Below are 57,671 nucleotides of genomic sequence, written 5' to 3' on the forward strand. Positions count from 1 at the left end.
GTTGCAGCACCGGCAGCAGAAACGACGGCATAAGCATCACCTATGCCGCGGCGTTTCACGAAGCGCCTCCCTGGCGCGTCGTTCGGTATGGGCGCCCGCGTTGGCGTTCATACCAACAATGGTTCCATGCCATTGCTCGGCGGTTCTCGGCGCCTTACATCGGGCGCTTGATGCCCCTGACGCCATCGTGATCATTCGCGACGGAACGATCCACCCTGTTTCACCCTCACAAAAATCATCCTGACGTATCGATTCGATCCAATATCGAAACGATCGCGTAATCTTTTTTCGGCCCGCGTACACGGGTTCGCTGCACGATACGATTCCAGCGTGGTAATACCTCGTCGCTCTCGGATATCTCGGTATCCTCTTTGCGCATTTTCAGACGCGACCACGCAATGGCGACGCCATCCGGACGCGACATCGACATGCCGCCGCTTTCATCGCTTGTCGTGTCACGCCGCTTCTTTTCAAAACGATAGCGGACGTGATAGCGATCCGCCCCGCACACGTGCAGGTCTTCGCCATCGGCGGCATCGCGTTCTTGCAAGGCGGGCCAGGGCAAACGGACGAACGGCTGTCCTGACGAAGGTCCATCGGCGAAATCGATCGCGAGCGTGTGCCCATCGCCGCCGGTCTCGCATCGGTAGAGGTAGCGTCGTGTCGATTGCAACGGATGGCCATGCCGCAGACGCAATACCCCGGACTCCACATAGTGCAACGCCAGGTCGGATTGCGCCGTGGACAATGTCACTTCGCCGGTCAATCTTGCCTCTATAGAAGGAGAAGACAGAACCCCAGGCACCACCGCATCGGGACCGCTTGCCGAAATGGGCCTCTCGCGCGGACCGCTATCTGGCGCGCGCCAGGCCAGCACAACCCGCCGTAAGCGCCAGCGCCCGCGCAGTGCGGCAAACCATGCGGGCACGGCTGCGTCATCGATCCAATCGGTCATATTTCTTGATCATGTAAGAATTCGTAAGGACTTGACGTTCCGCGGTCCCTGCTCGGTATTTTGCCCGACGCAAGATACGCGATCATCGCAACACTGACCACGACCCCTTATTTGGGCGGACGGCACACGGCAATGAATGCAAAGGCGTATCGGCAGCCCACGGCCGCGCAAGCGCGCGACACGGCGGCAACCTCGACGACCCCGCTCGCAGGCGCGGATGGTCGGCGCACGCACGCGCGGCACGGCGCAACGGCAGGAAGGCGTAGCGAAGGCAGGCTGGGAGCGTGGACGACCATCGCCGTGGCGACAGCCATCATGTCGCTGACGTCAGGCTGCGCCTACACCTTGGTGGCCGCGGCCGACGCAGTGGGATCGGTGACCCAGGCCGGCTTCGCGGTGGCGTCCCAGGTGTCATCGCCGACGTATGTCACCGGCAAGGCATTGCCAGTGAAACACGTGTGCATCGAGATCAACAACCAGGTCAACCTGTCAGACCTTGTCCCGGCCCTGCGCGTCGCGCTGGCTCAGCGCGGGGTGACCTCGATGGTCTATAACGCAGGCACGGCGCCGCCGGACTGCGAATCGCGGCTCACCTACACCGCGTCGATGGATTACGGCCAACGTCAATTCATCGACGGCTATACCCGCTATCTCTCGACCATCGATCTGCGTCTGGTACATGGCACCGAGGTCGTGGTCGCGCATTACCAGACCGAGGGCCTGAACGTCGACCGCTTTGCCAGTGTCTCGACAAAGATGCGCGGTCTGGTGCGCCAGATGGTCGTGCCCGTACAGAATACGCAATTGGCCGCCGTACCGATATCACGCAGCAGCGGCTATACGATCTCGACGAATGGCCAGACCAGCTATAGCGCAGCGGAAGTCATGGCCGTACCGCTGGAACAGCCTGGCATGAACGCGCTACCGAACGCGGCGCCCACGACGCAGGCGAACCCGTACGGTACCGCCGATGTTGCCATGTCGGCACCCGCCGCCACACCGCCGGCCGGCTATGTTTCGCCGTACACCGGCACGCGGGCCGCACCGGCAACAAACCCGCCAGCCTTTGCGGGGACGCAACCGGCCCAGGCACCATATGCCGGCGATGCCCCGATGCCGGCACCGGCCACGCAGGGAAACCCCTATGGCACCACATCGTCCAATGCCTGGAAGCCGAAGGGCATCACCAGCACCTCTCCCTGACGCGCGCAGGCGGGGTCATCCGGTAAGCCGTGGGCCAGGCCGGCCTAATGCAAGGCCGCCACGGGGCGCTCGATCGATGGGTCGACAGGCAGCAGGACGCTGACGACCAACCCGCCATCGGGCGCATTCTCTATCTGGTAGCGGCCACGGCGCTTGCGCGCGAGGCGCGCCACGATCGCCAGCCCCAGCCCGCAATGACCATCGCCGCTTCGCGCCGGGTCCAGGCGCGCGAACGGCTTACCGGCCTCCTCGATCAGATCTTCCGGGATGCCGGGGCCATGGTCTCGCACCTCGAACACCCAATGGTCCCCATCACGCCGCGTGCGCAACTCCACCGGCGCACTGCCGTGCTCAAGCGCGTTGTCGACCAGGTTGCTGGCCAGACGATCGATCAGGGTACGGGGCAAAGTGAAAGCAGGGCCCGCACGCAGATGCTGCACAAACAGCGTTTCCTCACCCGTTTCAGGCATCGAAAACTGCGCCCGGATAAACGCATCGACGCTGATTTCCGGGCCATCCGCCGGCTCCGATCCGGCAAATTCCAGGAACTGCTGGACGATATGCGTCAGCGAATCGACGTCACGCGTGAACTGCAAGCGCGCTTCGTCGTCGACTAATACGCTGGCGCGCAACTTCATTCGCGTCAACGGCGCTTTCAGGTCATGTGCAATGCCCGCCAGCATGAGGATCTTTTCATCCTCGCTCTGGCTGATCTGCCGCATCATCTGATTGACCGCGTGAATCAGCTCGCGCACTTCTCGCGGTCCCTTCTCGGCCACCAGCGGCGGCCGCTCGCCCTTGCCGAAGCGGCGCGCCGCCTGCGCGACGCGCGCCATCGGCCTTTGCATCTGCCAAGCGGCGCCAATCGACAACAGGACCGCCGCGATCAACATGGCGGCGGACTCCAGCAAGACCGGCGGCGGCGGCGGCGGGTCCAGCGAAATGACAATCCAATTCGGTTCGCGCGAATCGGCCGGGCTGGCGGTGTTCGATGCCGCAGCCGTTGCGGCAGGCGCTGGATAGCGAACCCAGAGGCGATCTCGCGGTGATCCGGTTTCGATGCCGACCAGCGTCCCGGCCGGGAGATTCTTGCGCATGGCATCGAGTAAATGCCCCATCGGACCATCGATCTGACTATGCCAGTTGCCATCGCGCGGCCGTGCCGACTCCGGCAGCAGCATCACGCCATTTACCGGCGATAGCCCCGGATCGCCCGTCGCGTCATTGTGCTCCGCCTGCAGCAGCATCAACAGGCCACGCGCATAGCCGTTCGCCTGGTTGCGCGGCCCCTGTATCGCCAATACAGCAAACCAGGCGGCTTGTACCGCGAACAGGACCAGAATGGCAAACACCGCCATTCGCCCGAACACAGTATCGAATGGCTGTGATGGACGATGGCTGTCCGTATTGTCTGACCCGTCACTGCCGGCCTCGACGCCGGTATCGGCGCGGCCGGCCCGAAAACGCATATCAGGTTGCCTCGACATTGGGCACGAAGACGTAGCCCTTGCCGCGCACCGTCTGGAGATGTCGCGGATTTGACGGATCTTCCTCGATCAGCCGGCGTAGCCGCCATACGGGTACGTCGAAGCCCCGATCGCGGAAGCTGAGCGCTTCGCCACGCAATAGGTGGTGTAGATACTCGCGCCCGAGCACCTTGTACGGATGACGAACAAAGACGTTCAATAGCGCCAGCTCGCTGTCCCGTAATGGCAACGGCTTGCTGTCGGCGAACAGTCGTCGGGACTGGCTGTCGAAACGAAAGCGTCCGAAGGCAAAGACTTCGGCGGATTCCGTGCGACCCGCGGAATGCGAAACCGGGTTCGCTACCTCGCGGCGTAACACCGAATCGATCCGCGCCATCAACTCGCGCGGCTCGAACGGTTTGACAATGTAGTCGTCGGCACCCAGTTCGAGGCCTGCCACCCGGTCCCCGACGCTGTCACGCGCCGTCACCATGATGACGGGAATATCGTCCCCGCTATCGCGGAGCGCGGCAAGCGTTTGCATGCCATCGGCGCCCGGCATCATCACATCGAGCACGATGAGCGACGGGCGCCCTTCCGCCAGGCGCGCACGCAAGCCGTCGCCATCCGCCAGGGTGGAGACCGCATAACCACGCGGTTCGAGATACCGGCTCAGCAAATCGCGTACGGCCGGGTCGTCGTCAACAATCAATACGGAGGTATCCATGGTGCGATTCTAACGGGACCGCCGCCCGAGGCAAGGACGCACCGGACATCTCAATATTACCCCCGCTTACGAGGCGGATGCGCATGTCGCACCCGTACTGGCTCGGGTTGACAGTAGACGACGCCCCGGTTTACCCCGCCTCCGGTACATTTTTTATACCAAGAGAAATGGAAAACATGACCGAACGCCACTGAAATGCGCGTTTATTGCTATCTTTTTTCATCGGCCTACCCATTCATGGCGCCAAATCCCGACGGCCCCGCGCATGCCGTCAGCCACCCCGCCAAGCCACTTGAAAGCCGCCCACCCGCCCCGTTTGCGGCAAGATTCGGAAAGACACACCGATACGATGGGGTCGCGCTTCCGCCAGTCGGCTATTAGAATTAAGACATGAATAATCATGTGCTCATCGTCGACGACGATCCGGTCGTGCGAGATCTGATCCGCGATTACCTGCAACAGCGCGGGTTCGCGGTGTCCGTGCTGCACCATGGCGCCGGATTGCGCCGGCGCATCGAACAGGAGCGCCCGACCATCGTCGTCCTGGACGTGATGATGCCCGATGTGGACGGCATCACGGCGTTGCGCGAGCTGCGCGCGTCGGGTGACGACATCCCCGTCCTGTTCCTGTCGGCACGCTCCGACGCCATCGATCGCATTATCGGCTTGGAACTGGGTGCGGACGACTACCTGCCGAAGCCGTTCGATCCACAGGAATTGGTTGCACGCATCCGGACGATCCTGCGCCGTCGTGGCGCGGCGCCGCCCGGATTGCCGGAAAGTCGGCCGCCGTATCGCTTCGGCCCGTTCGAGGTCGATTTTGCCGCGCGGGAATTGCGGCGCGACGGCGAGCGCCTGCCGCTTTGCGAGAGTGAATTTGCAACGCTGCAAGTCTTTGTGCGCAACGCCATGACGGTGATGAAGCGCTCTCGCTTGAGCGAGTTGCTGCACGGCCAGTCGGACGGGGTGCGTGACCGCAATCTGGATGTGTCGATCTGGCGCTTGCGCCGTGTCATCGAAAGCGATCCGTCCGAGCCCAGCTATATCCAAACCGTATGGGGCAAGGGCTATATCTTCGTGCCGGACCGCGAGCTGGGCGCGGCGGAACACTTACCGCATTAAGTCGTGCTTACCACCGTGCATACGCGGACGACACGTTACGCGTTGCCATGGCGGAACGCGGCGCGCGGATAAAAACGGGGACGCCGGCAACCAGCCTCCCCGCCTTTTACAAACGATTAATAGTTCGCTGCCTGGTTATGCAGCCAGCCACTATGCGTGGTGGTGCGCAACGCACCATCGCCCTGCTGTTCGATCCGGGCATTGGCGACACGTGTCGACGACACGAGGTTACCCGGCTGAATATCGATCGGATTGACGATGCCGGAAAAACGGACAAGCTGGTTGTCGTTGTTCGTGGCGATCATCCGGTCCCCGGCGACCATCAAGTTACCGCTGGGCAACACCGAGATGACGGATACCGACAATGTACCGTTCAACGTGCCGCCGCCCGTGATCGACCCCTTGCTCTGGAACTTCGAATTTGCCGAGCCGATGTTGAATAGCTTGGACAGCGTGATGGGGATGCCGGTCGTCCGGCCGTCGGCAACCTTCGCGGTGACATTACTGTCGCGGTTCAAGTCCATCTGCGCCGAATTCGATGTCTGGAAGTTCTCCTCCAGTTTCACCGTCAACAGATCACCGACATGACGCGCGCGCGGTGATTCATAAAGCGCCATCGCCGTGCCGGGCTGGTAGATGCCGCCCTGCTCCGCCAACTGCGTTTGCGGATTCATCAACGGCGGATAGGTGGGCACCTTGACGATCGACTGCTGTCCACCACAAGCCGATAACGCCATCAAGATCACGGTTGCCGTGGGCCAAGCAACGACGCCCGCCGCACGGCGGGACGGAACAGCGGTAAAACCATGGGAACGTGGCTTCATCATGCACTTCGGTCGATAATCGCGCGTCGTCCGCGCAAGCGCCTTGTTCCGCGATGCCATACACCACCTTCGTCGACATCAACGAAGGCGTCAGCGCCGTACTACCGGGCTACGATCAATCGATGGCCGCGGCGCAACCATCGAACGGCGTGGCCACCGCATGGCCGATACCCGGCACGATTTTCACGGTGGCGGCCACCGCCCGGCATGGGAATGCGAGCAGACCGCATCCGCCAAGCTGGGACAGCGCCGCCGCCACGAACACCCACAGTACAGCGCGCGATACGCTACGCGGAACAAGTTTCATCACAGTCGAGCCAAAGACAGTTCACCAAGCCGGAAAATATCTTCCGGCACGCTAGACGGCCCCGCTTCGAACCGTCCGATTCCACGAATCACACAAACCTTCGCCTGCCGCTGCCGCCTCCTGCCGCCCTGGTTCGTGCCGCGCTCTCCGAGCTGTCCAGCCCGCTAGAGTCGCATCATGCCGCCACGTGCACCATTCCGATCGGGCGAAGATATGGCGTATTTCTTCAATCCTTACGAACCCTTACCTGGAGGCCTTCCGCAGTAAGAAAGACATCGCTTCCTGCTTGAGACCTGGTCGCCTGGCAAGACACGGGCAGGACAAAACCTGTCGCGGCATGGTTCGTGGCGGTAGTGTGGCAGCAGGCAAGGCAACGCCGGGAAGCTTGCTGGCACAGATACCGCGTTAACGGCCGCTTTCGGAAAACTTTCAGTTTTTTCCCATGCGCCTATCGGATGCCGACGTGCGCGTTGGCCCTTCCGGAATGTCCGCAAGGTTCGGCCATCGGGCGACAAAGGGCCTCACGCCAGGGAAGAATCCATGCCTGGACGAATGCTTATCCGAATCTGAGCGTAACGAGCGACGGCGATCTGATAGCATGATTCGCCATCAGCCGTGCGCTTGCGCAGGCTGCTGGTTCCGCCGACCTCGGCAGCAGCGTGATGCCGTGGCACCGGCCCGATTTGCAACATCCGTCACAAACATGGAGTGCGATATGAGTCTCTTTCTCGGCGACACCGCCCCCGATTTCGAACAGGATTCCTCCATCGGCAAGCTGAAGTTCCACGAATGGGCTGGCGATTCCTGGGTGATCCTGTTTTCCCATCCGGCCGATTTCACACCGGTCTGCACGACCGAACTGGGCTTGACCGCGAAGTTGAAGCCCGAACTCGACAAGCGCAACGTAAAGGCGCTGGCCCTGTCGGTGGACAGCGCCGAGTCACATACGGACTGGATCAAGGACATCGAGGAGACGCAGAAAACCGTCGTCGGTTTCCCGATCGTCGCCGATCATGACCGCAAGGTCGCCTCGCTGTACGGCATGATTCATCCGAACCAGTCGGCGACGGCAACGGTGAGATCCGTGTTCATCGTCGATCCGAAGAAGAAGATTCGACTGACACTGACCTACCCGATGAGCACGGGCCGGAACTTCGACGAGATCCTGCGCGTCATCGATGCACTGCAATTGACCGATGGCTATAGCGTGGCCACGCCGGGCAACTGGCGCGACGGCGACGACGTCATCATTCCGCTGACGATCAAGGACGAAGCGGAGCTGAAGCAGAAGTTCCCAAAGGGATACAAGGCCGAGCGCCCGTACCTGCGCGTGACGCCACAGCCGAATAAGTAACATTCAGCACCACGCCTGGGCAGCTGCGCTGCGACGGCAGGCAAATCCACGGCGTGCGGGTGACCCGTCCGCGCGCCAATACCCGCCCGCCGGCGAACGGGTCAGCGGTTGACATCCACCACCAGGCGGCCGCGTACTTTGCCGGCCAGCAGGTCGTCGGCGGCACCGATGGCCGCTTCCAGGCCGATCACGTGTGTCATCGTTTCCAACATGGCGGGATCGAGATCCTCTGCGAGCCGTTGCCAGGCGCGCTGCCGTTTCTCGCGGGTCTGATAGACGCTGTTGATGCCCCTCAACGTGACGCCACGCAGGATGAACGGCGCCACCGTAGACGGAAAATCCATTCCCTGGGCAAGGCCGCACGCGGTGACGATCCCCTCTTGCCGCGTTGCCGCGCAGGCATTTGCCAAGGTATGGCTCCCGACGCAATCGACAACGGCGGCCCATCGCTCCTTCACAAGGGGCTTGCCGGGTAAGGAAAACGTCGCGCGATCAATCACATCGCTGGCACCCAATCGCCGGAGATAGTCCTGCTCCGCCATGCGCCCGGTGGAAGCGACTACCGTGTAGCCGAGCTTGCGCAGCAGGGCCACGGCGACACCTCCGACGCCGCCGCTGGCGCCCGTCACCAGGACCTCGCCGGAAGCCGGCCGGACGCCATGCGCCTCGATCGCCAGCACCGACAACATCGCCGTATAACCGGCGGTCCCGATCGACATGGCCTGGCGGGTGTCGAAAGCGAGGGGCAGGGGAATCAGCCAATCGGCGCGCAGCCGGGCGCGCTGGGCAAGCCCTCCCCAGTGCGTCTCGCCGATCCCCCAGCCGTTGACGATCACTTCCTCGCCTGTCCGATATCGAGAATCCGCGCTCGACTCGATAACCCCGGCCAGGTCGATGCCCGGCACCATCGGAAATTGACGGACCACGGCACCCTTGCCGGTAATGGCCAGCGCATCCTTGTAGTTCAATGTCGCATGATCGATGCGGACCGTGACATCGCCTGGTGGCAATTGCGCATCCTGCAATCGCTGCAGACGTACTTTCGCGCCGTGCTCCAGGTACAGCGCGTTGAACGTCCCGGACATTTCGGATGGGGTAGACATCGGTTGGCCTCCCGCCTAGCGGCGTTGTATACGAAGACCGGCTGCGGGCCGGTGAATCTCAGCAGGATAAACGCATCGGGCCAACCGTGCCGCCCCAGGCGAAACGGCCACGCGTTTTTCGACTTCAGGCACAATGAGTCCTGACCGGCCGCGGCCGGCCTCAGCCCCCTACATCGTCGCACTCGTCCAGATCGTTGCTCCGGCCCGCCATGCACAAGCCCTTACCTACGACATCCGAGCTCCCGCCGCCCGGTCAATCCGCCGGCACCAGTGGCGAGTCCGCCTTGCGCCCACGCTTCCGCTACTACGACCTGTTTCTCGCCGCCTTTGTCGTCGTGCTGATCTGTTCGAACCTGATCGGCGCGGGCAAGGTCGCGGTGATCGACCTGCCAGGCCTCGGGCTGGTCTCGTACAGCGCCGGGGTGCTGTTTTTCCCAATATCCTATGCGTTCGGCGACATCATGACCGAGGTCTACGGTTACGCATACGATCGACGCGCCGTCTGGACCGGATTTGGCGCCCTGATCTTCATGGCGGTGATGTCGGCCATCGTACTGGCGTTGCCTGCGGCGAATTCCGACTATATGCACGGCTATCAGCAGCACCTGGAAGGGGTGTTCGGCAATACGCCACGCATCGTCGTCGGCTCGATTGTCGCGTTCTGGACCGGCAGTCTGGTCAACGCCTTTGTGCTGGCGAAGATGAAAATCCTGACATCCGGCCGCATGCTCTGGCTGCGCACCATCGGCTCGACGGCGGTGGGCGAGGCGTTCGATTCGTCACTGTTCTACGTGATCGCGTTCTACGGGATCTGGCCTACCAGCCAGGTCTGGCATGTCGCGCTGGCGCAGTACCTGCTGAAGACCAGTTGGGAAGTGCTTGCCACGCCGCTTACCTACTGGATCGTCGGCTGGCTCAAGCGCGTCGAGCATCATGACCACTATGATCGCGACACGAATTTCACCCCGTTCCGCCTGCGTGCCTGAGGCGGTACTGGAAATCTTGCATCCTGCCCCCACATAGGCACAGGATGCAGGTATGTACAGGCACAGCCGGGAGCAGACCCGGCATATAGACAGCGGACGATGTAAGCGGATGAAGTACAAGGACTACTATGCCATCCTCGGGTTGAAACGGACTGCGTCGGCGGACGATATCAAGGCCGCATATCGGAAACTCGCGCGCCAATATCATCCGGATGTGAACAAGGCGGACGACGCCGAGGCACGCTTCAAGGAAGTCGGCGAGGCTTACCAGGTCCTGAAGGATCCGGAAAAGCGGGCGGCCTATGATCAAATGGGCAGCAACTGGCGCAACGGCCAGGACTTTCAGCCACCACCGAACTGGAACACGGGTTTTGACTTTGGACGCCGTGGCGGCACGGGGGGAGCGCAACAAGGCGAGTTTGGCGATTTCAGCGATTTCTTCGAGTCGATGTTCGGCGGCGCGACGCGCCGCGGTCCGGGTTCGACCGGTGGCACGACCGGTGCGGGAACATCCCGCCGGCGAGGCAGCACGGCGGCGGGGCAGGATCACCACGCAAAGGTCAGCATTGATCTGGAAGATTCCTACCAGGGCGCACGGCGCACGATCACGCTGCGCATCCCGACCGTGGATGCGCTCGGCCGGGCGTCCACGCAGGAACGCACGCTCGATGTCACCATCCCCAAAGGCGTACGTGAGGGGCAGCATTTGCGACTGACTGGCCAGGGCGCACCGGCGCCCGGCAGCGGCAAGGCGGGCGATCTCTATCTGGAACTGACGTTTGCGCCGCACAAGCTGTACAAGGTGGAAGGTCGCGACGTGTCGCTGGAATTGCCGCTGGCGCCCTGGGAGGCCGCGCTAGGGGCAACGGTTTCCGTGCCCACGCCGGACGGCACGGTGCAGTTGACCATCCCGCCGAATACCGCGGCGGGCCGCAAGCTGCGCCTCAAAGGCAAAGGGATTCCCGGTTCGACACCAGGGGATCTTTACGTGAACGTGCAGATCGCCTTGCCGCCGGCAGGCACCAGTGCCGCGCGTAATGCCTATCTGGCCATGGAGCAGGCGACGCATTTCGACCCCCGCGCGCATTGGACTGTTTAAATTTAAGTAGCACGTCCCCTTCGCCGACGTCGGTGAAGGGCGATGCACTCTTTCGACATGGATATTGAAACCTACGCAATTCGCGTCAGTGGTCGCGTTCAAGGCGTTGGCTATCGTGCCGCGGCCGTGCGGCGCGCGCATTTGATCGGCGTCCGCGGCTGGGTACGCAACGTGGCCGATGGGACGGTCGAAGGTGTCATACAAGGGTCTGTGGATCAGGTCGACCGGATGCTCGAATGGCTGCGACTGGGGCCGCCGATGGCCCGTGTTGAAACCGTCGATAGCGAACGCATCCCGGACGACCGCCGTTTCAGTCATTTCGAGCAACGTTAGCCCTCGTCGACATCAACTTCGGTCTTTTCGGCTCCCGGTTTTTCGCATGCTTATCTCACAATTCATGACGAATTAACCGAGCCTTTCGGCAAACATCCACGATTGACGATATATTATAAGGTCGCTGTCGAGGGTGAATCTTTAAAACCCGACTTCATTTTGTTTTTGTACAGCAAAATCATTTGCTTAAAAAAGCTTTGATCTACTTTGCGCAATGGCATGTTTCCGCGCGCTATTGATCAGCACAAGCAAATCGGAGAGTGCGTTGAGTACGATCTGTCGCGAGCCATCTCGTTATGCAGCCCTTCCGTCTTACGGTGCCTTGTCGCGCGACATGCCGCCCTTACGGGGCGCGGACCATCGCGCGGGACCGTACGCAGAAAGAAAGCGGCTCCCCGACGTCATCGTGAGGGGGCGCGGTAAATGTTGGCCAGCGTAAACCACTCCTACGCTTTCGTGATGTCGCCGCGCCTGGGCGACTCGCTGCTATCGATGATCGTGGTACACAACCTTGCCCGGCATGGCTACAGGATCAAGGTGTTCGGTGACCAGATTCATGCGCTGCGCGATTGGTTTCCCGGCTTCGACATCGCGCCTGGATTAACGCCGCATGACGCGTCCTCGGCACTTGCGCCGTATGACGTCATCTTGCACGCTTACCATGCGGACAAGGTGCTTCCCCCCGGTGACCGGCATGCGAACGTCATCGTGATGGACGATTGGCCCATTTATCGACAAATCAGGAATATGGTCGACATTCAGCTCGACGTGTGTCGCGTGCATTTCGGACTGACGGATCTGGTTCGGGAAAATGGGATAGCGCAGCTACCGTCGTCGGCCGTACGGGCAACCGCACCGGGCGAATCAGAAAGATCGCGGCGGCCGCTGACACCGCGCGGCGACATGCGCCGGGTGGTGATCCACCCGGTTGCCAGCGATTCGCAGAAAAGCTGGCGGCCCAAACGGTTTGTCGCATTGGCGCTGCAATTGCGTGCACGGGGTTTCGACCCGGAATTCGTGCTGCCGCAATCGGCACTGGAGAACTGGCGATGGCTGCCGTCGTACGGTCTCCGCGCATATGCCTCGCCTGATCTCAGCCAGATTGCCGAGCGGATCGTCACGGCAGGCTGGGTGATCGGCAACGACTCGGGACTAGGCCATCTCGCGTCAAGCCTCGGCGTTCCGACTGTGGCGTTGGCGATGCGTCCTCGTATTGCCGCGCGTTGGCAACCGGGCTGGGCACCATCGGAAATGGTGCTGCCGCTACCCGTTGTGCCGGGACGCTTCCTGAAAGAGACGTGCTGGAAATACCTGGTATCTTCGGCGCGTGTATTAAGAGCGTTCGATATCCTGCGACGGCGCTGCGGCATGCCGGTCACGTTGCACGGTAATGCATATGCGCCGACCAGTCCAACGCTTGCACCCCGTCCCGGCACGGACCCGGCGACGGACGCGCGGCGGGCGAACTGATCAATAAAGTGTTGCAACGTTAACCGCATCGTGACAATGCGCGGTGCGACGCCGAGGCTTGTTTACGGTATTTTTGCGTAGGCGAAGATTGCACCGAGTGATACGCGTACGCCGCGCCGTGGGTCCGTTAAGCCGGTACCGGCTGCTACCTGCTCGCCTCCGTCCGCACTACCTCCGTGTTTTGCCCTTTGCCTCTAAGGACTGGTTTGCCCCCAGCCTGTCGCCCCGCTTATTTCGAGATCCCGATTCCCCGCTGATGCAAACCGTTTTCACCGTCCTCATCCTGCTGCTTGCCGTGGCGCTGTCGGGTACGGCTGCCAGGCTGATCCGCTTCCCCATCCCGTTGCCGTTGATACAGATCGCGATCGGCAGTGTGCTGGCATGGCCGCGTCTGGGCCTGCACGTGACTTTCGTGCCGGATGTCTTCCTGCTGTTGTTCATTCCTCCCTTGCTGTTCGCCGATGGGTGGCGGATGCCAAAGCGGGAGCTGTTTCATTACCGGCGGCCCATCCTGATGCTGGCGCTCGGCCTCGTGTTTTTCACGGTGGGGGGGCTTGGCTATTTCATTCATTGGCTCGTGCCGACAGTGCCGCTACCGGTCTCGTTCGCCTTGGCTGCCGTGTTGTCGCCAACCGATGCCGTCGCGCTGTCCGGCATCGTGCCGCGCGGCAGGCTGCCGCTACAGTTGAAGCACATCCTGGAAGGTGAGGCCCTGCTGAACGACGCATCGGGACTTGTCGCGTTCAAGTTCGCGGTGGCGGCCGCGCTGACCGGCACGTTTTCGATATGGCAGGCATCCATCAGCTTTGTCGTGATTGCATTGGGTGGGCTGGCGATGGGCGTGGCGCTGACCTGGCCATTCAACTGGCTGCGCCAGAAAATTGCCCAATTGTCCGATGATGACGACCCTGGCGTGCAGATCATCCTGATCCTGCTGCTGCCGTTCGCGTCCTATATTCTGGCCGAACACCTGGGCTTGTCCGGCATTCTGGCAGCGGTGGCCGCCGGCATGGCGATGAATTTCACGACGGACCTGAGCACCGAAAGCGTTGCCACGCGGATGCGCGGCGCCAGTGTCTGGGCCATGATCGAACTGATTTTCAACGGCTTTGTCTTCATCCTGCTTGGACTGCAGTTCCCATCGATCATCGGCAGCGCACTATTGGAAGCGCATCACCTCCATAACGGCGAGTTGGCCGCGTTGATCGAGTACGTGCTCGCGATTTCCATGGTCATGCTTACGCTGCGGATGGTCTGGGTCTGGGCGCTGCGCTGGCTGTCGAGCCGGCATATCGCGAAAATGGGGATTGATAATGCGATTCCCGGATTGCGTGTAGCGGCCATCACGTCACTTGCCGGGGTACGCGGCGCGGTAACCCTGGCGGGCGTGTTGTCGATTCCGCTGACGATGAACGATGGCACGCCATTTCCCGGGCGCGACCTCGCGGTATTCCTCGCCGCCGGCGTCATTATTTTTTCGCTGGTGGTGGCCACCATCGGGCTGCCATTGGCACTCGGACGGATCAAGGACCTTGGCGGAGAACGCGAGCGACGCGAGGAGCGCGAAGCACGGGCCGCCGCCAGCGCCGCCGCGCTGAAGGCGATCGAGGTCGAGTACGAGCGGATGCGCGATTTACGCGCCGAACGGGGACATGAGGAAGACGGGCTGGCTGCCGATATCGCCGCGCAGGTCTCGGCCGCGTACAAGCGTCCGCTACATCTGCTGGCCGATGGTGGCGATATCGACGAATCGTTGCGCGACCGCGCGCGCCGCTCGGAAAAAATCGCGCGCCGAATGCATATCGCGGCATTACGTGCCGAGCGCAGCGAATTCTTTCGGCGCCAGGCCAGCAACGCGATAAACGATGAAACGTTGACTCGCCTGCTGCGGGAGACCGATCTTGCCGAATCCGCGATCTTGCTCCGCGGCGGCCGAGGTACGGCGCCACACTGATTCCGTGCGGGATTGATCAAATATAGGGAGATGCCTGAACAGGCACGAAAGTTGCAAAGTTGCGTGGTTATTTATTGGTTACGCATTGCAAGTTGGAGTATCCCACAATGTCTGCCGAATCTCGTGTTCCGCACCCGGCTGTTGCCTTGACCGCAACCGAAACGGCGCGTCCGGCATGTTCCCCGTCACTCGGTGCCCCTATCTCCGAGGACGTGGCGCGGGTATTCGTGGGATGCGACCCCAACAACTGCGATCTCGAGCAGATGATGGTGCTGGAGTACAGCCTGCGGCGACATGCGTCCATTCCCGTCGAAATTCATTGGATGCAGTTATCACGGGATCCCGCAAGCCCTTGGTATTCCCAACCGGAGCAAGACCGAGGCTGGCGTACCGATCTCTGGGTCACACCGTTTTCCGGCTTCCGTTGGGCGATCCCGGCACTGTGCGGCTATCAGGGGCGCGCCATCTACATGGATGCGGACATGGTCGTGCTCCGGGATATTGCCGATTTGTGGCGTACCCCTTTTACGTACGGACAGATACTCGCCGCGACGAAGCGCAAGAAAAAAAGTTGGCGCTACTGCGTGATGGTATGGGATTGCGCCGCCGCGAAGGACCATTTGCCGCCACTGGATGCATTACGGTCAACACCCGAAGCGCATGCCAACCTGATTCATTTTTTCAACGACCATCCAGAATTTACATATCGTCTCCACCCCGACGAAAACAACGTCGATGGGGAAAATCGGCCACTCAGCGATATCCGTATTTTGCATTACTCGGACATCGGCACCCAGTTCACGCATAAATATGCGTTTCCGCGCCTGGCGGCCGAAGGATCGAAACATTGGTTCGATGGCGAGGTGCTTCCGCATCCGCGGGCGGACTTGCAAGCGTTGTTCGATCAGTACCACGCCGATGCGCTTGCCGCGGGCTATACCCTTGACCAATACCGGAATGCGCAGCCCTTCGGTGCGATCGTCAAGGCCAGCCAGGTGAACTACACCGGCAATCGACGCACGCGGCGCATGTCATTGTGGTCTCGTATCAAATGGCGGCTTCGGGGCGGTCGCGCCAACGCTGTCGCAGGCACGATGGCTGCACGGCAGGAGACGGTCAAATGACGAGCGCCGACAGCATCGCGAATGGCAGGATCACGGGAACGGGCGGTGCCGCGGCAAGTTCCCCCGATGGCGAGACAGTCTCGCATGTTGGAAAGGCTCGGCAATCCGATAGGGATGCTGAAGATAGACAGACAATCGAAGACGCCGCGCACGCCGACGATGCTGACGTGGCCCCGCGCCGCGCCACCGGGCGCGGCCGCCTGGACCGGGCGTGGCGCCGAATGTATGCGGCGGCGTTGAAATCCCTGTTTCGTGCAACGCATTCCGCCGAGCATCGACATAGCGAGCGCCTTTGGCCGCACGGCAAGGTCTTTCGCGATGCGGAAGGACGCGTGACGGATTTCACCGTGTATGGTCATTCGTTTCCCCTTGCCAACGACGCAATGCGCCGTCAGCGTGCCGACGGGGAACGCGCAACCTCGGCCATGAGCAAGGCCCAAGGCATGACGGGCGTAACCCTGACCGCTCGCCCGCCGCTGCATCTCGTTGCATGCGGCCCGTCGATCGCCGATATCGATTATGACTTGCTGGTCAATGCCGCGCCGTCGCACAAGCGCATGGGCGTCAACGGCGCAGTGGCGCTGACACGCCAATACGGCATGCATTTCGATTACTACTGCATCACGGACAACGGCTTTATCCGGCACCGTGAAGACCTGGTCGCGCACATCATCGCGCAAGACCTGGTGCTGTTCACCACGCCCATCTGCTTATGGACCATTCTGCAGCGATTTCCGCAATCGGCGCTGCAATGCCGCGTGTTCCTGATAGAGCGCGTAGGGATGCAGGCCTTACGCCCGCACGAGTCCTATGCCGAGGTGGTGGCGCGATCGGACGGTACCATGACACAGTTCGCCACGCCGATGCCGCTGGGCTTCAGCCACGACATCGCGAGAGGCGTATTTCCCGGCGGCACCGTCGCTTTCGAGGCACTTCAGGTGGCAACCTGGCTGGGCTATGACAACCTCTACCTGCATGGACTCGACCTCGGCAACGCGGCAGAGAAACCGCGTTTCTACGAAACCGACGACGACCGGCTGCCGACAATGATCCATCGCCAACTGGCCAGCGAGATTCTGCCGTCGTTCACCCATGCCGCGCCTATCCTGAGGGCCAGGCGCGTACGCGTGACCAACCTGTCGCTGGAAAGCGCATTGGACCATGCGGTCTTTCCGAAGGCGCATTGGCGCACGCTGCCGTTCGTCCTGGCCCACGAAGCCATCAAACGCGCACGTTGCCCCGCCGGGATGACGCGCGGCCAATGGGAAAATCGCCCGGCCGCCGCGTAATCAGAAGCCGAGGGACATCCCGAGGCGTGAGATCACCATCAGCAGGATCTGCGTGATCACGAAGAGCGCGAGCGGCGAAAGGTCCATGCCACCGATCAACGGCAACACCCGGCGCAGCGGATTCAGGAACGGTGCCGTCAGGATGTCGAGCAGCGCCATCGTCGGCGCGCGCGGATTCAGCCAGGACATCAGCGCCATCAACAAGGTCGCCCACATCAACAGGTTGACAGCCCATTTCACGGTGGTCAGCAACGCAAACGCGAAGACCAACGGAAACATGTCACCCGGATCACCGCCAGCGACGGCGACAACCAGCAACAAATAGAGGAGGGCAACGACATAAGCCGCAAGCAGTGTCGCCCAATCGACACCCCCGGTTCCCGGCAGCACCCGCCGCAACGGCACCACGATCCAGTCGGTGATCTGGAACACCCCCTGTGACACCGGGTTGCGCGGTGGCATGCGTACAGCTTGCATCCACGCCCGCAATAGCAGGGCCGCGCCGAACAGCGTAAAAACGATGTCAATAAGAAAACGGGCGATATCGCCGAACATGCTGACTCCTGAATCCATTCAATGGTAATGCGCGCCGGGGATTGTCGCACGACACGACGACCGCCGACATGACACCGCGGCCCTGTTGTTTGTTAGCCCGATCGGGCCGGCACCACCTCGCCGCCCACGTCAGGCGGCGTGGCAAGCGGCGAACGCGCTAATTCGACATAGCGGTGACGCCCCCCGGCAGGTTCGGATGCCATGAGGGCAATGCGCTTATACGACCACTCCAGCGCGGCAAACGGCAGCGCCGAGACCACGCCACCCAGATCCGACGGCATGGCGTCGCGCAGCAGGCTGACATGCGGGCGAAACGGCTCATCTTTGAGCGAGAGACCGGCTACGGTGATCAGCTCGCTCAGACTGCGGTGCAAGGCCAGCAGGTTTGTCACGCCGCTGGCATCCTGTGCGGCGGCAACGTCCGCCTCGGTGCGACCGCTGCCAGCCCCGAGACCGTCTCCCAGACCGGCCCAGACGATCCGGCGGCGCCCGAACGCGCCGAAACGCCCGAAGGACAACGTGCCAGGCGGCACACTGTAGGCCGTGGTCATCGCCGCCAGCACCGGCAGCCGGTCCGACGGCACCTGCCCCAGAAACAGCAGCGTCAGGTGCAGCGACTCGGGCGGCAAACGCCTCCCACCGCAGCGGCGCTGCGCCTGGAGCGCCCGCCGTGCCAGCGACTCCCGCACGGTTTTATCCGGCAACAACGCAAAAAATAAGCGCATCTGGGATCTCCGCTGAATCCTGATGCTGCCCTGCCTGTAAGGCTTTCGTCAAGCCGGACGACAACCGAACGCACACTCGCGCCCGATTCCCACCATATGCTCATAACGAAAAAGTCGAATGATTTCAGGTTGTTTCGCCCAGTTTTGACTGTTTTCACGAAAAGCGGCTCTCTATAATGCCCTGTTCATTCCCGCACCATGCCGAGGGAAAGTCTCACGCGTGGCTTCATGCCGCAACGATCTCCCCTCGGCACTGCTACTCAACGCTGCGACGCCGCACTGCTCGACCGTATGGCCTTATCCGCTTCCCGAACCGCCCCCTCCGGCATTCACGCCGCCGTCTCCGATGCGCTTGCCGACGCCACCGGTGGTCCCGCCACCGGGCTCGATGCGCGACGAGGGACCGGCAACCCCACGCCGCCGCCCGCACCCGGCAAGACGCGCAAGTCCCGGCGCGTGCTGCCGGGTTTCGGCCTGACGCTGGGTTTCAGCCTGTTCTATCTGTGCCTGATGGTCTTCGTGCCGTTGTCAGCGCTGTTCTTCAAGACCGCAGGCCTGGGCTGGGATGATTTCGTCACCGCAGTCGCGGCGCCCCGCGTGTTGGCAACCTACCGCGTCACGTTTGGCTGCGCACTGATCGCCGCGTTGATCAACCTCGTCTTTGGATTGCTGATCGCCTGGGTGCTGGTGCGCTACCGCTTCCCCGGCAAGCGTATCATCGACGCCCTGGTCGACCTGCCCTTCGCCCTGCCGACTGCCGTGGCCGGTATTTCGCTGACAGCCATCCTGTCGAACAACGGCTGGCTAGGTCAGTACCTGTCGCAGGTCGGTATCCATCTGGCCTATAACCCCGCCGGCATCGTCGTTGCGTTGACGTTCATCAGCCTGCCCTTCGTCGTGCGTACCGTGCAACCGGTGCTGGAAGATAGCGAAGCGGAATTGGAAGAGGCGGCCGCCAGCCTGGGTGCCACGCGCTGGCAGATTTTCTCACGCGTGATCTTGCCCGCGATTTCTCCGGCCTTGCTTACCGGATTCGCCATGGCGTTCGCACGGGCGGTAGGCGAGTACGGCTCGGTCGTCTTCATCGCCGGCAATATGCCGATGGTGTCCGAAATCACGCCGCTGCTGATCATGGTGAAGCTCGAGCAATTCGACTACGCAGGGGCATCGGCGGTGGCGGTCGTGTTGATGGTGGTATCGTTCGTACTGTTACTGGCCATCAATGGCCTGCAAGCCTGGCAGCGCAAACTACTCGCGGGAGGCCGCAAATGACCTCTCCCGCATTAAGCCGTCCAGGCACGCAGACGGGCGCCGCCACGCGCATCCGGCGCGGCACCGAGGAATCCCCTTGGGTCCGCCGGCTGCTGATCGGCATTGCCTTGCTGTTTATCGCGCTGTTCCTCATCCTGCCGCTGCTGACCGTGTTCGTCGAAGCGCTGCGCAAGGGCGTGGGCGCTTACTTTAGCGCATTGCGGGATCCCGATGCGTGGTCCGCCATCAAGCTGACGCTGCTGACCGCGGCCATCAGCGTGCCGATGAACGTGGTGTTCGGAGTGGCAGCCGCCTGGGCGCTCGCGAAGTTCGAATTCCGTGGCAAGGCCATCTTGATCACGCTGATCGATCTGCCGTTTTCCGTCTCGCCGGTGGTGGCGGGTCTGTCGTACGTGCTCGTGCTCGGCGCGCAGGGATGGATCGGCCCCTGGCTGATGGACCACGATATCCAGATCATATTCGCGGTACCGGGAGTCGTGATCGCCACGGCATTCGTGACACTTCCGCTAGTGGCGCGCGAACTCATTCCGTTGATGCAGGCGCAGGGCAGCGACGAGGAGCAAGCGGCCATCGTGCTAGGCGCCAGCGGCTGGCAGACGTTCTGGCATGTCACGCTGCCAAATATCAAATGGGGCTTGCTATATGGCGTCATCCTGGCCAATGCACGGGCCATGGGAGAATTCGGCGCGGTGTCCGTTGTCTCGGGCCATCTGCGCGGGGAGACAAATACGATCCCGCTGCAAGTGGAAATTCTGTACAACCAGTTCCAGATTCAGGCAGGGTTCGCGGTGGCATCGCTGCTCGCCTTGCTGGCACTGGTCACGCTGGTGATCAAATCCGTGGTGGAGTGGCGGCATGAACGCGAGATGAAGCGGCTCGCCGACCTTCCAAGCGAACGTCCGGGTCAGGTCGCGGACGCCGTCCTGATCGCGGGCGCCGGCGCCGCGCCTTCCGATGTTGCCCGCGCCAACGGGCGTCCCTGAGGTTTCCGATGAGTATCGAAGTTCAACACGTGAACAAGCGCTTTGGCGATTTCCAGGCGCTGAACGATGTCAACCTGCATATCGACCAGGGCGAGCTGATTGCGCTGCTCGGACCGTCCGGCTGCGGCAAGACCACGCTGCTGCGCATCATCGCCGGATTGGAGACACCGGATAGCGGGCAGATCCTGTTCTCCGGCGAGGACAGCACCGATGTGCATGTCCGCGAACGCCAGGTGGGTTTCGTATTCCAGCACTACGCGCTGTTCCGCCACATGACCGTGTTCGACAATGTCGCGTTCGGGCTGAAGATCCGCCCGCGACGCGAGCGACCGCCAAAGGCCGAAATCCGGGAAAAAGTGCACGCACTGCTGAAACTGGTGCAGTTGGACTGGCTGGCCGATCGCTATCCGTCACAGTTGTCCGGTGGGCAACGCCAGCGTATCGCGCTTGCGCGGGCACTTGCCGTGGAGCCGAAGGTGCTGCTACTTGACGAACCGTTCGGCGCGCTCGACGCCAAAGTGCGCAAGGAACTGCGACGCTGGTTGCGTCGCCTGCATGAAGAATTGAACGTGACCAGCATCTTCGTCACGCACGATCAGGAAGAAGCATTGGAAGTGGCCGATCGGGTGGTGGTGATCAACCGTGGCCGCATCGAACAGAGCGGCTCACCGCTGGACGTCTGGCAGAAGCCGGCAAGTCCGTTCGTCTATGGCTTCCTCGGCGATGCAAACCGGTTCCAGGGCACGGCGCGGGATGGCCTGATCCACGTAGGCGACTACACGTTCCAGACGCCCGGCGCGGGACACGTCGCCCCGATACATGACGAGGCCGCCACGGCAAGCACTGCCGGCCATGCGGCAACGGCTGCAACCCCGGATGGCGAGGCGAACGCGTTCGTGCGTCCTCACGATTTCGAGATCACGCGACCGGCGCCGGGCCACCACGGCATTGCCGCGCAATTCAGCCGCGCCGTGGTGGTCGGTGCGGTGGCCAAGCTCGAACTGCTCGCGCCGGCCGAGTCGGTAGGCATGACGCCCACTGCCGGCGCGGGCGCGGGCATCGCCGTTATCGAGGCGCAATTACCGGCGCAGCAGTTCCTGAACATGCAGCTTCAGGAAAACGAGTCGGTGTTGTTATCACCGCGTCGCGCGCGCGTTTTTGTCGGCAATGCCACGATCGACATCGGCACGCCGGCCGCCGCTGAAAGCTGACCCGCCACGTGGCGGCATGCCGTGCCCGTCACGCCGATGGCGCGCCCCGCCAGTCACGCAGATGCGCCAACAGCGCGCCACCGTACCGCGTGCCGAACCACCGCGCATGCCCCAGCAGATAATCGTCGTAAGCGACGGCGGCGGCTTCGCCGAGACCTAGCACACCAGCAAAGTAGCCAACCTCGGACAACGCGAACTCGGTATGCACGATCGGCAGCAACGCGATCAACGCGGCGCGATCCGCATCGGTCAGCGGCGTGACGCTGTGATAGCCATTCAACAAGGCATCGACCTGGTCCAGATGGACGGCGCGCGCATCCGATTGCACAAGCCATTCGATCGTGTTGCGTTCAATCGCGAGCGCGAGATCCACCAAGGCGCACGTCCGGTCGGCAAGTCCAAAGTCGAGAATCGTGCCGACCTCGGGCGTACGCGGTGTCGATGACGGTGCACCCGCGCCACGCCACAACATATTCGAGGCATGCCAATCGCCATGCGTCCATAAAGGCGCCAGGCCGGGCGCCGCATCCGCACCCTCGGCCTCGAGCAGCGGGACGAGCCGCGCATGCCAGGGGCCGATCGTCGCCGCGATGTCTTCACGCCACGGCCGCATCGCCAGCGCCTCTTGCAACAGCGGCTGCGCCGCTACCCAGTTTTCCAGCGCTGGCAATAACGCCGACGCACCAATCACCTGGTAGCTCGACAGCAACAGCCGGGGTGGCCGCGCCGGCGCATCGTAGCCGCGGGACGCACGATGCAGCCGCGCCAATGCGGCACCGGCTACCCGCGCATGGTCCACCCGCCTGAAGGGTTCCCACGACATGACGTCGCGATAGTCATCCTGGCCTTCCCCCATGCCATGCACTTCGTAAGTCCATTCACCGATCTGGACGGCCGTGCGTCCCAAGCGGTCATGCAGGACCTGCGCCACCGCCATTCCCTGCCGTTGCAAATGCGCAATGAACCGATGCTCTTCCGCCAACGCCGCGATGTCGCGCAGGCGTTCATGGTGACGCTTCACAAATAGCGTTTCACCCGTGGTCAGCCTGACCAATGCCGCGGCGGCGAATGGTCGCGGGCTATGCCATGAAATGACGTCGATTTCGCCCGCGATCCGGTAGGAGGAAAGCACGCTGGCCAGTTCGCTGACGATCATCAGCGGCCAATCTCGATCGGCCTGCTGTCCGTGTATGCCGAACTGGCCTGACTGCCCGAAGGGACGCCCGGCGGTGCCCGCGAGATTCCCCCTGTCAGCGGTATTGTCACCACGCCCCCCCGCGCCGCTGGCAGGATTCGATGGCACGGGCGAACGGGGGGCCGGAACCGGGGACGGCACGGGCAAGCCTTCCGACGTCCCGCCCCGCATCACCCGACGTCCGAGGGTCAACGCACGACGCCAGTTACGCCAGCCGATCAATGCCAGCACGACGAAGCCGGCGTATAGCAAGGCTGTTGGATAGAGCCCCTTCACCAAGAACATCCCCACATATATCAGGTCGAGCAGGACCCACAGTCGCCACGACGCAATGAATCGGCGCGCCGTCCAATACTGCGCGACCAGACTGAATGCCGACAAAAAGGCGTCCATCCAGGGCAAGGCGGCATCGGTCCACACCGACATCATCAGCCCCAGTGCCGCGCCGCCTAGCGCGCCACATCCCAGACCCTGGCACAAGAGACGCCACGACGGCACCTGGACATCCACCAACGCGCTGGCCGCCGCCCGTGTCTCGGGGTGCCGCCAGCGCCACCAGCCGTACAACTGCATCACGGCAAATGCGGCCTGCAACAGCATGTCCGAATACAGCTTCGCGTCATGAAATATCCATGCATAAAGCGCGACGGACACCAGTCCCACCGGCCAGCATGCCATCCAGCGGCGCGCCGTCATCCAGACTGCCAGCGCACTGACCAGCACGCCCGCGATTTCAATTCCTGACATCGTGATTCCTACGAAATACCTGCCCGAAGCGGCCGCCGTCCCTTAGAAATCGTACGTCAGGGACAGCCGGGCCGTGCGTGGTGCGCCCAGGAACAGATAGGCGTCCCCCTGCTGCTCGCCCGCATCCTGCCAATAGTACTTGTTGAACAGATTGTCGATCGACAGGCGGATCGTAGTCCGATGCCCGCCGATTCGGGTCTCATAGCGCGCCCCGGCATTAAAGACGAAATAGGCGGGAACGCGGGCCGTGCCTTCTTCATTGGCCGTCTTGCTGCCGCTGAACACCATGCCGCCCAGCAGATGCAAGCCCGGCACTGGATGCACCGCATAATCGGCGTACACCGTCGCGCGCATCGCCGGCACATTGATGACTTGATGGCCTTCGTAATCCGGAGAGCCCGTACCGGATGCCCGCGCGCGAATGGCGGCCACGCTGCCGTTCAGCGTCAGGTCACGGCTTGCACGACCGGATACGTTCAACTCGACTCCGGTATTGCGCTGGGTGCCATGCTGCACGAAGGTATAGGTGCCGGTACCGGCATCCGGATCAGCGAATTCGAACGGCTTGTCGATCGTGAAGACCGACAAGCCCACGCTCAATGCATCACGCCAATCGTACTTGATTCCGCCCTCCACTTGCGTGGAAAGCAATGGCGGCAGGAACGCGTATGCATTCGTCGCGCGGTACGGGGCCTGGGCGCCAAGCGACAGCGTCCTGCTGTACGACGCATACACGGAAAGTGGCGTCACAGGCTTGTACACCACCGCCAGTTGCGGCAGGAAGGTCGTGCGGTCCGTGTGCGTGGCTACCGTGTCGATTGCTGCCCAGCTGCGCTGCCGCAAGAACACTTCGCGACCACCGCCCAGGATCTGCCAATGGTCGCCGATCGACACCTTGTCCGTCGCGAAAAGGGCATATTGCCAGGCGTCGAGTTGCCGGAAGGACGGACCGGCCTGATTCTGTGAGGGATCGAAGGTCAGGTCCGGGCCGTAGATATTCTCGCTACCGACGTAGTCGTTGACCGCCGTGGTCATGCTGACCACGCGCCGCTGGATATCGACACCCAACGACACGTCATGCCGGACCGCCCCCGTCCATACACGGCCCGTCACGGCGCTGCGCACTTCGTCGTTACGCCGGTATTCGCCAGGGCTGCGAAAATCGTAGACGTCGAAGTCGCCGTTCGCCCCGAAGAAGTACGGCGAGGTGGCACCGCTGGCGCAACTCGGCGCATAGTAGCAACCGTAGGCGAAAGCGACGTTGTCATCGATCATCGTCCGGCTGCGGCTGATGGCAACGTACGCGCGCCAGTCGTCGTTGAACTGGTAGTCGAAGCGTCCGCTCAGGTTTAGTGCATCGGTGGTCGTCGGCTTGGCCCATGGCTGCGCGCCGAGCAACTTGCTGGCGGAGGCGGCGGACGGCACCACGGTGCCGCCCAGCAGTTGATAGCCGGACACCGACTTCTGCACCAGTTGCTGGAACTCGGCGTCCAATTGCAGGCTGGCGCGTGGTGTCAGGTTCCAGTCCAGGGCAACCGAGCCGAAAGTACGCCGGCCGTTGGCGCCATCGACATACGAGTGCGTATCTTCCTTGGCCGCGTTGACGCGAAATCCGAATGCATTGTCGGTACCGAAGCGTCGACCAAGGTCGACGGCCGCCGACGTCGATCCGCGACTGTCCGTGCCGACCGTCACGCTCTGCACGTTTTCCGGACGCTTGGTCACGAAGTTGATGATGCCGCCAGGCGCGACTACACCGCTCTCTATCCCCGCCAGCCCGTTCAGCACTTCCACGCGCGATTTGTTTTCAAGTGCGAACTGCTGCTCACCCGACGCGCTCATCCCATTGACCTTGATCGCGCTGGCGAGATCAATCGGAAAGCCGCGGATCGAGAAACCCTCGTAATACCCCACCGGCGCATAGGCGTTGCCCACCGATGCGTCATTACGCAATACGTCGCTGAGGCGCTTGGCCTGCTGGTCGGCAATCAATGCCGCGGTCATCACCGTGATCGATGCCGGCGTGTCACGCAACCGTGCGTCCTCGTCCCCGGTGATCGACGAGGTTCGTGCCCGATAATGGTTCGCCGCGCCGCCGTCTTCGCCCGGCGCGGTGACCGCTACGGCGGGCAATGCATTGTCGGTCGCCGAGGCGCTAGCCGCTGGTGCGGACGCCGTCGTCGCCGCCGCCGCCGCGGCTTGCGCCAGCGCAGCGTGCGGGAGCGCGCCGGCCAGCACCGCGCAGAAGATGAAAGGTACCCTGGGCACCCAGCCAATCGACACCGAAAATACTGCCCCGCGCGGCTTTCTCATCCTGTCCCATTATTTTACGAATCGTCGCGCGCATAGTAACGGCAGTGACGCCATCCGTAAATTACAGTGCGGTTTGCTGCATAGCAACATGTCGCGTTAATGCGGAACATGTCCCGTGAGTACCAGCATTACAGTCAGGGTCAACAGCGAACAGACCGTGGTCAACAAGATGACCTGCGACGTGATGACCGCTTCGCGTTTATAGAATTCCGCCAGCATGAAAGGGCCGGTGCCGGTCGGCAGCGCCGAAAGCAGCACGGTGATACCGAGTATATCGCCAGACATGCCAAGCCACCGACTGGCTAGCCAGAAGGCGAGCAAAGGCTGGATGATCAGTTTCAAGGCAGCTAGCGCCACGGTCGTCGGCTGCAGACGTGACGACGGACGATCCTCGGCGAGAAACAGCCCGAGGCTGATCAGCGCGCACGGACTTGCCGCCTCGCCCAACAGTTTCAGAAACATCTCGGCGCTTTGCGGCATGCTCACATGCGCCGCGGCGACCAGCCCTCCCGCGATCGGCGAGACGATCAACGGATTCTTCGCCAGCGACTTCAGCACCTTTCCCGCAAGCTTTGCGGGATGACGTTCCGTCTGCACGCCAATCTCGATCAAGACGATCGCGCCGGCAAACAGCACGCAGGCGACGATGATCGTCGCGATCGTGACGGGGGTGCGGCTTTGCACCCCATACAGCACCATCCCCAACGGCAAGCCGATGTAGGCGGTGTTCGGATAGGCTGCCGCAATGGCATCGATGCTCGCATCGGCGAGGTGACGGCCTGCTCGCAGTCGCCAGGCCAGCACGACTGCAAAAATCCCCACCGACACGAGCGTGAACGCCAGGATAAACGCCGGCTGGTCCATCTGGGCCCAGGTGGCGTGCGCCATCACATCGAACAACAAGGCCGGGAGTGCCAGCCAGACCACCATCTTGTTCAATTCGGATGCAGCCGTCGGCCCCATGATCCGACGCTTTCTGCACAGGTAGCCGGCAAGGATCAATGCAAAGATCGGCAGCAGTATTTCAAAAGTGGTCAACATCGTGCTGAAAAACCGGACTTGGAATATTAGGACAGCCGCGAGCATAAACCAGTCAATTGATACAATCCAATGTTTGCTTCCTTTCAATTCGTTATTGTCGCCGCATCGTGAATGTATCAAGACGTAACGTAGCGTACGGTGTTGCCTGGTACTTTTCTTGGCAAACATGTTTCGGCATGCCGAATTTTGATCGAAGCACATGTCGAGCGCGGCTGAATTGTGTAATCTATACGGGCCGCTTTACAGATTCGTCTTGCCTGTCGCGTACCTGTGCGACGCCTTCGTCCGTTCGACGTTTCGCCGCTCCGACTCTCTGATGTAACAGATTAGTGACTACGCGATGACTACACCGTCTTTTGCGCCATCCGCCGTGGCGCAGCAGTTTCTCGTGCCCCGGGACATCGACCCGGTCAACAAGCCTTTGCTTTCGCTGGTTGTGCCGTTCTATAACGAAGGGGAAGTAATCGATGCATTTTTCGCGGCGGTTGTCCCGCAGTTGGAGGCATTGACCGAATTCGATTTCGAGATCGTATGCGTCAACGATGGCAGCCGTGACACCACGCTGCAGCAACTGGTAACGCATGCGATGGCGAACGGCAAAATCGTCGTGATCGACCTGACCCGCAACTTCGGCAAGGAATCGGCATTGTCGGCCGGTCTCGACGAAGCACGTGGCGACATCATTGTCCCGTTCGACGCGGATTTACAAGATCCGCCGGCGGTGATTCCGAAGTTGATCGAAAAATGGCGTGAGGGGTACGACGTCGTGGTGGCCAAACGCGCGGACCGGAGTTCGGACTCCATGATGAAACGGAAGACGGCGGCGATGTTCTACCGTCTTCACAATCACCTGTCGGATGTCCCCATCCCTGAGAATGTAGGCGATTTTCGCCTGATCTCCAGGGCCGTCGCCGATGCATTGAAGCAGTTACCGGAGACGCGTCGCTTCATGAAAGGCTTGTTCGCGTGGGTAGGCTACCCCACCGCAACGGTGGAATACGCACGGGAAGCGCGCGTGGCCGGTGACAGCAAGTTCTCGGGCTGGCGCCTCTGGAATTTCGCGTTGGAAGGTTTTACCAGCTTCAGCACGCTACCGCTGCGCGTGTGGACCTATCTCGGCGTGATCTTCGCCTTCTTTGCGTTTTTTTATGCGTTCTTCCTGATTCTACGCACCTTGGTATTCGGTGTGGCAGTACCGGGGTATGCGTCCATTCTTACCGTCGTGCTGATGCTTGGGGGCATGCAATTGATCGGCATTGGTGTGTTGGGCGAGTACGTGGGACGGATTTACTTCGAAACGAAACGCCGGCCAATCTACCTCGTCAAACGCCGCTATGAACAACGCTCACGTGGTTGATACGCGTACCGCGCAGTCGGTCACGACGCTTCCCGCCCATCCGGATGACGCACGAATGTCGGCATCGATAGACCCACCGTCCGAAGTGCACATGCCGCCGGGCACGCGGCGCACCCCGCCGCCGCGCCCGGTGCCAGCCGCAAGAAGCAGACAATTCATCCAGGCCGCGTGGGCCATTCTCGCACTCGCCGTCGCGATGCGATTGCCCGAACTGACCAGCCGGTCTTTCTGGACCGACGAGGCTTACAGCTTCTGGTTTTCGAGCCTGAGTTGGCATGATCTCTGGCAAGTCATGCCGCAATATGAAACCCACCCGCCCTTCTATTACTCAGCATTGAAACTCTGGATGGGGCTGACGGGGAGCAGCGAAGGCGCAATGCGTGCCTTATCGGTTATTGCCAGCATTGCCACGGTGGCGATTGCCACGCATGCGCCACGTTGGATCAAGCCGGGTCCGCGAGCCGAGTATATCGGCCTCATCGCAGGGGCATTGCTCGCGATCAACGCCGGCAGTCTCGAATACGCGCAACAAGCGCGTCCCTATGCGCTGCAAGGTCTGAGCTGCACGGCAATGCTGCTGCTGTCGTGCCTGTATCTGCAACGTCTGTTTGCCTTCCAGACGGCGTTTGATCCGGCGGCGCCCCACGACGCCGACACAGGCGGCGCTTTTGCCGCGTCGGCACCATCCACGACCGTTCCGCTCTCGACGCGGCGTGCCAACACGCTGCTGCTGTGGCTCGGCCTAGGAGGCTGCGCGGGGATCACACTCTGGCTGCACAATACGAGCCCCGTCATCATCATGGCGAACTGGCTCGCAATGGGCGTAGTCATCGTTTTCTTTGGTGCCGGCCGGCGCCTGCCGCTGCTGATGGCGGTCATCAAGCCGCTCCTGCTGGCGTTGGCCCTCTGGGCACCCTGCATACCGATACTGCTCGAAGAATCGCGCACGGTCCATTCCGCTTTCTGGGCCGAGGTTTCACCGGCAATGCTGAGCTGGCCATTGACACTGTCGGCAGGCGGGCGCGCAGCCACGATTCCGGTCCTGTTGCTGCTGGTCTTCGGCGTGGTGCGGCTATATCAAAAAGGCCGTACGTGGGCAACCTTGACGGTGTACGCGATCATCGCGCTTTTCCTGCCCATGACGCTTTTGTTCGTAGTCTCGTACCTGTTCAAGCCTGTCTTCGTGACGCGGACGATGGCCTGGATGACAACGCCAGTCATGGTGCTGGTCGCCTGCGGTATCGGACTGATGCCCGGCCGGGCTTGGCGACGTCACGCCATTCTCGCGGTCGTCGTGTTGCTGTCACTGGTTGGCGTGCGGGCGTATTTCCTGATGCCCACGGAAGACCTCCGCAAGATCGAGCAGACGTTGGTGCAACAAGTGCGCAAGGATGATTTGCTGCTGATTTATCCGAACGAGGTGGCCGTGGGAATCAACTATTACACCCACCGCTTCCAAGACAACCTGCCGGCCGTGCAGATTCCGGCTGACTATCCGGCGTTAAACATGCCGCGCGACTATTTGAGCAGCAACAAGGGCGAGCCGGCGGTCATTCCCTCGGATATCCCGCGTATCAAGGCAATGATGGCGGGGCACGAAACCGTGTGGCTTGCGCGTCGAACCGCGGTGGAAAAAGGGCATCCGGACCTGGTGCGCGAAGCCTTGATCGCGGAGCGAGGGCAGCCGGTCAAGACCTGGCACTTCGGCAGCATCGATATCCTTCGCTTTGATGCGAACAAGAACGACTTGGCCGGCATCGCAAAATAGCCGGTGCAAGCGCGCCACGAGGAAAGGGCTTGTGGGTGGACGCGAATCGACGCACCGTGCCACGCCCTTCGATCGATGTGCTTCGTGGCGCTATTGCTCAGCAGGGAAAGCGGCCCACGTTAAATGCCGTATCCGGATCAGACGTCACCGGCAACGCCGAGGCGATCAGGCCCTGGCGCAATGTCTTCATCAAACGGTCGGGCACACGCATGGCCGGCGCGCGCAACGGGCCGCCATTGAACCCGGCCAGCCAGTCCTGATACTTCCACATGGTGCGGTTGAGCACGCCGGTACCGCCCGCGTAGGTCTGCGCCGCCCCGCCGTTGGCATTGCGCGCGGGATTAACGCGCCAGTACATCGCCATGGCCTCTTCCCACTGGCCATGGCGCGCCAGTTCGAACGCCTTCGGATAGTAGTCGCTCATCCATGCGGTGTTACTGGTGCCGGAGAACTGGAGTTTCATCACGCTCATCAGTGGAATCGCATCCCCTTCGATCGGACAACTGATCACGACCTGCTCGCGAAAGTGGTGGTACATCTCGCAGATCCCCGCTGGTAGCGGAAAACCTTGCTCCGACTTGATCGCGACAATATTTGGGCAATCGTCGAGAAGGCGACGGACCAGGTGTACCGGCATGCCTGCGGGATGAACCCGCTCGAACCCCCAGAGCGGGATGGGAAATAACATCACCGCCAGATCGGTCTCGTCGCAGAACGTTTTCGTATAGTCGTAGATTTCCTGTTCCGTCGTGGGCCAGAACTGAGGAGGATATGACAGCAGCACGATATCCGCGCCGGCTTTCTCCGCCAGCTTCACCGCTTCGATGTTCTCCGCAAGCGTTCCGAATGCCGCATGAAAAAAGAGGCCAAGCCGGTTGCCCGCTGTCTCGCGTGCCCATGCAGTGAACTGTGCGTTCTCCTGGGGCGTAATGGCCACTTCGCTGCACAACAGCGTATAACGGAAACCGAATGTGATCGCCCGTTCAATGTCGTGGCGGATGCCGCGTTCATTGAGATGCTTGAGGTCCGCACTGTAGCTGGGAATGGTAACGGCCGAGCAACCAATCAGGTGCTCCTTTGCCCATGCGCGAGCGTCGGCTTTCTTGTAGGTAGCCATAAGGCATTTCTCCGATTCCGGATTGAGGTCAATATTATTTGGCAACCGGCACGATGCTCACCGGTAACGGCGTGCCATAGCCCTTCACCTTGGCGAGTGCGAACAGCATCTCCGCGATGACCACGTCCTGCAGTGCCGAGCCCACCGATTTGTAGAGCACGATGTCGGCCTGGGAACGTCGCGGCGTCACCTCGCCCGAGACCACGGCCGCGAGAGAGACGAGTTTCGCGTCAAGTGCGAGGCCCGCGCGCATGGCCGCGATGCCGTCACCGGTATCGTGCGCGACTTCATCGGGCATGTCGGCCACCACGCACACGGCCCGGGCCATGGTTTCTTCGTCCACCTCCCGCTGCTCGGGCAGGGTCGAGCCGAGCGATACCACGGTTGCCCCTGCAGCAAGCCACGCGCCCTGCAGAACCGGCGACTCGTCGCGACTGCGAGCGGCGCAGATGACGACGTCGGCGTCGCTTACGGCACGTGCGGGGGTGTCGACAGGGCACACGTCGATGCTGCCGGCGAAACTGCGCGCAAAACGTTCACGGCTCGATGGATTGGGACTGAAGACCAACACACCCTGCAGCAGGCGCGTCGCGGCGAGGCAATCGAGCGCGCCACGCGCCTCGAAGCCCGAACCGATCACCCCTACACGCAGCGGCCGGCGGGGCGCCAGCCGGTCGATCGCCAGCGCGGCGGTGGCCGCGGTACGCAGTCCCGTCACACGATTACCGTCGATCAACGCGGCAAGGCCCATCGTGTGCTGATCGAAAAGCGAGATCAAATAGCTTGCGCGTCTTATGCGCGGCGACGCGGCAATCAGCTTCGATCCCATGTGACCACCAGCAGGCGATATCGCGGTCAGACCGCGCAACCAGATACCATCGCCGCGCGCCATCGAACGCGGTGGGACCATCGCGTCGGATATCTGTCCGGCATACGCCTTTGCGAGCGCGGACACCGCGGGAAACCAGTCGACGAGCGATGCAACGTCGGCGTCGCTTAGAAAAAGCGTGGGGGGAAGGGCCTCGCTCGGCCGCGTATCGGACATGGTGTGGGCGTTGGCGTAAATGACCAACCCACTATAGGGAGCCCGTGCGCATTCGTGTACTGCTCAGCATCGAAAGCAGTTATGCATTTTGTCGATAACCGGATCAGCGCATCGGCGCAAATACCTCGAGCTTTTCGATCAGGCACCGAACCATCCGCGTGGCGCGGGTATGGGGACGACGCGGCGTATCCACCAGTACCACGAAGCGTTCGAGCCCGGGCTGGACGATGCGTGATGCGGCCAAACGTGCATCAAGCCTGCCTGGCATGACCGAGGCGATCGCATAGCCTCCGCCCGCGGCGACAATCTCATACTGTAATCGCACCGAGTCCACCTCGACAGTCACTTCCAGTGCCAGCGCGTGTTCGACGGCGAGGCGATCAAGACGCCCGCGCAAGGGATGGGGGCGGCCCGGGACGACCAGGGGTATACCAGAAAGTCGGGCGAGCGGAATCTCCTTCCCTGCGACCAACGTATCTTCGCGCAGCCCCACGAGATTGAGGGGCACCGTGGCAAGGACATGAGCGTCCTTGACGCTCGCCGCGTCGTCGCGCAAGACCACCGCCATGTCGAGACGGCCCTCGTGGAGTTGCTCTTCGAGCTGGGCGCTTGCGCCTTCCACCAGATGCAGTCTGACGTCCGGCAATTGCTTTTTTACCGACGCGAATAACGGGCCGGCCAGCTGGTCTACCGCGGACGGCAACAAACCGACCAGCACTTCACCCTTAGGCTGCCCACGCGCGCTGCGAATATCATCTGCCAGCGCGTCTGCGTGTTCAGCAAGATGCACGACGCGCGGCAACACGTATTGGCCGAATTCGGTGAGAACGACGCCGCGGCCCGTGCGTCGAAAGAGCCGCTCGCCACACTGCTGTTCGAGCAGCGCGATGTCCCGGCTGACAAGCGATTGCGGCATGTCGAGCGCGATGGCGGTTTTGCTGAGACTGCCCAGGTTCGCCACGCGCGCGAAGACTTGCCATCGCGGATCGAGAATGGATAACGTGTCGGCCGCTTGATGGACATCGACCTTCGTGTGCCCGCCTGCCGCCCTGCTCGCAACCGTCTTCATCATACCGCGTCCAGCATGCCATCCATGGCGAGCACCGACTCCCTTATCAGCATGCGCAGCCACGCAATGCCCTGGTCCGACGTGCGATGTTTGTGCCATTGCATGCACTGCTCCATCTTCGGCATCACCATCGGCATGTCCCTGATCGCAATCGGCAAGGCGCGCGCCGCTTCCCTTGCGAGCCGGGAATGCATTGTCGCGATGCGGTGCGTCCCGACTACGAGATGCGCGGCGGACAGAAAACTGAACGTACTCGCCTCGACCCGTCTGGACACGCCGAGACGCCTCATGAACGCGTCTTCGAGCGCGATGCCACCGCCACCGGGATGCACGACCACGTGGCCCGCGCGCAGATAGCGGTCGCTTGTCATATCGCCGGTTGCGAAGTTGCTTTGCTCCCACAACACACAACAGAACGTTTCCTCCAGCAGTCTCTCGGACGGATGTTCCGTCGAACAGAAATCCTTGGGAATGATCTGCAGGTCAGCTTCGCCTCGCTCAAGCACACGTTGCGGGTTCGAGACCTGAGGCCGTAAGTCGAAGCTCACCCCGGGCGCTTCCCGATAGGCGCGCTTCAGCACGTGCGGCATCAGCGTCATCATCGTGTAGTCCGATACCAGCAATCCGAATAGCCGGTTCGACTGCGACGGCACGAACTGCGGCTGCGCGGCCACGGTCGCATCAACCCGAAGCAGAATATCGCGCACCGGGTCCTTCAGCCCTTCGGCACGTGAGGTGGGTTCCATCTTGCGCCCGACCTGGACGAGCAAGTCATCGTCGAAGTATTCGCGCAGTCGGGCCAGCGCGTTACTCATCGCGGACTGGCTCAGGTGAATTTTTTCCGCGGCCCGGCTGATACTTCCTTCGGTCAGCAAAGCGTCGAGCGCCACGAGCAGATTCAGATCGAGCTTGCTGAAGCGCATGTGCCTTGTCTCCGTTTATTGTTTGCTGCCTGTTTTAACGCCGATACGTTCCGGCATCGATCGGCGTTAGGGTTTCTCCCAAAAGCATTCAGGCGACCCATACACCGAATGGATGCAATCCATTTGAGTGTTATATCAGCGCATCTTAATCTAATCCCCATCCCGACAACATTGAATTCACACCCTGCATCGGGACCGGTTGAGACGTGGGGTCGGCCGGGGACATACATGCGTTTCATCGCATTCAATAAACGATAAGAGACAAGTCGACTCGCCCGTGCGGCGCTGGCGATGAGGAGACAAAAATGCGTAAAGGATATCTTGGGGCGATCGCTGCTTCCATAGGATGCATGCTGTTTGCCACGCTGGCGTCGAAGCACGCGTATGCGCTCGAAGGCGGGGTTTCCCCTTATCCGGCCGGCGCGGTAGGCACGAACATCGCGGAAATGCCGCCCATACCCGGACTGTTCGCCCTGGAACAATTCAATTACAGCTTCTCCAATGGGCTTTACGGTAATAACGGCGAAAAATTACCGTTCCGTTTTCACTCGTCGACATTTTCAGCGACCACGCGTTTGCTCGCGCCCTATCCCTTTACGTTACTAGGCGCGAATGTATACACGCAGTTGGTCTTGCCGGTCGTCTCGCTGCACACGAATGTTGCGGGCCAACGCGGTACGCAAAACGGGCTGTCCAATATCACGCTCTCTCCCGTCGTGCTGAGCTGGCACCTTGCACGGAATCTGACATTCACCAGCGGCTTTGACATTGCGTTCGAGAACGGTTCGTACAGCCCGTCGAAAGCGAGCGTGGCAGTGGGCTATACCTCGCTACAACCGGTGATTTCGCTGCGCTACAACGTGCCGAACGGGATTGACCTCGGTGTTTCCAACCGCGTGATGTTCAACCGTGAAAACAGCGAAACGGCTTACCGTTCCGGCACGGCGTACGTCGGCGAATTCGAGGCCGGATGGAACTTCGGCAAATGGAAGATCGGCATGGTTGGCGCGTACCTGAACCAGTTCACGGACGACCGGCAGAACGGCTCGGTGGTCGTCGGCAATCGCGCAAAGTCGCTCGCCCTCGGCCCGTCCATCGTGTACAACGCCGGCCCCTTCAACATCAATCTGAACTATCAGCAGGGCATCTATGCAGCCAATACATCGAAGAGCAACGCGATCTGGCTAAACCTCGCGATCCCGTTGTGGGCAAAGCCACCAATCCCCAATACGGGCCACTAACCTGATCATGAAGGACTGACATGTTTCGCTACTTTCCCACGAACTACGTCTGGAACCTCTCCGTCGATCTCGCGATCGAGATGGGGGCGCGCATTGGCGAAATCGAAGTGATGTGCGCGCCACTGCAGGAGGCCGCGAAGCAGCCCGATGCCGAAGGAACACGTGCATTCAGGCAAGTCTGGTCAAGCATGGCCGATCGCCTGTGCGATCTCGCCACCGAAGACGAAGCACGCGGCAGGTTCCTGTCAGCAGGTGAAAAGTACAAGCGCGCCGCGATCTATCTGATCACCTGCGAGCGGTTACAGGCGCACGACGCACCGGCACGCGTCGACCTATACCGCCGCGCGCTCGATACCTTCTCGATGGGGGTCAAGCTGCTCGGCGAAAACTGCGAGCACGTCACCATTCCGTATGGCGACAGCCACCTTTCAGGCCTGCTGGTCAAAGCCAGGGGCGCGAGCGCGCGCAGCCCCTTGCTCCTGCAAGTGAACGGACTCGACTCCACGAAGGAGATGAAATACCTCGTCGGCTTGCCAGGATGGCTGGCGGCGCGCGGCGTGTCGTCGCTGATCGTCGATCAGCCCGGCACCGGCGAGGCATTGCGTCTCGAAGGTCTGCATGCCGTGTACAACACCGAGATCTGGGCAAGCCGGATCGTGGACTGGCTCGAGACGCGCGAGGACATCGATCACAGACGCATCGGCATGGAAGGCGTTTCTCTCGGTGGCTACTACTGTCCGCGCGCCGTGGCGTTCGAGCCGCGCTTCGCCTGCGGTGTTGTATGGGGCGCGAATCACGACTGGCGCGACGTACAGAAGAAACGCCTGCAACGCGAAGGCAGCTTACCGGTGCCGCACTACTGGAACCATGTGTGCTGGGTGTGGGGCGCGAAAGACATCGACACGTTCATGGAGATCGCACAAGACGTGCATCTGGACGGCGTGCTCGACCGCATCAAGGTGCCGTTTCTCGTAACACACGGCGAGAAGGATTCACAGATCCCGGTTGCGTGGGCGCATCGCACGTACGAACAGCTTGTGAACAGCCCGAAGCGTGAATTGAAAATCTTCACCGATCGGGAGGGCGGCGTCCAACACTCCAGCTTCGACAATTCGATCAACGCCGGACAGTACATCGCCGACTGGGTGGCTGAAACCTTAGGCGGGCATACCGCTGTCTGACTCCCTTCTTTTTATTTTGAGAATAATGATCATGAATATCATCGGCCCCGATTCGCTTGTCTTCGGCGTGGACGACGTGGCGAACTGCAACGCATATCTTCTTCATTATGGCCTGCTGCCTATTCGTGCCGATGAAACGGGCGGCCGGTTTGAAGCGCTCGACGGCACCGCGGTCGAGATCCGGCGAGCGGATGATCCGACATTGCCTCCCGCGCTCGGCACCGGAAGCATGCTGCGCAAGACAACCTACGGCGTGGCGGACGCCGCAACGCTGCAGGCTATCGCGGAAGAGCTGCGACGCGACCGCGAAGTCAAGCAACTCGCGGACGGATCGATTGAATCGGTCGACGACATGGGGTTCGCCCTCGGCTTCCAGATTACAACCAGAAAACCTCTCGCGTTGCCCGCGGAAGCCATCAACGCGCCGGGCGCGCCCGCGCAACGGCCGACCAACGTGGTTGCGGTGAACGACAACGCGGATCTCACGCCTCGCACGCTTTCGCACGTCGTCTATTTCGTGCCCGATGCAGACAAGGCCGAAGCGTTCTATGTGGAACGCCTGGGCTTTCGTTGCTCGGACCGCTTCACCGGGGTTGGGCCATTTCTGCGCCCGGCCGGCACGCTCGATCATCACACGCTGTTCATGATTCAAACGCCTCCGTTCATGAAGGGCTGCGAGCACTTCACTTTCCACATGGGTGGCCCGACCGCCGTCTTGCAAGCCGGCACGCGCTTTGTGGAGAAGGGGTATCAATCATTCTGGGGGCCAGGGCGTCACAGATTCGGGTCGAACTGGTTCTGGTACTTCAATAGCCCGCTGGGTTGTCACGTGGAGTATGACGCGGACATGGACCTTCACGACGATGAATGGACCGCGCGCGCGGCGCCGATGAGCGCCGACGGCTCGCAGTTGTTCCTGTTCCAGCATCACGAAAAATGGGTGCCGGGCGGACCGCCGACAAAGCGCCCCGAGTAAAGGAGACGACGCCATGCCCGTTGCCGCGTTACCGATCCATCTCGTTCGTTTCGATGACCTCGACGACCCCGAGGCGCGCGGTTTCGATCCCGCGGGCGCGGGCCACGACACCGTGCTGGTCGTTCGTCGCGGCGACAAGGTATTTGCGTACCTGGATGCGTGTCCCCATTACGGCAACACGCCGATGGCCTGGCGCAAGGACGCGTATCTGAATAGTGATGGCACCCGTATCGTCTGTTTCGCGCACGGGGCGCAGTTCGATATCGCAACGGGCGAATGCCTGGTGGGCCCCTGCCTTGGACAACGGTTGACCCGGCTTGACACGGCAGTGACGGCGCACGGCGACGTGGGCGTCTTCATGCCGACAGGCGCGGTATCACAGCGCGACGAAAGCACGGCCGAAGGCGAAGGGTAGCGCGAGCAAGGAGGCGCGGCGGCGGGTTGTCCGGTTGGAAACAAGCCCTGCACCGATTCGAAAACAAAAAACACGTGTCCGCATGCATCCGACATGCGCGGACGCAAGAACAAAACAGGAGACACCAACATGGCGACCGTTCGGCATGTGCTCATCATCGGGGGCGGCTTTTCCGGCATGGCCACTGCGATTCAATGCGTAAAACAAGGGCTGAAAGTCGATCTTGTCGAGATAGACCATGCGTGGCGCGCTTATGGCGCGGGCATCAGCATCGGCGGTCCGACGCTACGCGCGCTAAAGACTATCGGTGTCATCGACGCGGTCATTGCGCGTGGTTACTGCGACGACGGCGTTGACCTTTTCACATCGAGCGGCATGCCATTGGGGCAACTGCCAACGCCCCGCGTCGCCGGGCCCGATATCCCTGGCGGCGGCGCGATCATGCGGCCGATATTGGCCGACATCCTCGCCACGGCAACGCGCGCTGTCGGCGTACATGTGCGCCTTGGCTGTACGTTCACGGAGATCGTTCAACACGACGAAGGCGTTGACGTGACGCTCACTGACGGTACGAAGGCCACCTATGACCTGGTGATCGGTGCGGACGGCCTTTATTCTAAAGTCCGGCAAGCCGTGTTCCCGGACGCGCCGCATCCGCGCTATACCGGCCAGGGCATCTGGCGCGCGGTCGTGCCCCGCCCCACCGAGATCACACGCGTGACAATGTGGATGGGGCACAAGGTCAAGGCTGGGGTGAACCCTGTTTCACAAGACGAGATGTATGTGTTCATCACCGAGGATCGTCCAACAAACGCGCGCCTCGATCCCGATCGCATGCCACAGATGCTGCGCGACCTGCTTGCGCCTTTCAGCGCACCGATGGTGCAGTCCGTTCGTGATCAGATCGGCCCGCATTCCACCGTCATTTACCGGCCGCTGGAACGCTTGCTCGTGCCACAACCGTGGTTCGCCGGGCGTGTGGTACTCGTTGGCGATGCGGTGCATGCAACAACGCCTCATATGGCTGCCGGGGCGGGTATCGGCATCGAGGATGGCATCGTGCTCGCCGAGGAACTCGGCCGCGGTGCGACGCTGGCGACGGCCTAGCTTGCGTTCCAGTCACGCCGTTGGGAGCGCTGCCGCATTGTCGTGGAAAACTCCGGTCGCCTTGGCGAAATCGAGATCTGCGACGGCGACAAGGTAGAACATGCCCAGATCATGCGCGAGACGCTGACGAGCTTGACGCAACCAATTTGATAGCGCCCGACTGACACGACGGAGAGCGAACAAATGATACAGAACATCACAACGCACGCTACGCAAACGCCGGCCTTGCAAACCGGCGTTCAACCTGCCCGTCGATACAGCGGGCTCGGCGTGCTGGCGCTGCTCGTCGCGCATTGCGCCGGCATGGTGGATCTGGTCGCGTTGCCGGTGTGGGTCGGCACGCTGATTGGCAATTACCACCTCGATCCGCAGCAAGCCGGCTCGCTGGCCACGCTGTTTCTGGCAGGTGCGGTGGCGAGCAGTGTGCTGCTGTCACCGCGCCTGAACCGCTTGCCGGCGCGCTTGATCGTACCGGCCGGTTTCGCCGTCGCGGCCGTGGCATTCATCACGGCGGTGTCGATCGATCGCTATATATTGTTGGCCGCCGTGCATCTGGTGGCTGGGCTGTCTGTTGGCGCGAGCCTGTGTGTCACGCATGGCACGATCGGGCGCAGCGCGAACCCGCACCGATTGTTCGCCTTCGCCGGTTTGTCGCTGGGATGCTTTGCCATCGTATTCCTCGGCATCACGCCCGGATTAATCGCGGCACATGGCGGCAGAACGCTTTTCGAAGTGTTTGCCTTCGTGATGGTGGTTGCCGCGCTCGTGTCCGCGCTCGGGTTTCCCGCTACCCGCTCACCCGATGCGAATGCAACAAGGAAGGAGTCGCGCCTCGATCGTGCCGTCTGGTTCGGCATGCTCGGCGTTGCCTGCATGGGACTCACGCAAGCCATGGTATTCGCCTTTCTGCAACGCATCGGCATTGATCGCGGCTTCGGCTACGCCGCCGTGGGGGGCGTACTCATCGCTTTGGGTTTCGTCAACCTGCTACCCGCACCGCTCGCGGCCTTACTCGAATCGCGCTTGCCGGGTGTACGCGTGGCGCAGTGCGGCGTACTGGCACAAGCCGTCGTCGCGTTGGTCATCACGCAGAGTAGCGCCTTTGTGCCATACGCGGCCTCGGCTTCCGTCTTCGCGGCGATCATGATCTTCACGCACACCTTCGCGTTCGGCATGCTCGCGCGTCTTGACAGAACGGGCCGCGCGGTTGCGGCCACCCCCGCGATGCTGATGACGGGTTCCGCCATCGGCCCCATTCTTGGCGGCACGCTCGTCAAGCAATTCGGCTATGGCAGTCTTGGCGCCGCGGCAGTGGTAATGGCCACCATCGCAATCCTCGCCTTCTCACCGCTGGCATCCCGAGCACGCATCGCAGGAGCTTCCGAATGAAGCCGAATCGTCGCTTTATCGACCTCTCCATTTATCTCGAAAATGACGTGTTCTCGGACCCGCCGCCGCTCGCGCCGAAGATCACCTACCAGAAGCATGCCGACACGGTCCACGAATTCATGGCGATGCTACCGGGCACGAAAGTCGAAGATTTTCCAGACGGTGAGGCCGCCGCGGCCGAGTGGGTCACGTTGACCACGCATAACGGCACGCACCTCGATGCGCCCTGGCACTTCCATTCAACGATGGATGCCCAACTCGGTGAAGCAAAGCCGTCCATCACCATCGATGAGGTTCCTCTCGAGTGGTGCTTTCAGCGCGGCGTGAAGCTCGACTTCCGAGACTTTCCGGACGGCTATGTCGCAACCGCCGCCGACGTCGAGAAAGAACTGGCAAGAATCGGCCACGAACTCGAACCGCTCGATATCGTCGTGGTGAACACACGCGCCGGATCACGTTACGGACAGCGCGACTACCTGAATGCCGGTTGTGGAATAGGCTACGAAGCAACAATGTATCTACTGGAACGCGGCGTCCGCCTCACCGGCACCGACGCCTGGAGCTGGGACGCGCCTTTTTCATACACCGCGAAGAAGATCGCCGAGACGGGTGATGTCTCTCTCATCTGGGAAGGCCATAAAGCGGGACGCGATATCGGTTATTGTCATCTCGAAAAACTGTACAACCTGGAAGCGTTGCCGCCGCATGGGTTCACGATAAGCTGTTTTCCGCACAAGATCCGCGGCGCGTCGGCCGGCTGGACGCGCGCCGTGGCGATATTCGACGAGGTGACGCCATGAGCTTGCCGCCGATCCACCGCGTTGTCACGGGTCATGACGCACAAGGTCGCGCCGTCATCGCCTCCGAGGGGCCATTGCATAGCGTTTTCAACATCACGGCCATACCCGGCACGGTATTCCATGAAGTCTGGTCGACGACAGGGACGCCCGTTTGCGTTGACAACGGGCCGGACCCAGCCGCCGGACCGCTGATGCTGCCCCCGCCCAAACAGGGCACGCGATTACGCGTTGTCGATATTCCCCCGGATACGCCGGAGTTTCTCGCGCACGGCGCGGCGAAGATGCATGCCGCGTTCAGCCAGACGGGAGATGCGACGGTATCGACGGTTCGGGGAAATTCACCGCATCCGTTGATGCATCGCACGGAGTCGGTCGACTATGGCGTCGTGATCGACGGCGAATTGACGCTGGTTCTAGACGAGGGTGAGGTGGCGCTCAAACCCGGAAGCGTCGTGATCCAGCGTGGCACGAATCACGCATGGGCCAATCGTTCGAACCGGGTGTGCCGGATGTTATTCGTGCTGGTGGATGGAACCTACGATAGCGCGATTGCCGCATCGCTCGATTTGCGGTTGGAGAAGGAAAGAAAATGAAACTTGCCTCGCTACGCCATGAGCGCGATGGTCTGTTGGTGGTCGTGTCACGCGATCTTCGTCATGCCGTGAAGGCAACAGCAATCGCCGAAACGATGCTGGACGCGTTGGAACACTGGTCCGACATCGCCCCGCGATTACAAGCACTGTACGACGCGCTGAATGAGGGTCGCGCCCCCGATGCCCGCCCATTCGATCAGAGCACATGCGCCGCCCCGTTACCTCGCAGCCCCCAGTGGTGTGACGCTTCCGCGTTTCTCAATCATGGTCGTTTGATGGAACGGGCATTCAACACACCGCCCATTCCCGATTTCGATACGGTGCCGGTGATGTACCAAGGCGCGAGCGACGATTTTCTGGGCCCGACCGACGACGTGCCCTTACCCGACGAGCGCGACGGCATCGACTTCGAAGGCGAGTTCGGTGTGATCGTCGGTCCCGTGCCGATGGGCGTATCGACAAATAGCGCGACCGCCCATATTCGCCTGCTGGTACAGATCAACGACTGGAGCCTGCGCGGATTGGGGCCACGAGAGATGAAAACCGGCTTCGGTTTTCTGCAGGCCAAGCCCTCCACGAGTTTCGCGCCCGTCGCGATCACGCCTGATGAGTTAGGCCACGCCTGGCGCGGTGGACGGGTACATCTGCCATTGCACGTGGAATGGAACGGTCGATGGTTTGGACAACCGAACGGCGGCGAAATGAACTTCCATTTTGGTGACCTCATTGCGCACGCGGCACGCACACGCCGGTTGTCCGTCGGAACGATCATCGGTTCGGGGACGGTCTCGAATGTCGATCGCGCGGCGGGGTCCGCTTGCATCGCCGAGCGTCGCGTCATCGAGATCGTCGATGAAGGACTGGCACGGACGGATTTCATGCGCTTCGGTGATCGCGTGAGAATGGTCGCGCGCGACGAGAACGGCGGAACGCCCTTCGGCGTCATCGATCAGCGTGTCGTGCAAGCATCGGTCGCCAACCAGGATCAGGTAAGAGGATGAGAGTATTGATAACCGGCGCCTGTGGTTTCGTCGGCGGCATGCTGGTCCAGCGCCTATTGAAGGAAGGCGTTTCCCGCGCCGGGGATGTGACCCAGCTTTTGCTGGTCGATCAGAACGCCGACATTCTCCCCACGGATAGGCGCCTTACTTTCATCGCAGGCGATTTCGGCATGGCGCATACGCTGGATGCGTTGCTATCGGAGCCTGTCGATATTGTCTTTCATCTGGCAAGCGTACCCGGCGCGCTTGCCGAAGCCGACCGGCCCCTGGGCGATCGCGTCAATCTGCATGCGACGCTATCGCTGTTCGAACGGCTCGCGCAACAGGTACAAACCTACTCGCGCGTGGCGCGCGTGGTCTTCGCGAGCAGCGTGGCCGTCTACGGTGCGCCGATGCCATCTCGAATAGATGAGCACACCAGTCCGGCACCAACGACCAGTTATGGCGTGCATAAGCTGATCGGTGAACAGATTCTGGCGGACTGGACACGTCGCGGTAAGCTCGACGCCCGTTCGCTCCGCTTACCGGGAATCGTGGCACGACCAGGTCTGTCGACGGCGCGCGGCTCGGCCTTCATGAGCGCGATCTTTGATGCCGCACGGCACGGGCGCCCTTATACCTGCCCGGTGTCTCCGTCGGCAACGCCGTGGTGGATGTCACGCGTGTGCTGCATCGATAACCTGCTGCAGGCGGCACGCCTGCCGGCCGCGGGCCTGGCCACTCAACGCGTGTGGACACCTCCCGTGCTCCGCCTGACGGTGCAAGCCGTTGTCGATGCGTTGGCGCGGCAATGCGGTACGGCACCGATAGTCTATGCCCCTGACGAAGCGATCGAGCGGCAATTCGGCCGCCAGCCGCCGATGATCGACCGTCGCGCCGTAGCGGCTGGCTTCCTGGATGATGGCACGATCGATGCGTTGATCACGCGTGCCTTAGCAGACGCTTGAACCACGCCTGCGCATCTGGCGTCACACGACACGCAATCAATAGACCCCGGGCATGCCGGGAGGACGGCTCTTGAAGCGCCGATGAACCCAATAGTACTGTTCGGGAAAGCGCACAATCTGCGTTTCGAGAAACGCATTCATTGTCCGGGCGTCGACCGCTTCGTCGTTCGTTGGATAATTTTGAAGCGGCTCGAAGACCGTCAAGCGGTATCCTCGGTAGTCTGGGAGGACTTCCGTCACAAAGGGCACGACGCGTGCGCCGGCAAGCCGTGCGAGTCGCGATACCGACGTCAGCGTGCAGGCCGGCACGTCGAACAAGGGCGCGAACACCGAACCCGTCGGGCCGTGATCCATGTCGGCCGCCAGCATGATCGGCGTTCCTGTTCGCAGCAGCTTCACCACCTGCTTTGCACTGGTGCTGCGCTCGATCATGGCCGCGCCAAAGCGACCACGCTGGCGTTTCGCCATTGCGCACACACGTGCATTGGACATCCGGGTGTACAACGCAGCCACAGGCTGCCTGGATGAATACAGCATGCACCCTACTTCGATCGCGACAAAATGAAAACCCATGAAAATCGTGGGTTGGGCGTGGGGTGCGTCGAGGTCGATGCGGCTGTCCATCTCAACCAGACGATTGATCTTGCGAGCGCTGCCAAACCACTGGAATCCGCGCTCCAGAAAGCTGCGCACCACGTGCCGGAAATGCGCCAGCGCCAAGGTCTCCCGTTCGGGTTCCGTCTTGAGTGGAAAACACAGACGCAGATTGGTGAGAACAATATCCTTGCGTCGGCTCGGAATGCGATACAGCAGGCCGCCCAATGCGCTTCCGGCACGGGCAACCACCTCATAGGGCAGGACGGCGAGGACACGCAGCAGACCTACCGTCAGCCAATACCCCAGACTTTTCATAGATGCTTCCAGCTAAATGCTTGCTCGCACAATTAACTCCACGGAAGTCGCCGTGGATCGGTTTTTTTTCGGGTGGAAGATCGGACTGGGTGATGACCGCAGTGATAGCGATGCGATCAGAGGTACGGCGCCACGGACCGGGCGAAGGCTACCATGTATATTCTTGAGATTCTAGAGAACACACGTTAGCACGAGCAGGTGTCGCATTAGCACATATTTTCGTGTTACGTATTCGGTCAGAAATACCATTCCGAAATGGAACGTCGCGATGATGCAGACTATTACCTTAGTCCGGCATTAAAAGCGGCTAAAGCTGTCTTATTTCGCCTGGATGCGAAAGCGTGGGCAAGCCGCTGGCATGTTGCCAAAACAGCGATGGGAGAGGGGAAAGCGCCAAGCGTGTTACTCAATCCCTTGAGATGGGCTGCTTCACGGCACGGGCGCGCGTGCGAATCAAGGCACTGATGACGGTCCGCGTACCGTTCGTACGCGACTCAAATACGTAATATAGCGCCGCTGCCCACACCAGCGCGCCAACGATGCCGACACCAAATTTGGCGAATGACGCCATCGACACGGGTGCAAGCACCCACGGCGTGCTGACGAGCGCGCAAAGCAAAATCAGAAAAGGCAAATGCGTGAGGTAGAGCGTGTACGAAATATTCGAAGACCAACGGGCGGCCGTCCCGTAAAGAGAAGGCGTGGTTGGCGTGGTTTGACAGATGATCGTATAGACCAACGCGCTCACCAGCACCGCAATCATCAATTCCGCGACATAAAGCGGTAGATCGAATTTTTTTGCGCAGACGAAGACCATGCAAAACGCAGCGGTGGCAATGATCACGGCACCATTCGCACATCGAGCAGGAATGCGTCGCGGCACGATCGAAAGCGTTGCGCCAAGTAGCCATGTGAGAAACAAGACGGACGCGTGCAGGCCTATCATCCAGATGATCAACGCGGCGCCTGTCCCGTAGGCGACGCGCAGAAGAATATTGCGTTCATATCGGAGAACGAGCATTCCCAGCGGAAATAAGACGTAATACCAGAACTCGTTAGACAAGCTCCAGAGCGTCGCGTTCGTCCCTACGGTTGGTACCAAAATAGTCTGCAGGAAAACGATATTGCCCAGGATGATCGGGACGCTTTGAATCTGGCTGAAGAGGACAGGCAGTACATAGACTTGCCCGACGGGTGCTGTGTAAATGCTGCCGCCATGCGCCAAGAACCGGAAGCCGATGTTATCGATGACTATACCGATGAAGACCGCGGGAATCAGTACGATCAACAACCGAACCAATCGCTTGACGAGATAGTCAAGCCAATTCCACGTACGAGCCTTCATATCTCTCAGCACGCTACCACCGACGAGATAGCCACTCAGGACAAAAAAGACCATGACGGCTTCATCGCCAATCGTCAGTTGCCCCGTTTCGGTATTTCCTGTCATGCTGACAAAAAACAAGCTACGCGCATGCCCGATAACGACGATCAAGGCCGCGGCGCCACGCATCGCGTCGATGTGTACACCGGCCCATGTCGCACGATTTTCGCCAAGCGCGGCATTCAACAATGTTCCCCGTTGCGCTTCATTTTTCACCTCTTCAGGGCATTACGTGAACAGCGTCGGCCAGGGCTCCCAAAATCAGACGCCGGGATATCTTGAAATACTAAATAACCGGCTAGCACGTCTCGACGACGCAGCATATTCGGTCGTATTACGACGTTTCTCAAAAATACGCTTCTGGTAATAAAGGTGCTGGCGGGTTACCCAGGCGTGGATGCGGGCAAAAGCGCGAAACGCTTGTTTTAGGTTACCAAAGGATGAGCGTACTCGCTGACAGGCCAGCTTATGGAGGGTGGTATCAAAAAGATGCGTGTCGAATACGCAGTTTTTGCCGATTCAGGCCTCTACGTAGTAACACCGGTTCTTTATAAGTGGCATTTTATGCTAACTTCAGACATTCCAATGGAACGCAAAAGTGGTAATTTAAAGCCACTACTGTTCCAGGATGGAAACTCTGGGGAGCGGGACGTGCGCGATATAGATTTGAAGACCCTACGGCTGTTTGTTGCTGTATGCGACCACGGCAACATCAAACGAGCAGCCGAAGAGGAGCACATCGAGCCGTCGGCGATTAGCAAACGTATTGCTCATCTTGAGGCGGACCTCGGGGTGCCTTTGTTGGCACGTTCACGTCGCGGCGTCGAACCCACGCCTGCAGGCGTGGCACTTGTGGAGCATGGGCGCAATGTGCTTTTCACGCTGGAAAGGATAGGAAGCGACGTGGCGGTTTTTGGAGACGGCCTGCGTGGACGGGTAAGCGTATGTGCTTCGGTCTCCGCAATCGCGGAGACCCTCCTGGATGACATCGCCTCGTTCATGGGCGAATCCGCCAACAAGAACATCCGCGTGGATATTGAAGAGCGTTTGTCCACCGACTTGGTCCGACAACTGCGGGAGGGAACGGCAAGCGTCGGGGTTTGCTGGGACAACGTCGACCTGCAAGGCCTCGAACATAGGCCGTATCGAAGTGACAAATTAGCGCTTGCTGTACATCCGGCACACCCTTTGGCCAACCAGAAAAAGCTCAGCTTCAGCCAGACCTTGGACTACGAGCATGTCGGCTTGTTACCGTCGACCGCTGTCCACACCATGCTTCGGCGCGCAGCGGCGAGCGCGGGAAAGACATTGTCGTACCGCGTGATTGTTTCGAATTTCGACGCGGCATTCCGTGTGGTTGCCTCTGGACTTGGAATCAGCGTTATCCCTGTTGAAGTCGCGACAACATACCAGTCCGTGTTCAAAGTGAAGATCATTCCCCTCACCGACACATGGACGAAGCGCAACTTTGTCGTGTGCTTCAAGCAGTTCAACTTTCTACAAGCTCCGGCGAAAGCGTTGGTCGAGCACTTAACAAGGCGTGCTGAAAAAGCATAGGCGAGCCGGCTATATCAATGAACGCCTTTGACCGGCCCAGTGAAAACGCAAAGCCATGCATTTCCGTAAAAGTGCCTGACTAGAGCGGAACCGCGGACAATACGGTGGCGCGACACTCTCCAAGTCCGATGCGACGATACCCGTCGCGCCGGCATTGCGCTCGAAAAATCACCGTGTCACCATCCTCAAGCCATGCGCGCTGCTCTCCGTTACCCAGGACAACCGGGCGGCTGCCGTTCATGGTAAGTTCCAGGAGTGAGCCAGCCTGGGACGTCGCTTTTCCGGAAAGCGTGCCCGATCCCAAGAGATCGCCAGTGGACAGATTGCAGCCGTTAATCGTGTGATGCGACACAAGTTGGGCGACGGTCCAGTACGCATCGGTGGCGTTCGACCGCGTGAGAAGCTCAGCAGGCTGACCCGACTTGGCCATCACCGATGTCTGAATCCAGACTTCCAGTTCAATATCGATCGCTCCCATCTTTTGTTCTTTTCTGAATCGAGGTAAGGAAGCGGTTGCGGATCATCTGAAGGACGCACTTGCGGCGCCCGAAACGGCGCGAGGGCATCGAGCGAGACAATCCAGGGCGATATCGTACTCGCGAAACTTTTTGAGAGAAAAGGCCCCAATGGCTGGTATTCCCACGCCTGAATATCGCGCGCGCTCCAATCATTGAAAAGCGCGACACCGAAAATATGCTCTTCAGCCATTTCCATCGAAATGCGCGTACCGACCTCATTGCCAAGCGAAATGAAAAACCCCAGTTCGAGTTCGTAATCAAGCTTCTTCGTCGGACCAATCTCGGGAATTGTGCTCCCCATCGTGATCGATTGCCCAACAGGTCGATGGAATGAATGACCACTCGCTGAAATCGATGACGCGCGACCGTGATACGCAATCGGCACCCACTTGTAATTCGGCATTAAGGGACTATCCGGCCGAAACATCTTTCCAACTGTCGTAGCGTGATGAATGCTGGTATAAAAATCGGTGTAGTCGCGGATTTCACACGGCAAGCCAACCTCGACTTCGGCCTGAGGCACCAACGCCGCTTTCAGCTCAGCCGCTCGCGGACCGCCATAAGCGAGGTCGCGAGACAGTTCCTGTCGCAACGCGGTGCGCGCATGCGAAGGCAGGCTCATCACCCGCTTCATATCGGCATCCGGAGCCTTGTATGCAAGATCGAGAATCTGGTCTCCGATGGCCACGCCAACGCGCCATGGCGCGGTCGACGTGCTTCTAAAGCGACCAAAAGGTAAATTCTGTATCGGAAAGTCCGTATCCGGGCTGTTTGCACTTTCTACCCAACTTTTCAACTCGGGGTCGTGGGTAAAATCGATCGCCACCGTAGTCATGACCGGTCCGCCTCAAAATATTTGTTTAGTCCTTGCCAGCACTGGAAATAATCCCGCTGTAATTGCGCACTCTCCATGGCGTACCTGGTTGGATGCCATACGAGACGGCTCTCGAACATGAAGGCCATGGTGTCCGTGATGATGTCTGGTTTGGAGAGGTCGGCGCGGCTGGCCCTCTCGAATGTACCTGCGTCCGGCCCGTGACCGGTCATGCTGTTATGCAGGCTCGCCCCTCCGGGCGCGAAACCACCGGTTTTTCCGTCATAGGCCCCATGAACAAGGCCCATGAACTCACTGGCGACGTTACGGTGGAACCACGGTGGCCGAAAGGTGTCTTGCATTGCGAGTACGCGGGGCGGAAATATCACGAAGTCAATGTTGCTGACGCCGGGCGTATCCGACGCGCTATGCAAAACCAAGAAAATGGATGGGTCAGGATGATCGAAGCTGATCGAACCAATCGCATTGAATCGCCGAAGATCGTATTTATATGGCGCGTAGTTGCCGTGCCACGCGGCGACATCAAGCGGTGAATGCTTCATTTGCGCGCACCACATGCCCCCCATGAACTTTGCGATAAGTTGATGAGGTGTATCCTTGTCCTCGAAAGCAGCAACCGGCGTGAGAAAATCTCGCGGATTCGCCAGACCATTTGATCCAATCGGGCCCAGATCCGGCAAACGCAAATTGGCACCGTAATTTTCACAAATATAGCCACGCACCGGGCCTTCAGGAAGCTCGAGCCGGAAACGTACCCCCCGCGGTATCACGACGATTTCCTGCGGGGTCGCCTCGATGATTCCAAACTCCGTAACGAAGCGATGCACCCCCTCTTGCGGCACCACGAGCATCTCGCCATCAGCGTTATAAAACACACGATCCCACATCGACTGATTGGCGGCGTAAAGATGCACCGCCGCACCACTCTGTGACCGCGGGCTCCCGTGTCCAGCCATGGTCACAATCCCATCGATAAAGTCGGTTTCGGTTGCGGGCGCAGGAAGTGCATTCCATCGAAGCTGATTCGGCGAAACCGGAACCTCGTCAAACGAACTGATGATGCGAGGCGCGGCGATTTTCTCGAACGGCTCATGCATGGCAGACGGGCGAATCCGGTAAAGCCAGGATCGCCGATTCTCTGCGCGAGGCGCCGTGAATGCCGTACCCGAAAGTTGCTCGGCATACAGTCCATATGGGCATCGCTGCGGCGAGTTACGCCCGACCGGTAACGCGCCTGCCAACGCTTCGGACGAGAAGGTGTTTCCAAACCCAGATAGATATTCGGTCATGCGAATCTCCACACGCACATCATTTATTCAGCTCTTCGAGACTTAACCCATTCGTCTTTGGACCAAACACGCCAATCGCCATGACCACCGTAAGCATGCAGGCGGTAATTCCAGTAAATACGCCCGGCACACCAAAATCTCTTAAAAGAAACGCGATAATAAATCCAGACATCATCGCGCCAAGGCGGCTCGCAGAGTAGGCGATGCCGTTCGCCCTGCAACGCACGGCGGTAGGAAACAGTTCCGACTGGTAGGCGTGGTAACACACTGAGATGGTTTGTCCCGCGAGACTAATCAGGATACCGAGAATGATGAGAACAGAGGCGGATTTTACTTGTCCGAACAGGATACCGAACACGATGACCGCCAGTGCCCCACCAACGATCAGATACTTACGCTGGATCTTGTCAGCGTATAGCATGGCAAGTAACGGCCCAATTGGCATCGCAAAGGCGATGACGAACGAGTAAAGCAGACTCTTTGTCACCGTGATTCCCTGACCGATGAGAAGTGTCGGAACCCAATTCGCAAATCCGTAGTATCCGGTGGCCTGACAAAAGTTGAAGACGATGAGCATGGTTAAACGCGAGCGATAAGGCGGCTGCCAAAGTTCGGCAATCGATGCGCGGCGCTGAACAGGCAGATCGATAATCGGCAAAGGCGCCGGCAGTGGTTTGCCCGATCGACGTTCAACAATGGCTTCGATCTTTCGGAGCACGGCCTCGCCTTTCGCCACATCGCCATGCATTGCAAGCCATCGGGGGCTTTCGGGAAGCGCAAGGCGAACGAGCCAGACGATTACCGCACCTGCAGCCCCTGCGAGCACGACCACACGCCAGCCATCGACGCCGAATACTGTCGTCGGCACAAGCCAGTAAGAAAGAATCGCTGCGACGGGAGCGGCGGCAAACATGACGAGTTGGTTGAAGGCCATTGCACGCCCACGCATATGCCGCGGGACCAGTTCGGTAACGTAGCTATCGATTGTGATGATTTCGACACCTACGCCAATTCCAGTGATAAAACGCCAGAGAATCACGCCTTCAGGTGTTGTCTGAAAGGCCATGATCACCGACCCTATCGAATACCAAAGCAAGGAGATCGTGAAAATCGGGCGACGACCGTAACGATCCGGTATCCAGCCGAATCCAAATGTGCCAACAAAGAGGCCCGCGAAAGTTGCAGCGATGAACCCGGCGATACCACTAAGGCCAAAGAAGGCGTGGGTCGTTGTTTGCAGCAACCCGCTTTTCGCCATTCCCGGGGCAATATAGGCCGTGAAAATAAGGTCGTAGACCTCAAAGAAGCCACCTAGCGAGATCAAGAAAACAAGTACGCAGAGATGCCGTGTGATTGGCAATCGATCCATTCGGGCTGAGATCTCAGCGCCGGGTGTAGGCCCGACATTGACATGCGTCGGAGCAAGCGGGTGCGAATCCGCCGTAACGGTAGGCTGCATATGTTTGTCTCCTGAACACAGCTACGGAATGACGGGTTTTATGAGTGTTTTTTTCCGTCGGTCGTAATGGCGGGCCAATCGTGATTCCGGCGCCCCTGCTTTCGCTTATTTCTGTCCGACAACACCTCGTCGAATCTGGTCCCGTTCGATTGACTGAAACAGCGCCTTGAAGTTGCCCTCGCCGAACCCGTCGTCCCCCTTGCGCTGAATAAATTCAAAGAAAACGGGACCAAGTAGTGTGTCGGAAAAGATCTGCAGCAAAAGGCGCGGCTGTTCGCCCTCGGTACTGCCGTCAAGCAAAATGCCGCGCGTCTGCAACTCCGAGACGGGCTGGCCATGCCCCGGCAACCGCTCTTCGAGCATCTCGTAGTAGGTGTCGCTCGGCGCGTTCATCAGAGGAACGCCCGCCAGCGCAAGCTTGTCGATGGTCGTGAGCAGGTCGTCGGAGAGCAAGGCAACGTGTTGGATGCCTTCACCATTGAACTTCATCAGAAATTCTTCTATCTGCCCCGAGCCCTTTGACGACTCCTCGTTCAGTGGAATCCGAATTTTCCCATCGGGCGCAGTCATCGCCTTGGAGGTCAACCCGGTGTATTCGCCGGATATGTCGAAATAGCGAATTTCACGGAAATTGAAAAGCTTCTCGTAAAAGCCTGCCCAGAATGCCATGCGGCCGCGGTAAACGTTGTGCGTAAGATGGTCGACCAACTTGAGGCCATAGCCAACCGGTCGGCGATCTACGCCGTCGAGAAACGTGAAGTCGATGTCATATATTGACTCGCCATCCTTGAAGCGGTCGATGAGATAGAGTGGCGCCCCGCCGATGCCCTTGATCGCCGGCAAACGGAGCTCCATTGGCCCGGTAGGCATGTCGAGTGGCTGTGCGCCAAGAGCAAGTGCACGCGCGTAAGCAGCATGCGCATCCTTGACGCGGAATGCCAGTCCGCACGCGGAGGGGCCGTGTTCCGCCGCGAAGTAAGCCGCCGGACTTTTCGGGTCGCGATTGACGACAAAGTTGATGTCGCCCTGACGATACAATACGACGTCCTTCGAGCGATGCTGTGCAACCAACGTAAAGCCCAGCTTCTCGAATATTGGCTCCAGCGTATTCGGTGTGGGCGACGCAAATTCAACGAACTCGAATCCCGTCAAGCCCATTGGATTTTCAAACAGATCTGCCATTTACATGCTCCTAAATAAAGCGGCAGGATTCAGCCCGCCTGATTCGGTTCACATCAATCAAGTGCTTTTTCAGCGATTAATCCTATGCATTACTAATAAGATAGGCAATTTTCTCATCAGTGAGTTCGCGCACGACTTCCACCATCACTTGTGGGACAGCCCGAGTCGGGTGGGTCGATTGCGACTTCTCGCCGCAAATGCGGGAGAGGCTCATACACTCAATTTCTTCGTGAGGCGAGAGAGCACTTCCTGCGTATGCTCTCCGACACGCGCCAAGGCCTGTCGTACGCCAGGTCGTCGCCCCCCCATCGTCAATGGCAGCAGCACGACCTCAGTCATGCTGCCATCTTCGGCTTCCATCGGAACGAGGCCTCCGCTTGCTTTCAGATGTGGGTCGTCAAGCAATTGCTCGGGCCGCACGATCGGTGCATAGGGAATACCCGCCGCCTCGAGTCTCGGAGATAGGTCTTCGCTACGATGGTGCTTGAGGATGTTTCCCAACCGCTCGAGAAGTTGCGGCCGAACCGCCACGCGCAACGCGTTCGTGGTGAAGTCGGGTTGGAGTGGAAGATCCGGACATTCGAGAATATCGCACAAGGTGATGAACTGCTTGTCGCTCACGGCGCCGATAAAAATCTGCTCACCATTGGCGAGCGTGAAGACATCGTAGACGCTCCAGGCTGATACGCGCGATGGCATTGGCGGCGGCGCCTCTCTCGTCATCGCGTATTGCTGCATATGCTGTCCGGATAGGAACACGCAATTTTCAAAGAGCGCGCTCTGTATCTCCTGCCCGCGATGTGTGCTATCGCGCTCACGCAGTGCCGCAAGCACACCGATTGCCCCGAACATCCCGCCCATGATGTCGTTCACGGAGGTGCCTGCGCGCAATGGCCGTCCAACAGGTCCTGTCATATACGAAAGCCCTCCCATCATCTGCACGACCTCGTCGAGCGCGAGGCGCTTTTCATAGGGGCCAGGCAGAAAACCCTTGTGCGACACATAAATCAGGCCGGGATAACGTTTTGAGAGCGTTTCGTAGTCGAGCCCGAGTTTCAGCATCAGTCCCGGACGAAAATTCTCGAGCATCACGTCGCACGTGCCAATGAGTTCTACCGCCGACGCGTGCCCCTCCGGCGTGTTGATGTCAAGTACGACGCTTTTCTTGTTTCGGTTGAATGAGCGGAAAAAGCCAATACCAAGGCCGGGCAGCTTGCGGGTCTTATCGCCACCGGGCGGCTCGATCTTGATGACTTCTGCGCCGAGGTCGGCGAGGATCATGCCGCACGTCGGTCCCATGACCATGTGTGTAAATTCAATGACGCGGACGCCATCAAGGGGAAGTTTCGTGTTGGTGCTCATCATGACCTCAAGCGTGAAGCGCAGCCGCTGCGGCATAAGTTTTCGGCAAGCCGGCACGCCATAACGTGCCGTGAAGCAACTCCCCTTCGAGCCACGTGGCGACTTTTTCGCGTAGTTTCAAAAACGCCGGGATATCGATCCCCGTTTCGATATCCATGTCGGCGAGCATGAAGGCAAGGTCTTCGCTGGACGCGTTCCCGCTGGCACCCGGCGCGTGCGGGCAACCACCGATGCCGGCAAGCGTTGCATCGAATCTCCCCACGCCCGTCTCGAGTGCGGCATAGACATTAGCCAGAGCAAGGCCCCGCGTGTCGTGAAAGTGGCCGCACCAGAATCGCTCCCCCGCAAGATCGCGCGCCTTTTCAAACAAATCGCGCACGGCACCGGGACCGGCATAGCCCACCGTATCGGCGATGCTTACGCGGTCCGCGCCCGCATCGAGCACGCCCTGCATGCAGCGCAGAACCTCCGCCCGATCGACGTGGCCCTGAATCGTGCAACCGAACGCGGTGCCAATGCCACCTTCAATCAAGGTTTTCGAGCCCGAGGCATCGCGCGCCGCACGGATCCGCCCCACTTCCGCAATGACTTCGTCGGGGGTTTTGCGGAGATTGGCAAGACTGTGTTCGCGGCTTGCCGACAATGGTATAAGCATCAGATCGGCCTGGGTTTCAAGCGCGCGTTCAGCACCTTTGAGATTGGGCACGAGGACCGAGACGAACAGACCGGGCAGTGTCCGCGCGTAGGCAACGAGTTGATCCGTATCAGCAAGTTGTGGAAGAAGACGCGCGGGAACGAAAGACCCGACTTCGATCTCTCGCTGTCCGGCGGCGTAAGCGTCACGAATCCATTCAATTTTGCGTTCGGTGGGCAGCACGCGCTGGATGCTCTGCAGGCCATCGCGCAGCCCGACCTCGCGAATCACGACGTTCCTCGGGAACGAGGGCATATATCCGTCTCCGTTTATCCTTGGCCGATCGCAAGTTAGCCAGCGTTGCACTCACTTTAGCGATTCCCACGAAAACTTAAAGCGGTATGTTGGAAGCTTTATGCTTCCCGTGCGGAATGTCAGCCATATGACAACATGGCAAGCAACTGGACCGCACGTGTGTCTTCGGAAAACGCCTCCGACGACCGCGGTACGAACCCATCATCGGAGATCTTAAAATGTTGTTGACCCGTCCCCCAGGGACACCTTTAACCTGACGAGGATCGGTACACAACCAAAAGGTGACTTCATGGCGGTAATTCCATTAGGTCTGAATGCGTCAGAGGCTGCTAGAAGACTCGGGGTATCAACCAAGGCACTGCGCCTTTACGAGGAGCAACATCTCGTGCGCCCCGGTCGAACCGCGGCGGGATATCGCTTGTATGGTCCCGAGCACATGGCGAGGGCGGGCGAGATTGTCGCACTTCGCGCACTTGGCTTGAGTCTCGCTCAAGTTGCTGGGGTGCTCGACGGCGACGCACAAACGTTGGAAAAGGCGCTGGAAAGCCACGCGGTCGCATTAAGCGACGAAATTCAGGACCATGTTCGTAAGCTCGACAAAGTCCGAAGCATAAGATCCTGCTTGATCAGAGGACAAATGCCAGCGCGCGGTGAATTAGCGCATCTGCTGGGCGAGCCTGAGATAAGTGTGGCATTCGATCTGCCTTGGCCTTGGGGAGGCGAGCACTTCGAACTTTGCAACATCAGCCCGCTCAATTATATTATCGGCTCACTTGGCAGCGGAAAAACGCGATTGGCCATGCGCCTTGCCGAAACATTGCCCGACGCCGCGTTTCTGGGTTTGGACCGGCTCGACAACAGTGTTGCATCAATCGCCGCGCTGCTGGATGCCAGCCCCGCGCTCAAGGCTCGCGTTGATCGAACCATGACGTGGTTAACGGGGGAAGGAGCAAAAGCATCTCACGCATTAACCGCTTTGCTTGCCAAGCTGGAAACTGACGCCGCATCATTCCTGATCGTCGACATGATCGAACAGGACCTCGACGAAAATACGCAGCGGGCATTCATCACACACCTTCGCTATCGTGCGAAATCAGGACGGCAGACGCTGTTCCTGCTAACCCGCTCCACGGGAATTCTGGATCTTGCCTCGGTCGGCCCCGATGAAACGATTATTCTATGCCCGGCAAATCATAGTCCGCCGATGCGGGTAGCGGCCTACCCTGGTGCGCCAGGATATGAGGCAGTCGCTACCTGTCTAGCCTCACCGGATGTACGGATTCGGGTCACGCGTCCGCCGGTGTCAGAAAATGCAATGCCCCGTTTATAACGCCAAAGATACCTTGCTTCCTATCCGTCGCACCGATCATTCGCACCCGCGTCAATGGCCAACAATCGCCGCGTCCGCGTAGGCATCCGTCAACTGCGTCATGACCTCCGTGGTGTGGGCAAAGCTGAGATACACCCGGCCGAACGCGAAGGGCATTGTCAATACATGGCGATCACGTAAGGCAAAGTGGAGTTGTCGGGTCCAGTCGTTGTTCGCGAACGTCGCGGCCTGGGCATAGTCTACCGGCGCTTGCGGCGCCGGCCAAAGCGTGAAAACGGTGCCATAACCGCTGGTGGCAATAGTCTGGCCCGCCTCGGCAAATCGTGCGGTGATGGCTGCACGCACGGCATCACCGCGCGCCAGCAAAGTTGTATAGTCCTGCTCACGCAATAAGCGCATGGTTGCAAGCACGGCGGCGCACACGGGCGGATTGCCGCTATACGTTCCGGCGCGTATTACCGCGCCGCTTTCCAGATGCTGCATGACGGACGGTTGCCCTACCAGGGCCGCAACAGGGACACCGCTACCAATCGCCTTTCCCACCGTCGCCATATCCGCCTCGATGCCGAACAGGTGACCAGCCAGCCCGGCATGCAGCCGGAAGCCC

At 60.5% G+C, this 57,671-nt stretch carries 49 protein-coding genes and 4 pseudogenes (2 of these 53 running past the window's edge); 28 read left to right on the forward strand and 25 right to left on the reverse strand.

Features of this window, described 5'->3' with window-relative positions; all coding sequences use genetic code 11:
* Nucleotides 1-33: the 3' end of a hypothetical protein gene (locus WM40_RS04440; protein ID WP_024903521.1), read on the forward strand. Its footprint begins 420 nt before the window's first position; the window shows 33 of its 453 coding nt (coding positions 421-453); its start codon lies off the left edge, out of view; it ends in the stop codon at nucleotides 31-33.
* Between the two features lie 202 nt (nucleotides 34-235).
* Here the strand turns inward: WM40_RS04440 and WM40_RS04445 are convergent, their stop codons facing one another.
* Nucleotides 236-955 (reverse strand): DUF6314 family protein, encoded by a 720-nt coding sequence (locus WM40_RS04445; protein ID WP_046152260.1) that lies wholly within the window; start codon nucleotides 953-955, stop codon nucleotides 236-238.
* Between the two features lie 132 nt (nucleotides 956-1,087).
* Here WM40_RS04445 and WM40_RS31155 point away from each other — a divergent pair, with 132 nt between their 5' ends.
* Nucleotides 1,088-2,158: a hypothetical protein gene (locus WM40_RS31155; RefSeq protein ID WP_024903523.1), complete on the forward strand. Its 1,071-nt coding sequence runs from the start codon at nucleotides 1,088-1,090 to the stop codon at nucleotides 2,156-2,158.
* Nucleotides 2,159-2,202: 44 nt separating this feature from the next.
* Here WM40_RS31155 and WM40_RS04455 read toward each other — a convergent pair whose 3' ends face one another.
* Complete coding sequence (locus WM40_RS04455) at nucleotides 2,203-3,627, reverse strand: ATP-binding protein (protein ID WP_082102426.1); 1,425 nt, start codon at nucleotides 3,625-3,627, stop codon at nucleotides 2,203-2,205.
* Between the two features lies 1 nt (nucleotide 3,628).
* A complete protein-coding gene (locus tag WM40_RS04460) occupies nucleotides 3,629-4,351 on the reverse strand; it encodes a response regulator (protein WP_036009843.1) in 723 nt (240 codons plus the stop codon).
* 390 nt (nucleotides 4,352-4,741) lie between these two features.
* Here WM40_RS04460 and WM40_RS04465 point away from each other — a divergent pair, with 390 nt between their 5' ends.
* On the forward strand, nucleotides 4,742-5,473 hold the full coding sequence (locus tag WM40_RS04465) for a response regulator (RefSeq protein ID WP_024903525.1): 732 nt from the start codon (nucleotides 4,742-4,744) through the stop codon (nucleotides 5,471-5,473).
* A gap of 116 nt (nucleotides 5,474-5,589) precedes the next feature.
* On the opposite strand, the gene WM40_RS04470 is transcribed toward WM40_RS04465, so the two are convergent.
* Together WM40_RS04470 and WM40_RS28555 are read right to left on the reverse strand one after the other, a co-directional pair.
* Complete coding sequence (locus tag WM40_RS04470; RefSeq protein ID WP_157685704.1) at nucleotides 5,590-6,297, reverse strand: flagellar basal body L-ring protein FlgH; 708 nt, start codon at nucleotides 6,295-6,297, stop codon at nucleotides 5,590-5,592.
* Between the two features lie 115 nt (nucleotides 6,298-6,412).
* Nucleotides 6,413-6,604, reverse strand: a complete 192-nt coding sequence (locus tag WM40_RS28555; protein ID WP_081764925.1) for a DUF6726 family protein — start codon at nucleotides 6,602-6,604, stop codon at nucleotides 6,413-6,415.
* A gap of 715 nt (nucleotides 6,605-7,319) precedes the next feature.
* Between WM40_RS28555 and WM40_RS04480 the strand changes: the two genes are divergently transcribed.
* On the forward strand, nucleotides 7,320-7,958 hold the full coding sequence (locus WM40_RS04480; RefSeq protein WP_024903528.1) for a peroxiredoxin: 639 nt from the start codon (nucleotides 7,320-7,322) through the stop codon (nucleotides 7,956-7,958).
* A gap of 101 nt (nucleotides 7,959-8,059) precedes the next feature.
* On the opposite strand, the gene acuI is transcribed toward WM40_RS04480, so the two are convergent.
* Nucleotides 8,060-9,061: an acrylyl-CoA reductase (NADPH) gene (acuI, locus tag WM40_RS04485; RefSeq protein ID WP_390174008.1), complete on the reverse strand. Its 1,002-nt coding sequence runs from the start codon at nucleotides 9,059-9,061 to the stop codon at nucleotides 8,060-8,062.
* Nucleotides 9,062-9,270: 209 nt separating this feature from the next.
* Between acuI and WM40_RS04490 the strand changes: the two genes are divergently transcribed.
* From WM40_RS04490 to WM40_RS04520, 7 genes are all read left to right on the forward strand, one after another.
* The gene (locus WM40_RS04490) at nucleotides 9,271-10,047 is read left to right on the forward strand and encodes a queuosine precursor transporter (protein ID WP_024903530.1); all 777 of its coding nucleotides are present in this window, start codon (nucleotides 9,271-9,273) and stop codon (nucleotides 10,045-10,047) included.
* Between the two features lie 109 nt (nucleotides 10,048-10,156).
* Nucleotides 10,157-11,146: a DnaJ C-terminal domain-containing protein gene (locus WM40_RS04495; RefSeq protein WP_046152262.1), complete on the forward strand. Its 990-nt coding sequence runs from the start codon at nucleotides 10,157-10,159 to the stop codon at nucleotides 11,144-11,146.
* A 42-nt stretch (nucleotides 11,147-11,188) separates the two neighbouring features.
* Nucleotides 11,189-11,479: an acylphosphatase gene (locus tag WM40_RS04500; protein ID WP_046152263.1), complete on the forward strand. Its 291-nt coding sequence runs from the start codon at nucleotides 11,189-11,191 to the stop codon at nucleotides 11,477-11,479.
* Nucleotides 11,480-11,902: 423 nt separating this feature from the next.
* Entirely contained in the window at nucleotides 11,903-12,949 is a 1,047-nt protein-coding gene (locus WM40_RS04505; protein WP_082102427.1) for a glycosyltransferase family 9 protein, read from the forward strand.
* A 256-nt stretch (nucleotides 12,950-13,205) separates the two neighbouring features.
* Entirely contained in the window at nucleotides 13,206-14,903 is a 1,698-nt protein-coding gene (locus WM40_RS04510) for a Na+/H+ antiporter (RefSeq protein WP_024903534.1), read from the forward strand.
* Between the two features lie 107 nt (nucleotides 14,904-15,010).
* Nucleotides 15,011-16,027 carry a glycosyltransferase gene (locus WM40_RS04515; protein WP_157685705.1) on the forward strand — a complete coding sequence of 339 codons (1,017 nt, stop codon included), beginning with the start codon at nucleotides 15,011-15,013 and terminating at the stop codon, nucleotides 16,025-16,027.
* Nucleotides 16,024-17,316 carry a hypothetical protein gene (locus tag WM40_RS04520; RefSeq protein ID WP_052738165.1) on the forward strand — a complete coding sequence of 431 codons (1,293 nt, stop codon included), beginning with the start codon at nucleotides 16,024-16,026 and terminating at the stop codon, nucleotides 17,314-17,316. The genes WM40_RS04515 and WM40_RS04520 overlap by 4 nt, the downstream gene beginning before the upstream one ends.
* On the opposite strand, the gene WM40_RS04525 is transcribed toward WM40_RS04520, so the two are convergent.
* On the reverse strand, nucleotides 17,317-17,871 hold the full coding sequence (locus tag WM40_RS04525; protein WP_036009847.1) for a YggT family protein: 555 nt from the start codon (nucleotides 17,869-17,871) through the stop codon (nucleotides 17,317-17,319).
* Nucleotides 17,872-17,963: 92 nt separating this feature from the next.
* Nucleotides 17,964-18,596 (reverse strand): 2'-5' RNA ligase family protein, encoded by a 633-nt coding sequence (locus tag WM40_RS04530; RefSeq protein ID WP_046152265.1) that lies wholly within the window; start codon nucleotides 18,594-18,596, stop codon nucleotides 17,964-17,966.
* 228 nt (nucleotides 18,597-18,824) lie between these two features.
* Here WM40_RS04530 and cysT point away from each other — a divergent pair, with 228 nt between their 5' ends.
* From cysT to WM40_RS04545, 3 genes are read left to right on the forward strand one after another with little or no spacing between them, the layout of a single operon-like run.
* On the forward strand, nucleotides 18,825-19,868 hold the full coding sequence (gene cysT / locus WM40_RS04535; RefSeq protein WP_236693384.1) for a sulfate ABC transporter permease subunit CysT: 1,044 nt from the start codon (nucleotides 18,825-18,827) through the stop codon (nucleotides 19,866-19,868).
* Nucleotides 19,865-20,851 (forward strand): sulfate ABC transporter permease subunit CysW, encoded by a 987-nt coding sequence (gene cysW / locus WM40_RS04540; RefSeq protein ID WP_024903539.1) that lies wholly within the window; start codon nucleotides 19,865-19,867, stop codon nucleotides 20,849-20,851. Before cysT ends, cysW begins: the two co-directional genes overlap by 4 nt.
* Nucleotides 20,852-20,859: 8 nt before the next feature.
* The gene (locus tag WM40_RS04545) at nucleotides 20,860-22,062 is read left to right on the forward strand and encodes a sulfate/molybdate ABC transporter ATP-binding protein (RefSeq protein ID WP_024903540.1); all 1,203 of its coding nucleotides are present in this window, start codon (nucleotides 20,860-20,862) and stop codon (nucleotides 22,060-22,062) included.
* A gap of 28 nt (nucleotides 22,063-22,090) precedes the next feature.
* On the opposite strand, the pseudogene WM40_RS28560 reads toward WM40_RS04545, so the two are convergent.
* From WM40_RS28560 to WM40_RS04560, 4 genes and pseudogenes are all read right to left on the reverse strand, one after another.
* A pseudogene (locus tag WM40_RS28560) lies at nucleotides 22,091-23,263 on the reverse strand (phosphotransferase); the annotation flags it as partial.
* Between the two features lie 189 nt (nucleotides 23,264-23,452).
* Nucleotides 23,453-24,004, reverse strand: a pseudogene (gene pnuC, locus WM40_RS30805) (nicotinamide riboside transporter PnuC); the annotation flags it as partial.
* A gap of 42 nt (nucleotides 24,005-24,046) precedes the next feature.
* Nucleotides 24,047-26,317, reverse strand: a complete 2,271-nt coding sequence (locus WM40_RS04555; RefSeq protein WP_081764926.1) for a TonB-dependent siderophore receptor — start codon at nucleotides 26,315-26,317, stop codon at nucleotides 24,047-24,049.
* Between the two features lie 96 nt (nucleotides 26,318-26,413).
* Entirely contained in the window at nucleotides 26,414-27,358 is a 945-nt protein-coding gene (locus tag WM40_RS04560) for an AEC family transporter (protein ID WP_024903543.1), read from the reverse strand.
* Nucleotides 27,359-27,698: 340 nt separating this feature from the next.
* Here WM40_RS04560 and WM40_RS04565 point away from each other — a divergent pair, with 340 nt between their 5' ends.
* Together WM40_RS04565 and WM40_RS04570 are read left to right on the forward strand one after the other, a co-directional pair.
* Nucleotides 27,699-28,715, forward strand: a complete 1,017-nt coding sequence (locus WM40_RS04565) for a glycosyltransferase family 2 protein (protein WP_052738166.1) — start codon at nucleotides 27,699-27,701, stop codon at nucleotides 28,713-28,715.
* Nucleotides 28,693-30,483 (forward strand): glycosyltransferase family 39 protein, encoded by a 1,791-nt coding sequence (locus WM40_RS04570; protein ID WP_157685706.1) that lies wholly within the window; start codon nucleotides 28,693-28,695, stop codon nucleotides 30,481-30,483. Before WM40_RS04565 ends, WM40_RS04570 begins: the two co-directional genes overlap by 23 nt.
* A 97-nt stretch (nucleotides 30,484-30,580) precedes the next feature.
* Here the strand turns inward: WM40_RS04570 and WM40_RS04575 are convergent, their stop codons facing one another.
* The 4 genes from WM40_RS04575 to WM40_RS04590 form a co-directional block, all read right to left on the reverse strand.
* Complete coding sequence (locus WM40_RS04575; RefSeq protein ID WP_024903545.1) at nucleotides 30,581-31,600, reverse strand: dihydrodipicolinate synthase family protein; 1,020 nt, start codon at nucleotides 31,598-31,600, stop codon at nucleotides 30,581-30,583.
* A 34-nt stretch (nucleotides 31,601-31,634) separates the two neighbouring features.
* Entirely contained in the window at nucleotides 31,635-32,645 is a 1,011-nt protein-coding gene (locus tag WM40_RS04580; RefSeq protein ID WP_024903546.1) for an ornithine cyclodeaminase family protein, read from the reverse strand.
* Nucleotides 32,646-32,748: 103 nt separating this feature from the next.
* Nucleotides 32,749-33,714, reverse strand: coding sequence for a LysR family transcriptional regulator (locus tag WM40_RS04585; protein ID WP_081764932.1), 966 nt, complete (start codon nucleotides 33,712-33,714; stop codon nucleotides 32,749-32,751).
* Entirely contained in the window at nucleotides 33,714-34,637 is a 924-nt protein-coding gene (locus WM40_RS04590) for a LysR family transcriptional regulator (RefSeq protein ID WP_046152267.1), read from the reverse strand. Before WM40_RS04590 ends, WM40_RS04585 begins: the two co-directional genes overlap by 1 nt.
* Nucleotides 34,638-34,942: 305 nt before the next feature.
* On the opposite strand from WM40_RS04590, the gene WM40_RS04595 reads away from it, so the two are divergent.
* The 10 genes and pseudogenes from WM40_RS04595 (at nucleotide 34,943) to WM40_RS04640 (ending at nucleotide 44,287) form a co-directional block, all read left to right on the forward strand.
* Nucleotides 34,943-35,878: a SphA family protein gene (locus WM40_RS04595; RefSeq protein ID WP_082102429.1), complete on the forward strand. Its 936-nt coding sequence runs from the start codon at nucleotides 34,943-34,945 to the stop codon at nucleotides 35,876-35,878.
* A 20-nt stretch (nucleotides 35,879-35,898) separates the two neighbouring features.
* Nucleotides 35,899-37,059 (forward strand): alpha/beta hydrolase family protein, encoded by a 1,161-nt coding sequence (locus WM40_RS04600; protein WP_024903550.1) that lies wholly within the window; start codon nucleotides 35,899-35,901, stop codon nucleotides 37,057-37,059.
* A gap of 31 nt (nucleotides 37,060-37,090) precedes the next feature.
* Nucleotides 37,091-38,035, forward strand: a complete 945-nt coding sequence (locus WM40_RS04605; protein ID WP_024903551.1) for a VOC family protein — start codon at nucleotides 37,091-37,093, stop codon at nucleotides 38,033-38,035.
* 13 nt (nucleotides 38,036-38,048) lie between these two features.
* Entirely contained in the window at nucleotides 38,049-38,450 is a 402-nt protein-coding gene (locus tag WM40_RS04610) for a Rieske (2Fe-2S) protein (protein WP_024903552.1), read from the forward strand.
* Between the two features lie 129 nt (nucleotides 38,451-38,579).
* Nucleotides 38,580-39,707, forward strand: a pseudogene (locus tag WM40_RS04615) (FAD-dependent oxidoreductase).
* A 33-nt stretch (nucleotides 39,708-39,740) separates the two neighbouring features.
* The gene (locus WM40_RS04620) at nucleotides 39,741-40,946 is read left to right on the forward strand and encodes an MFS transporter (protein ID WP_082102430.1); all 1,206 of its coding nucleotides are present in this window, start codon (nucleotides 39,741-39,743) and stop codon (nucleotides 40,944-40,946) included.
* A complete protein-coding gene (locus tag WM40_RS04625) occupies nucleotides 40,943-41,746 on the forward strand; it encodes a cyclase family protein (RefSeq protein ID WP_046152269.1) in 804 nt (267 codons plus the stop codon). The genes WM40_RS04620 and WM40_RS04625 overlap by 4 nt, the downstream gene beginning before the upstream one ends.
* Nucleotides 41,743-42,339, forward strand: a complete 597-nt coding sequence (locus WM40_RS04630) for a cupin domain-containing protein (RefSeq protein WP_046152270.1) — start codon at nucleotides 41,743-41,745, stop codon at nucleotides 42,337-42,339. The genes WM40_RS04625 and WM40_RS04630 overlap by 4 nt, the downstream gene beginning before the upstream one ends.
* Entirely contained in the window at nucleotides 42,336-43,340 is a 1,005-nt protein-coding gene (locus WM40_RS04635) for a fumarylacetoacetate hydrolase family protein (protein WP_024903557.1), read from the forward strand. The genes WM40_RS04630 and WM40_RS04635 overlap by 4 nt, the downstream gene beginning before the upstream one ends.
* Nucleotides 43,337-44,287, forward strand: coding sequence for an NAD-dependent epimerase/dehydratase family protein (locus tag WM40_RS04640; protein WP_046152271.1), 951 nt, complete (start codon nucleotides 43,337-43,339; stop codon nucleotides 44,285-44,287). Before WM40_RS04635 ends, WM40_RS04640 begins: the two co-directional genes overlap by 4 nt.
* Nucleotides 44,288-44,323: 36 nt before the next feature.
* Here the strand turns inward: WM40_RS04640 and WM40_RS04645 are convergent, their stop codons facing one another.
* Nucleotides 44,324-45,199 carry a lipid A biosynthesis lauroyl acyltransferase gene (locus WM40_RS04645; RefSeq protein WP_024903559.1) on the reverse strand — a complete coding sequence of 292 codons (876 nt, stop codon included), beginning with the start codon at nucleotides 45,197-45,199 and terminating at the stop codon, nucleotides 44,324-44,326.
* A 406-nt stretch (nucleotides 45,200-45,605) separates the two neighbouring features.
* Complete coding sequence (locus tag WM40_RS27675) at nucleotides 45,606-46,799, reverse strand: acyltransferase family protein (protein ID WP_024903560.1); 1,194 nt, start codon at nucleotides 46,797-46,799, stop codon at nucleotides 45,606-45,608.
* 435 nt (nucleotides 46,800-47,234) lie between these two features.
* Between WM40_RS27675 and WM40_RS04655 the strand changes: the two genes are divergently transcribed.
* Nucleotides 47,235-48,140, forward strand: a complete 906-nt coding sequence (locus WM40_RS04655; RefSeq protein WP_024903561.1) for a LysR family transcriptional regulator — start codon at nucleotides 47,235-47,237, stop codon at nucleotides 48,138-48,140.
* Nucleotides 48,141-48,219: 79 nt separating this feature from the next.
* Here WM40_RS04655 and fahA read toward each other — a convergent pair.
* From fahA to WM40_RS04685, 6 genes and pseudogenes are all read right to left on the reverse strand, one after another.
* Nucleotides 48,220-49,493 (reverse strand): annotated as a pseudogene (fahA, locus tag WM40_RS04660) (fumarylacetoacetase).
* Nucleotides 49,490-50,782: a homogentisate 1,2-dioxygenase gene (gene hmgA, locus WM40_RS04665; RefSeq protein WP_024903563.1), complete on the reverse strand. Its 1,293-nt coding sequence runs from the start codon at nucleotides 50,780-50,782 to the stop codon at nucleotides 49,490-49,492. The pseudogene fahA and the gene hmgA overlap by 4 nt, the downstream one beginning before the upstream one ends.
* A 19-nt stretch (nucleotides 50,783-50,801) precedes the next feature.
* Nucleotides 50,802-52,241 carry an MFS transporter gene (locus WM40_RS04670; protein ID WP_046152272.1) on the reverse strand — a complete coding sequence of 480 codons (1,440 nt, stop codon included), beginning with the start codon at nucleotides 52,239-52,241 and terminating at the stop codon, nucleotides 50,802-50,804.
* Between the two features lie 105 nt (nucleotides 52,242-52,346).
* Nucleotides 52,347-53,423, reverse strand: coding sequence for a 4-hydroxyphenylpyruvate dioxygenase (gene hppD, locus WM40_RS04675; RefSeq protein WP_024903565.1), 1,077 nt, complete (start codon nucleotides 53,421-53,423; stop codon nucleotides 52,347-52,349).
* Between the two features lie 210 nt (nucleotides 53,424-53,633).
* A complete protein-coding gene (locus WM40_RS04680) occupies nucleotides 53,634-54,785 on the reverse strand; it encodes a CaiB/BaiF CoA transferase family protein (RefSeq protein ID WP_046152327.1) in 1,152 nt (383 codons plus the stop codon).
* Between the two features lie 7 nt (nucleotides 54,786-54,792).
* Entirely contained in the window at nucleotides 54,793-55,734 is a 942-nt protein-coding gene (locus WM40_RS04685; RefSeq protein ID WP_024903567.1) for a hydroxymethylglutaryl-CoA lyase, read from the reverse strand.
* A gap of 289 nt (nucleotides 55,735-56,023) precedes the next feature.
* Between WM40_RS04685 and WM40_RS04690 the strand changes: the two genes are divergently transcribed.
* Nucleotides 56,024-57,064: a MerR family transcriptional regulator gene (locus WM40_RS04690; protein ID WP_046152273.1), complete on the forward strand. Its 1,041-nt coding sequence runs from the start codon at nucleotides 56,024-56,026 to the stop codon at nucleotides 57,062-57,064.
* Between the two features lie 51 nt (nucleotides 57,065-57,115).
* Here WM40_RS04690 and WM40_RS04695 read toward each other — a convergent pair whose 3' ends face one another.
* Nucleotides 57,116-57,671 carry the 3' portion of an aminotransferase class III-fold pyridoxal phosphate-dependent enzyme gene (locus tag WM40_RS04695; protein ID WP_024903569.1) on the reverse strand. It continues 674 nt past the right edge of the window, so only the last 556 of its 1,230 coding nucleotides appear in the window; the start codon falls outside the window, past its right edge; its stop codon occupies nucleotides 57,116-57,118.

It is taken from the genome of Robbsia andropogonis (genome assembly GCF_000970345.1).
In the GTDB taxonomy this organism is placed as follows: Bacteria; Pseudomonadota; Gammaproteobacteria; order Burkholderiales; family Burkholderiaceae; genus Robbsia; species Robbsia andropogonis.

Excerpts from the sequence above, each read along its gene's own strand:
- WM40_RS04470 (WP_157685704.1), bottom strand. The coding sequence starts at position 6,297 with ATGAAGCCACGTTCCCATGGTTTTACCGCTGTTCCGTCCCGCCGTGCG.
- WM40_RS04630 (WP_046152270.1), top strand. The coding sequence starts at position 41,743 with ATGAGCTTGCCGCCGATCCACCGCGTTGTCACGGGTCATGACGCACAA.
- WM40_RS04510 (WP_024903534.1), top strand. The coding sequence starts at position 13,206 with ATGCAAACCGTTTTCACCGTCCTCATCCTGCTGCTTGCCGTGGCGCTG.
- WM40_RS04585 (WP_081764932.1), bottom strand. The coding sequence starts at position 33,714 with ATGAAGACGGTTGCGAGCAGGGCGGCAGGCGGGCACACGAAGGTCGAT.
- WM40_RS04455 (WP_082102426.1), bottom strand. The coding sequence starts at position 3,627 with ATGCGTTTTCGGGCCGGCCGCGCCGATACCGGCGTCGAGGCCGGCAGT.
- WM40_RS04495 (WP_046152262.1), top strand. The coding sequence starts at position 10,157 with ATGAAGTACAAGGACTACTATGCCATCCTCGGGTTGAAACGGACTGCG.
- acuI (WP_390174008.1), bottom strand. The coding sequence starts at position 9,061 with ATGTCTACCCCATCCGAAATGTCCGGGACGTTCAACGCGCTGTACCTG.
- WM40_RS04680 (WP_046152327.1), bottom strand. The coding sequence starts at position 54,785 with ATGAGCACCAACACGAAACTTCCCCTTGATGGCGTCCGCGTCATTGAA.
- WM40_RS04575 (WP_024903545.1), bottom strand. The coding sequence starts at position 31,600 with ATGGCTACCTACAAGAAAGCCGACGCTCGCGCATGGGCAAAGGAGCAC.
- WM40_RS04580 (WP_024903546.1), bottom strand. The coding sequence starts at position 32,645 with ATGTCCGATACGCGGCCGAGCGAGGCCCTTCCCCCCACGCTTTTTCTA.
- WM40_RS04625 (WP_046152269.1), top strand. The coding sequence starts at position 40,943 with ATGAAGCCGAATCGTCGCTTTATCGACCTCTCCATTTATCTCGAAAAT.
- WM40_RS04610 (WP_024903552.1), top strand. The coding sequence starts at position 38,049 with ATGCCCGTTGCCGCGTTACCGATCCATCTCGTTCGTTTCGATGACCTC.
- WM40_RS28555 (WP_081764925.1), bottom strand. The coding sequence starts at position 6,604 with ATGAAACTTGTTCCGCGTAGCGTATCGCGCGCTGTACTGTGGGTGTTC.
- WM40_RS04490 (WP_024903530.1), top strand. The coding sequence starts at position 9,271 with ATGCACAAGCCCTTACCTACGACATCCGAGCTCCCGCCGCCCGGTCAA.
- WM40_RS04530 (WP_046152265.1), bottom strand. The coding sequence starts at position 18,596 with ATGCGCTTATTTTTTGCGTTGTTGCCGGATAAAACCGTGCGGGAGTCG.
- WM40_RS04480 (WP_024903528.1), top strand. The coding sequence starts at position 7,320 with ATGAGTCTCTTTCTCGGCGACACCGCCCCCGATTTCGAACAGGATTCC.
- WM40_RS04645 (WP_024903559.1), bottom strand. The coding sequence starts at position 45,199 with ATGAAAAGTCTGGGGTATTGGCTGACGGTAGGTCTGCTGCGTGTCCTC.
- WM40_RS04595 (WP_082102429.1), top strand. The coding sequence starts at position 34,943 with ATGCGTAAAGGATATCTTGGGGCGATCGCTGCTTCCATAGGATGCATG.
- WM40_RS04545 (WP_024903540.1), top strand. The coding sequence starts at position 20,860 with ATGAGTATCGAAGTTCAACACGTGAACAAGCGCTTTGGCGATTTCCAG.
- WM40_RS04560 (WP_024903543.1), bottom strand. The coding sequence starts at position 27,358 with ATGTTGACCACTTTTGAAATACTGCTGCCGATCTTTGCATTGATCCTT.
- WM40_RS04690 (WP_046152273.1), top strand. The coding sequence starts at position 56,024 with ATGGCGGTAATTCCATTAGGTCTGAATGCGTCAGAGGCTGCTAGAAGA.
- WM40_RS04570 (WP_157685706.1), top strand. The coding sequence starts at position 28,693 with ATGAACAACGCTCACGTGGTTGATACGCGTACCGCGCAGTCGGTCACG.
- WM40_RS04600 (WP_024903550.1), top strand. The coding sequence starts at position 35,899 with ATGTTTCGCTACTTTCCCACGAACTACGTCTGGAACCTCTCCGTCGAT.
- WM40_RS04555 (WP_081764926.1), bottom strand. The coding sequence starts at position 26,317 with ATGAGAAAGCCGCGCGGGGCAGTATTTTCGGTGTCGATTGGCTGGGTG.
- WM40_RS04465 (WP_024903525.1), top strand. The coding sequence starts at position 4,742 with ATGAATAATCATGTGCTCATCGTCGACGACGATCCGGTCGTGCGAGAT.
- WM40_RS04500 (WP_046152263.1), top strand. The coding sequence starts at position 11,189 with ATGCACTCTTTCGACATGGATATTGAAACCTACGCAATTCGCGTCAGT.
- WM40_RS31155 (WP_024903523.1), top strand. The coding sequence starts at position 1,088 with ATGAATGCAAAGGCGTATCGGCAGCCCACGGCCGCGCAAGCGCGCGAC.
- WM40_RS04605 (WP_024903551.1), top strand. The coding sequence starts at position 37,091 with ATGAATATCATCGGCCCCGATTCGCTTGTCTTCGGCGTGGACGACGTG.
- WM40_RS04515 (WP_157685705.1), top strand. The coding sequence starts at position 15,011 with ATGTCTGCCGAATCTCGTGTTCCGCACCCGGCTGTTGCCTTGACCGCA.
- WM40_RS04620 (WP_082102430.1), top strand. The coding sequence starts at position 39,741 with ATGATACAGAACATCACAACGCACGCTACGCAAACGCCGGCCTTGCAA.
- WM40_RS04670 (WP_046152272.1), bottom strand. The coding sequence starts at position 52,241 with ATGCAGCCTACCGTTACGGCGGATTCGCACCCGCTTGCTCCGACGCAT.
- hmgA (WP_024903563.1), bottom strand. The coding sequence starts at position 50,782 with ATGACCGAATATCTATCTGGGTTTGGAAACACCTTCTCGTCCGAAGCG.
- hppD (WP_024903565.1), bottom strand. The coding sequence starts at position 53,423 with ATGGCAGATCTGTTTGAAAATCCAATGGGCTTGACGGGATTCGAGTTC.
- WM40_RS04525 (WP_036009847.1), bottom strand. The coding sequence starts at position 17,871 with ATGTTCGGCGATATCGCCCGTTTTCTTATTGACATCGTTTTTACGCTG.
- WM40_RS04685 (WP_024903567.1), bottom strand. The coding sequence starts at position 55,734 with ATGCCCTCGTTCCCGAGGAACGTCGTGATTCGCGAGGTCGGGCTGCGC.
- WM40_RS04640 (WP_046152271.1), top strand. The coding sequence starts at position 43,337 with ATGAGAGTATTGATAACCGGCGCCTGTGGTTTCGTCGGCGGCATGCTG.
- WM40_RS04635 (WP_024903557.1), top strand. The coding sequence starts at position 42,336 with ATGAAACTTGCCTCGCTACGCCATGAGCGCGATGGTCTGTTGGTGGTC.
- WM40_RS04460 (WP_036009843.1), bottom strand. The coding sequence starts at position 4,351 with ATGGATACCTCCGTATTGATTGTTGACGACGACCCGGCCGTACGCGAT.
- WM40_RS04565 (WP_052738166.1), top strand. The coding sequence starts at position 27,699 with ATGACTACACCGTCTTTTGCGCCATCCGCCGTGGCGCAGCAGTTTCTC.
- WM40_RS04590 (WP_046152267.1), bottom strand. The coding sequence starts at position 34,637 with ATGCGCTTCAGCAAGCTCGATCTGAATCTGCTCGTGGCGCTCGACGCT.
- cysW (WP_024903539.1), top strand. The coding sequence starts at position 19,865 with ATGACCTCTCCCGCATTAAGCCGTCCAGGCACGCAGACGGGCGCCGCC.
- cysT (WP_236693384.1), top strand. The coding sequence starts at position 18,825 with ATGCCGCAACGATCTCCCCTCGGCACTGCTACTCAACGCTGCGACGCC.
- WM40_RS04445 (WP_046152260.1), bottom strand. The coding sequence starts at position 955 with ATGACCGATTGGATCGATGACGCAGCCGTGCCCGCATGGTTTGCCGCA.
- WM40_RS04520 (WP_052738165.1), top strand. The coding sequence starts at position 16,024 with ATGACGAGCGCCGACAGCATCGCGAATGGCAGGATCACGGGAACGGGC.
- WM40_RS04505 (WP_082102427.1), top strand. The coding sequence starts at position 11,903 with ATGTTGGCCAGCGTAAACCACTCCTACGCTTTCGTGATGTCGCCGCGC.